We start from the raw sequence: 57,671 nt of genomic DNA, 5'->3' as shown, positions 1-57,671 counted from the left end.
ACACCATTACGGGGATACGACTCCATATGTTTGCCATGTTCTTAGATGGCTTTCTGGTGGTGACAGCGGCCTACTATCAATCGGTGAACCGTGGTGGAAAGGCGTTATTTGTCAGTATTGGCAATATGATGGTGCAACTGCCGTTTCTCTTCATTATGCCTAAATTGCTCGGTATTACTGGGGTTTGGCTGGCTTTCCCATTGTCAAATATTGCACTGACCTTAGTGGTGGCGGTTATGCTATGGCGCGATATCAAGCGAATGCCTAAAAATCAGTGGGTTGAAGCGTAGGTATATGGAAGAACATCGAAGAGTAGGAAAATAGAACGGTAAGATAACAAAGAGGGTGCAAGCCCTCTTTGTTGTTTTAACAGGATAAAGCTAGAGATTTTTCACCTCTAGGCCTGCAATTTGGTGCCAGTAGCCATTGCATTGACGGTCTTCGATTTGACGCGGCTGTACGCCTTGTTCGTTGGCGCGAAATTGATCGACAGTCGTCAATGTCTCTAACCCTAATGGGCTGACACGCACCACATCCACCAATCCTTGCATGGCAGGGAGATCGTTAATCAGGTTGTAGCAGTAACCGGATTGCGTCTGTATGCCATTGAGATTGAATACCGCTTGGCCTTCTTGGCTGTGCACTTGAATGCCCGTTGGGTATTTGATGCAGCAGGTTTCACAGTCGTCTTTGGCTTTGTTTTCTGCTCGGGCGGTAAAGCAGCGTGCGGAATAGGCGAGCGGCAAATAGCCATGGCTAAAGACTTCTACTTCAAATTGGTTGCGAATGCCCACTTCATCGCATTGGGTTAATACGTTTTGCAGCCATTCACGAGACAACTCGACAGGCATGCACCAACGAATCATCCCTTGTTTAAGGAACAATTTAAGCGTGTGCGCATTGTATGTGTTGACTGCTGGGCCTACAACAAAGGGAACACGCTTTTCAAACGCCAACTGAATAGCCGATACGTCGTTCGCTTCAATGGCAAAGTCACCGTTATCGATGTACTTTTTCATCACGTTGACTTCGCTTGGGGCTTCGAGCAGTGCCATGGTGGAAAGCACCACTTGCTTGCCTGCACTGGAAAGCTCTTTCGCCAACTCAAACCAGTGTGCAGGTTTCATTTCACGGCGTTTGGAGCAGACCGATTCCCCCAAATAGATGATGTCGGCAGAGCTGTTTTTCGCTTGATGGTAAAAGTCTTCAACATTCTGCTTGGGCCAGAAGTAAAGTAGCGGACCGAGTGAGTATTTCATCTTGTTTCCTTGAATCCTTATTGCCATTGACGATGATAAGCGCCGAGCGTGGTTTGTGTCCCTTCGGAGACATTCGCCAGTGCGGCATTCCAAGCCTCTTCCACTTGATAGGCTTGTGGATTCGCTTGGTAACGATCAATCGCCGCGCGCCAAGTTCGAGTCACTTGCTCGACATAGGCAGGGCTACGCTGACGGCCTTCGATTTTTACCGAGGCGATATTGGCAGCAAACAGTTCCGGCAGCAACGACAGCGTGTTGAGACTGGTTGGCTCTTCTAGTGCGTGGTAGCGTTTGGATTCCCCCTCTATGTGAGCATCAAAGCGGCCTTTACAGAGAGTCGGATAGCCTGCGTTTTCACCATGACCGTATTTGTCGATCAATATGTTATTGAGACGTGACTCTAGCCCCGTTGGTGTTTCTTGCCAGCGTACATATTTGGCGGGTGAGCAAGCGCCGACGGTATTGGGAGACTCTCCCGTTAAATAGGAAGACAAGTAGCAGCGGCCTTCTGACATGATGCACAAGCTACCAAAGGCAAAAACCTCCAACTCTACCCCTTGTGGGATATTGCGTGACAGTTGCTTCACTTGATGAATCGACAATACGCGCGGCAGTACAACGCGTTTAACATTGAAATTCTGCTGATAGAACTCGACCGCTGCGACATTGGTGGCCGAGGCTTGAACCGATAAATGCAGTTCAAGGTGAGGGTATTTTCGTGCTGCATATTCTAACACAGCGATGTCGGCAACGATCAGAGCATCGATACCCAATGCCGCCGCCATATCGACCGCATTTGTCCAACGCTCAAAGCCATCTGGATGCGCAAACGTGTTCAAGGCGACGTGAATTTTTTTCTGGTGATCGTGGACGTATTGAACCGCTTTCTCGAGTTTTTTCCCGCTGAAGTTCAGTCCAGCGAAATGACGGGCATTTGTATCATCTTTAAAGCCGATATACACCGCATCGGCACCGCAGTCGATGGCGGTTTTCAGAGCAGGAAGATTACCTGCTGGACAAAGGAGTTCCATATGCTCACTACAAATTGAGACGAAAAGGGTGTGGGCATTTTATGAAGGAATATGAATAGCAGAATTGATGTAAGTTAGGTTTGGCGCAATAAATTGAGATTTACCTCTTTTGGAGAGGGGAGAAGGTCAGTTTTTATGGCGACGATTTTGCGCAAACAGTTCTTCTATCTCATGTTTAGGCTGAGGGCGATGGAAATGGAAACCCTGGATCGAGTGACAGCGCAAATTCGACAGGAGTGCCGCTTGCTGATGAGTTTCTACCCCTTCGGCCACCACGGTGAGATTGAGAGATTTGCCGAGATTAATGATGTTTTCAATCACCGTGACCTGCTTCGGTAAAACGTCAATGTCGTTGATAAACGCGCGGTCGATCTTCAGCTCATCAATCGGGAAGCGGGCTAAATACGCCAGTGAGGAATAACCGGTACCAAAGTCATCGATGGAGAGTGAGAAGCCCAGTTTCTTAATCGCGTTGAGCATCTGAATAGTGTGGTCACTGTCACTCATTACCGCACTTTCGGTCAGCTCGAAGGTGATGCAGTTAGGGTCTAACTCCGTAGTTCGCAGGAGTTTTTCCATAAAGTCGATCAATTTGGGATTACCAAACTGTTCTGGCGATAAGTTAATTGCAACACGCCCAGGCAGAATCCCCTGGAGTTTCCAGCGTTTGACTGTGTTGAACACATCGCGCATAACCACACGGCCGAGATGTTCAATCAATCCCGCCTTTTCGGCTACGGGAATAAAGGCCGCAGGGCTAATGTATCCTTCGACAGGGTGCTTCCAGCGTACTAACGCTTCGGCGCCATTAATGCTGAAGTCACGCGCATTCACTTTCGGTTGATACCACACTTCAAGGCCATTTTGCTGTAGTGCTTTTTGCAGTTCGATCTCCAACCAGAGGCGCATACGTGCTTCTTTGTTCATCTGGTCGTTAAACTTGATGAGTCGGTTGCGTCCGCGATCTTTGGCTTCGTACATCGCGGTATCGGCATTTTGCAACAGCACTCGCGCATCTTGGCCATCTTCAGGATAACGAACACTGCCGATAGAACAGGCAAGGCGTTTGCTGAAATGATGCAAATCAAAGGGTTGGTTGATCAAAGAGATAATCCGCTCGGAGAGGAGTTCCGCCATGCGATTGTTCTCAGGTTCAGGCAACACAATACCAAATTCATCACCGCCAAGATGGCCAATCACTGCGTGTTGTGGCAATAGGCGTTTGAGTCTAGCTGCGACCTCAAGTATGACTTTGTCCCCAATATGGTGACCAAGTGAGTCATTGATGTTTTTAAAGTTATCGATATCGAGATAAAACAACAACAAGGGGGTTTGGCTTTTAATCAACTGTTCCAAACGTTTGGTAAAACCAAAACGGTTGTAGAGTTTCGTGAGGGAGTCAATATGAATATCATCGCCGTTTTTCACCGAAAGATGTTTTGGCGTTTCATCGGCATCTTGGATCAAGATGATTTGCGATTGGCTACCCAGTATGGTGGTGAAATCCGCATGCAACTGAACGCGGCGCTCAAAGCCACAACGTGCACTTGTCATACAGATAAACGCTTTTTCTGAAAGCAGCGTTGAGAGCTTGTGGCTGAACACCATTTTGCTCTTTTCATCAATAAAAAGACGGCTTAGTTCTTCGCCCAGCAAATCATGCTGAGAATTAAAGCCCAGCAATCTCGCTGCCGAAGGGTTTGCGGACAGAATCATGTCGTCTTCAACCAACAGTAATCCATCAGGCAGCAGCTGGGTTAAGCGTGAAAATTTGGTCTCTGATTCTTCTAGGGATTTGACGAGCAGGTGCTTTTCTGAGGTGTCGATGGCTTGAAATAGCAAATGCGCAATCTCATTTCCCTCCAGAAGAGGCGATAAGCTGAAATGCAAACTGGTTTCAAGGTCGGTTTCGTCTAGGGTGATTTCCGCTTCAATGTGTTCACCAAGCAGAGCTCGCTCGTAATAGGGTTTGAGTTTAAGATAAAAATTATCCCCTAGTACTTCAGTGTCGCTCATACCGACCAGTTCTTCTTGGGTCAAACCCGCCACATCACAATAGCGTTCGTTAACCAAGCAATAGTGGTGATGTTGGTCAAGAATAGCAAAGAAAAAAGGGCTATTAGAAGTTAACTTATTAAACCAGTGGTGCATTTGCTTGGAAGGCATCAAGTACTACCCATCTCCAGAGAGCGTAATTATTCGTCCGTGTCATGAAATCGCTGAAACACAATCACTATAACTGCGATAATAGCGTTATTAAAGGCTTTATCAGTACAAGTGTGACAATATTTCATTCAAGGTCAAAAAAACGTCGCTGATTGTCATTATTTTAAACAACGCGATATGAAATCGTTTTTTGACGCACAACAGTAATTCATCACATCCTATCTACTAAGATAGACGCATTGATGACAAAGTAACGGAAAATAAGCGTGATAAACAAGATTCGCAGTCAACTAGTTCAAAATGCCGCATCAATTTTGCGATCTCCAGTCCAGTTATTGCCCCAAGTTGTACAGAAAAAAGCCTTGCTTGAAGGGCTCAAGTTGGTCTTCAAAGAAGCATTGGAAGATGGTGATTTTGAGTTTTTGGAAGGTAAGTGGTTGAAGGTAGAAGTTAAAGATCTCAACTTACGTTGGTACATCAGTTCTCAAAATGAGCAGCTCGTCGTGGCTGATAAAGAGCAAATGGAAGATGTTTGCTTTTCGGGCAATTTGAATGATTTGGTGCTGATAGCAGGTAGAAAGGAAGATCCGGACACGCTATTTTTCCAACGTCGTTTGACGATTGAAGGTGATACCGAGCTTGGATTAGAAGTAAAAAACTTAATGGACAGCGTCGATTTAGAACAGTTACCCAAAGCTGTGCAATTTAGTTTAAATCAGTTAGCAGATTTTGTTCATAAGGGAGTACAATCGCCTCAAACACATTCTGGGGTTCCAAATGCTTATTCGAACTGAAGCACCTGCCGACATACTGGTGATAGACAGCCTGCTTAAACAGGTTTTTCCAACGGATGCGGAAGCCAACTTAGTGATGGCGCTGCGCGAAAATGGCCGTTTAACCCTTTCATTAGTGGCTTGCACGGATGAGGGTGAGGTTGTGGGTCATGTTATGTTTACGCCGATGTATTTAAACGGCGAGGAAAACGGCTGGCAAGGGCTCGCACCGTTGGCGGTAAAAGCAGACTATCGACAGCAGGGCATTGCGAGCACCTTGGTCAATGAGGGGCTAACGACATTGCTGGAGTTTGGCTATCCTGCTTGCTTTGTATTAGGCGATCCCACTTTCTATCAGCGCTTTGGGTTTTCGGCGGCAAAAACATTGGGCTTCGATAGTCAATGGGAACTGCCTGAAGGGGCTTTCCAAGCGGTTGCAATGGCGGAAGGTGGGTTTGCTGGCCAGCATGGTCTAGTGAAATATAGCCCAGAGTTTGATGCTGTTTAAGCGTGACGGTTGTGTTTATATCCGAGATATCGGCCTGTTCAACAGGCCGATTTGTTTTTGGTGAGCTTTTACCTCAATGGATAAATGACGCAAAGGGCGCTTTTTTGTTAGTATGCCGTGATCTTTTTAGGTAGTAGAACAATGACAGAACACGAGAAGTTGTATTTACAAGAAATGGGGATATCCCTTTGGCAAGTGAGTCATCCTGAGCGCTTAATGGGGTATGAATCTCCGAGCATTGTGCTTCCCGATGATTGTCAGTTATTGCTTGTCGCGCCAAGTTGCCCTATTCAACACACCGCCGTGTTTTTCGAAAAAGTGCTAAAAAGTATGCAAATTGAGTTAGCGAAAGCTCGGCATATTACGCCTGAACAGCTGGGCTGGGTTAAGCCTTTAAAGGTCAATTGGGTGTGGTTTGCAGGTTGTGCGGTGAAGCCACTATCTGCAATGGAAAACGCTGCAACGGCAAATATTCTGCAATCGCCAGAGTTAAGCAAAATCGATGGTAATACAGAACATCGCCGAGAACTTTGGCAACAAATTCGTTCCTATGAGTAGTCCCAAGATGAGTTTCATTATTGTTCCTATGGCGTCAGAGCATTTGGATGCCGTTTTCCGCATTGAGCGACAAGCCCATAGCCATCCTTGGGCTGAGAGTTTGGTAAAAGATCTGTCTAGCCGTGGTGCAATGCACCATGTAATGCTACTCGGCGAGGAGGTCGTAGGTTACTTTTACGCACAAAACATCGTCGGTGAGCTGACGTTGCTTAATATTGCTGTTTCTCCTCAGCATCAGCGAAAGGGATACGGGCGTCAGCTGTTGGAAGCGTTTATCGATAAAGGTGAGGCGGCTAAGGCCGAAAGTGCCTGGCTGGAGGTGCGCGAAAGTAACCACGGCGCGATGAACCTTTATCAAGATATCGGATTTAACGAGGTAGACCGTCGTCGCAATTACTACCCAACACAATCAGGCAACGAAGACGCGATTATTATGAGTTACTTATTTGGTTGCTTTTGACTTTTGATAAGCTACTGGCCTCATGCTGGCAGCTCTCTTTTAGCCGTTGCGTAATCACGGCTACAGGGAGTGGTTTATCAAATAGATATCCTTGGAACTGCTTACAACCGAGTTCAATCAACGCATTGAGTTCCTCTTCTGTTTCTACTCCTTCTGCTATGACTTCTAAGTTCAAACGCTCCGCGATCATGATAATGGTATCGACAATGGCTTGATCACTTTGATCGAGGTGAAGTTGAGTGACAAAGGAGCGGTCAATTTTCAATACATCCACCGCAAGATGCTTAAGATAGCGTAGTGAGGAGTAACCGGTACCAAAATCATCGATCGAGATTTTGAGATCCAGCTCTTTCAACTCTGCCATTTTATTGATCGCACTTTCGACATTTTCCAATAGCAGGCTCTCGGTGATTTCCAACTCAATATGTTCGCCCGTGATATTGGCTTGTTTCAGTGCATGGGTAATGTGCTCGACAAAGGCATTTTTAGAAAACTGCAATGGACTGATGTTGATCGCTAATCGGTGAAAACTGGCGGGTAACACGTTCTCTTTCTTCCATTTGGCGTACTGGAAGCACGCTTGTTCAATGATCCAGTCCCCAATTTGCAGTATCTGCCCGGTTTCCTCTGCTATTGGCATGAATATACCAGGAGGTAGCACCCCTCTCTCTGGATGATTCCAACGAATGAGCGCTTCAACGCCAATGATTTGTTGTTGCGCGTTGACCTGAGGTTGATAATAAAGCTCCAGTTGCCCTTTATGCAGCGCTTCATGCAGCCCTTTCTCTATCTCTAAAAACGACTCCACTTGCGCCTGCATTTCAGGTTCATAAAAAACGTATTTATTGCGACCTGCGACTTTGGCTCGGTAGAGAGCGGTGTCGGCTTGGCGTAGAACGTCAATACTCGAGGCACCTTTGTCGGTGAAGCAGGATATGCCGATACTGACCGTGCAATAGAGCTGGTGGTCATCTATCGAATAGGGATTGGATATCAACGTTAATAGTTGTTGCGCCTTGTTGGCGGCGTTTTCTCTGTCAAGCGCGGGAATCAAAATGGCAAACTCATCTCCACCAATGCGTGCGGCAATTTCTCCAGTTTTCAGCCAAGCTTCTAATCGCTTAGCAATGGTTCGCATCAGCTTATCGCCAATCGTGTGACCAAGTGAATCATTAATGGTTTTAAAACGATCGAGATCGAGATAAAACAACACACCAGGCGTTTGTGATTCTTGGGACTCTTTCAGTGTCTCTGTGAGGCTTTTGAGCAGCAAGCTGCGATTGGCGAGTCCAGTGAGCGTGTCAAAATAGGCCAGCTGATTGAGTTGGCTCTCTGCGGCAGCCCTTGCTTGCCATAGATTGTGAAACGATAGCGCCAAGCGTCCCAATTCATCGTTGTTATTCCCTGGGGGGAGTTCAACGGCATTTTTCCGATTTTGTAGTGAGTTAACCCAATTGATCAGAGTAATGATTGGTTTCGACAGCTTGAAATAGAAAAAGAACAGCAATATCGACGTTAGCAGTACGTTGCGAAAGAGGTCAAACAACAGGATGCGAGACGATTTCTTGATAAAGGCTTCTGCGATACTTGAACCATCAACCGAAAAACTCAACTCACCTACCATCGTGTTGGTGTTCGGTTGATGTAATTCAGTCTTGTAAAAAGGCTGAGCAGGTGTCAGGAAGCTCGAAAGCAACTGTGTCGTAAAGTTCTGTGAGTCAACGGTGCGATGTTTCTGAGTGAGCACATCGCCAAAGTCATCAACAATTTTAACCCGATAAATCGCGCCATCCATCATCAAGGTCGAGGCGACCTGATCCGCTAATAAATGATTCAAATGATAAGCCGCTTGGCTGGCATTCGAATAATTTTGCAATAGCTTAAACTGGTAGTGCTCTTCGATACGACGTTGCTCTTGGTGTAGATCCGCCAGAATATGGTAAAGGCTAAAGCAAAGCCCCAATACAACGGATACCAGAAACACAGTTCTGGCTTGCTTAAAAGCTAACGAATGCACCTTTTTGTTTCTAAGCATACTGATGACCGCTGTGAGTTACTCTTTTAGTTATAGACGATATTTCCCGTTTGGTTAATTCTCAACTTGAAATTGCGCAACAAGGTTATTTCCCTAAGTTTCTGTTGAGTGCGTTGTACTATTGTTGAGACAAAATGTAATGGTTCACGTTATTTACTCGATAAAGCAAGATAACTACTCGTTATTAATGATAATCAGGCAAGTCTTAGCGACTGTTTATATATCGTTTTTTACTTAAGTGCTGGTCGACGTTTGGAGTAAACCGGTTAATTAAGGAAAAGGGTGAGGAAATGTAATTCGTCCCTCTAGCGCTGCGAGGAGGTGTTTGGGTACGCAAGCAGAATCGCCGTTTGATTCTGCTAAGATTGGCTATTTATCAGTACTCGCTTATTCTCATTGAAATGATGAGTTGATCGGATCAAAGTTGCCGATTGGCCGATAATAAGCGAGAATACCGCGCAAAATTGAATCTACTCAGGAATCTGGTTAGTCACCTCACATGAAGTGCACCGATTTCCGGCTCAGATAAAACACAGAAGACCAGTTTCATGTCAAATGCTCCTTTTTTAAGCGAAGTATCTAAACGTAGAACCTTCGCGATCATCTCGCACCCAGATGCGGGTAAAACAACTATCACAGAAAAAGTCCTGCTGTTCGGACGTGCGATTCAAACCGCAGGTACAGTAAAAGGTCGTGGTTCTAGCCAGCACGCTAAGTCTGACTGGATGGAAATGGAAAAAGAACGTGGTATCTCGGTGACAACATCGGTGATGCAGTTCCCGTACAACGATTGCTTAGTGAACCTACTCGATACTCCGGGGCACGAAGACTTCTCGGAAGATACTTACCGTACGTTAACAGCGGTTGACTCGTGTTTGATGGTGATTGACGCCGCGAAAGGTGTTGAGGATCGTACTCGCAAGCTTATGGAAGTTACCCGTCTGCGTGATACGCCGATCGTGACCTTCATGAACAAATTGGACCGTGATATTCGCGATCCGATGGAACTGCTTGATGAAGTCGAGAGCGAGCTGAATATTGCCTGTGCACCGGTATCTTGGCCAATTGGTTGTGGTAAGGAGTTCAAAGGCGTTTATCACATCCATCGTGATGAGACCATTTTGTACTCAACCGGTCAGGGCCACACGATTCAAGAAGAACGAATCATCAAAGGTCTCGACAATCCTGAACTGGATGAAGCCGTTGGTTCCGATCTCGCTGAGCAACTGCGTGAAGAGTTGGAACTGGTTCTTGGTGCGTCTCACGAGTTTGATCAAGAGATGTTCCTAAAGGGTGAATTGACTCCGGTATTCTTTGGTACCGCATTGGGTAACTTTGGTGTTGACCACATGCTTGATGGTCTGACGGACTGGGCGCCAGCGCCGCTACCGCGTCAAGCCAATGAGCGTGAAGTGGAAGCCACTGAAGACAAGTTCACCGGTTTCGTCTTTAAGATTCAGGCAAACATGGATCCTAAGCACCGCGACCGTATCGCGTTTATGCGTATTGTGTCGGGCACGTATACTCAAGGAATGAAGATGAATCACGTTCGCTTGGGTAAACAAGTGAACATTTCTGATGCCGTGACCTTCATGGCGGGCGATCGTTCTCGCGCGGAAGCTGCGTATGCCGGTGACATCATTGGTTTACATAACCATGGCACCATTCAGATTGGTGACACCTTTACCCAAGGTGAATCGCTGAAGTTCTCTGGTATTCCAAACTTTGCGCCTGAGCTATTCCGTCGTATTCGTCTGCGCGATCCTCTGAAGCAAAAACAACTACTAAAAGGCCTTGTTCAGCTTTCAGAAGAAGGGGCAGTACAGGTATTCCGTCCTTTGCAGAACAACGATTTGATCGTGGGCGCGGTCGGTGTGCTTCAGTTTGATGTTGTTGTGGCGCGTTTGAAATCTGAATACAACGTAGAAGCGATTTACGAGAGTGTGAACGTAGCGACGGCACGTTGGGTTGAATGTGGTGATGCGAAGAAGCTAGACGAGTTCCAGCGTAAGAACCAAACTAACCTAGCACTGGATGGTGGCGATAACTTAACGTACATTGCCCCAACCATGGTCAACCTCAATCTTGCCAAAGAGCGTTTCCCTGAAGTGGAATTCCGCGCTACGCGTGAGCACTGATCACCAGTCAACGCTAGTGAATGATTTAAGAGCCCTTGGTTGACCACCAAGGGCTTTTTATCTTGCAGCGTACGATCCAGTGGCTGGCTCATTGAGTGTGTTGAACCGAATGTTGGCAAGCGAAAGCATCGACAGCGCCTAGTGTTTGACACAACGCTCGAACGAAATACCATTAGATATTGCTCACAAAATTGTGCTAGAATCCGGCGATTCTCACTTGATGAACATAGTTAAAGGAAGGCTTATGAAAGTGATCGAGGGTGGCTTCCCTGCGCCAAACGCAAAAATTGCTATCGTTATTTCTCGTTTCAACAGTTTTATTAACGAAAGTCTATTGTCTGGTGCCATCGACACTTTGAAGCGTCACGGTCAAGTCAGTGAAGACAACATCACCGTTGTACGTTGTCCTGGTGCTGTTGAATTACCTTTAGTGGCTCAGCGCGTAGCAAAAACAGGTAAGTTCGACGCGATTGTATCTCTTGGCTCAGTGATCCGTGGTGGTACACCACACTTTGACTATGTTTGTAGTGAAATGAATAAAGGTCTAGCGCAAGTGTCTCTTGAATTTAGCATTCCAGTGGCGTTTGGTGTTTTGACCGTTGATACTATCGATCAAGCTATTGAACGCGCAGGAACCAAGGCTGGTAACAAAGGTGCAGAAGCTGCACTGAGCGCACTTGAGATGATAAACGTTCTTTCTGAAATTGATTCCTAATGGGGGCCAGTGTGAAACCAGCCGCACGTCGTAACGCACGTCAATTCGCTTTACAAGCAATCTATTCATGGCAAATTACTAAAGAAAATGTTGCCACTATCGAAGCTCAGTTTTTGGCTGGCGAAAAGTATGATGAAGAAGAGCATCGTGCTGCTGAGCCTGCACTAGCAGCTCCGGAGACTGACGTAGCATACTTCCGCGACTTGTTGACCGGTGTTGTTCTAAGTCACACCGAACTGGACAGTAAGATTCGCCCTTACGTTTCTCGTCCAATGCAAGATTTGGATATGATGGAGTTGGCGCTGCTACGTTTAGCGATGTACGAAATGACTCGCCGTGAAGACGTACCTTACAAAGTTGTGATTAACGAAGCGATCGAGCTAGCAAAAGTATTTGCAGCAGAAGATAGCCATAAGTTTGTTAACGGTGTGCTTGATAAAGCCGCACCGCACGTTCGCAAAAAATAAGCGTTAGTGAATAACAAAAGGTCAGCACAATGCTGGCCTTTTTTATAACAAAGGAAAGGATTTTGATGTCAGGCGAGTTTAATCTGATTGAAAAATACTTCGTTGGCCGTCAGGCACAACGTAAAGATGTACACCTAGCTGCTGGCGACGATTGCGCGCTAGTCAAAGCCCCAGCTAACGTGCAAATTGCCATTAGCACCGATACCCTAGTATGTGGCACTCATTTCTTAGCCGATGCCGATCCTGCTTGGGTGGCGCATAAGGCGCTAGCATCGAACATCAGCGATTTGGCGGCCATGGGGGCAACACCAGCGTGGGTCTCATTTGCTCTGACTATGCCGCAAGCCGATGAAGCCTGGTTGGCTCCCTTTTGTGATGGTTTTTTTAAGCTGGCGGATTACTTCGGCATACAGCTCATTGGTGGTGACACGACGAAAGGTCCACTGAGTTTGACCATGACGGTGCAAGGGTTTGTCCCTGAAGGGAAAGCGATCACGCGCAGTGGTGCTAAGCCGGGTGACTATGTGTTTGTTACGGGGACGCTAGGCGATGCAAAGGCGGGATTGGATGTGATTCTCGATAGCAACTTGCGTACTCGCCCAGCCGCACAAGCGCTAGAAAAAGCGCATTATATGAGTATGCCGCGGATTTTAGCAGGGCAAGCGTTGGTCGGATTAGCCTCGGCGGCGATTGATATCTCCGATGGCTTAATTGCGGATTTAGGGCACATCTTAAACCGTTCTCAGGTTGGTGTTAGCCTGGATGTCTCTAAGCTGCCGATTTCATCTGAACTGCTCTCTTTTTTGACCGAGCGCGAAACGGCACTTCAATATGCGCTGACCAGCGGCGAAGAATACGAGCTTTGTTTTACCGTGCCCGAAGAGGCAAGAGGAACAATCGAAAGTGCCTTGGCACACGTTGGTTGCAAAGTGACGTGTATCGGGCAAATTCGTCCACATGGCTTTTTTGAACTCCATGATGATGGCACAAAATTAAACTGGGATTTAAGTGGCTTTGACCACTTTAAGGCGTAATCACCATGAACAATCCACTTGATAAAATTTCTTTAAATAATCCTTGGCATTTATTGGCAACGGGGTTTGGCAGTGGCTTATCGCCGATTATCCCAGGCACCATGGGGACGTTGGCATCCATTCCTCTGTTTTTGGTTTTCGCTCCATTACCTCTTCCTGTCTATTTGGTGATTGTTCTCGTTGCCTGTCTAGTCGGTATTAAAATTTGCCAAGTGACGTCAGACGATATGGGCGTGCACGATCACGGCTCGATTGTCTGGGATGAGTTTGCTGGATTTTGGATCACCATGACCATCATGCCTGCGTTGCAAATCCCCATTTCTGAGTTGAAATGGGTAGGCGCAGGGTTCGTGTTGTTCCGCTTCTTCGATATGGTCAAACCTTGGCCGATTGGCTGGTTGGATAAGCGTGTGCATGGTGGGTTAGGTATTATGCTGGATGACATTGTCGCTGGGGTGATGTCTGCCATTTCTCTCTATGTGCTGGGGTATTTTGCTGGTTGGTTATAAGCGGAAAAGCGATTGATAAACCGCATACAAAGAAGGAGGACCTTGGTCCTCCTTCTTTCATTTAAGAGCAAACTTCGCGGTTACGCCTTTTCAGGAATCGCTTCCAGTAATGCCACCATTTGATCCCAGTAAAGTTGCACCGTGTCAATCTTCACTTTCTCATCTGGAGAGTGCGGGAACTTAATGGTTGGGCCAAATGACACCATGTCCATGTCAGGGTAAGGTTTCTTGAATAGGCCGCATTCTAGACCCGCGTGAATGACCATGATGTTCGGTTTGTGACCGTAAATGCCTTCGTACATATCACGGAAGATCGCCATGATTTCAGAATCAGCATCCGGTTTCCAACCTGGGTAAGCGCCAGAGAACACAATGTGTGCGCCAGCCAGTTCCGCTACTGATGTCAGCATGCTTTCCACTTGACTGCGACCTGAGTCGATCAGTGAGCGGATCAAACACAATACGGTGATTTTGTTCTCTTCAGTGGTGATGACACCCACGTTAAGCGACGTTTCAACCACACCTTCAATCTCATCGCTCATGCGAATGACACCGTTTGGACAAGCATTTAATGCAGCGACAAAGCGTTGTTGATCTGCATTCGTCAATACACCCACTTCTACATCGACCGCTTGGTTAAACGTGACAATATTGGTTTCCACTTTACCGAGTTCGGCTTTCAGAAGTTCAGTGTAGTAGTCAAACAGTTGAGCAAGCTTATCTTGGTTTTCTGCAGGCAGCGCCACTTTGACGAATGCTTCACGAGGAATCGCATTACGCAGGCTACCACCGCGGAACTCTACTAAACGCAGATCCAATTCTTGTGCATGGCCAGCAAGGAAACGTGCCATCAGTTTGTTTGCGTTACCACGGCCAGTGTGGATGTCACAACCTGAGTGACCGCCTTTTAAGCCTTTTAACGTTAACTGACGAGTAATAAAGCCTGCAGGAACCGCTTCGCGTTGAATATCAAACGTCATCGCGCCGTCGATACCGCCTGCGCAGCCCATGTAGACTTCACCCTCTTGCTCTGAATCGGTATTAAGAAGAATGTCGCCTTCTAGCCAGCCCGCTTCCAAACCGAAAGCGCCCGTCATGCCTGCTTCTTCATCAATGGTTAGCAGAACCTCAATTGGACCGTGCTTGATCTCTGTTGAGGCCAATACCGCAAGGCAGGAAGCCATGCCAATTCCATTATCCGCTCCGAGCGTTGTACCTTCTGCGGTTACCCACTCACCGTCAATGTATGGACGAATAGGATCGGTGGTGAAGTCGTGTTGAGTGTCTTCGTTTTTCTGAGGCACCATGTCGATGTGCGCTTGAAGAACAACCCCCTTTTTGTTTTCCATGCCTGGTGTCGCAGGCTTTTTAATAAACACATTGCCGGTTGGATCGCGACGGACGTCTAGACCTTGCTCTGTCGCCCAGTTGACGATGTACTGAGCAAGGGCTTCTTCATGCTTTGATGGGTGTGGGATAGAACAAATCTTATCAAAAAACTGCCAAAGTGGAGCAGGTGATAAGGTACTGATTTCAGAATGGAACTCAGACACAGATGACTCCTTTTTCTAGGTTTGCCGGATGATGGCACTGCTGTTAGCCCAGTAGATTAGATGGTTGTGGGTTCAGCAGATAATAAGTTGTGAGCAAGGATATCACTTGCAAGCAGAGCCGAGTAGTGCCAGTCACAGGCTGTTTACAAGTTCACTGTCACAGAATGTGAACATTGCTGTCAGCGCTTACTCAATTGGTTGGTTATGCTCTGTAACTTAACCTATTTTGAGTTTGACAATTCTGTAATTTAATTACCAAATTAACTTGATGTAGATCATTAAATGAAATTTATGTGATTTTAATCACTAAAAGTATTGTAATAAAATTTCTTGGTGGTATATTTGTAACCAACTTCTAAAGCGAAGAAAAAATGCTCAAAGGATGAGTCCGTTTATCGCCTCCAAGGAACCGAGAAATCAAACGTGTTTAATTGATTTAATAAGGTGATAGTTATGAAAGGTTTAGCATCTGCAATGTTTTGGACAAACAACTCTGTTTACACCAGCAACTTTGCGTACCCAACAAGCTTTGGTTACAAGTAACGTAAGTTAACCAAGTGCATGTGACCCCCGAACGATTTGTTCACCCCTAAATTGGAATTTTCTTTCAGTAATCGAACTGACATGATTCTACCGCCACTCAAATTGAGTGGCGTTTTTTTATTCTAGCTAGGGAAAATGTCTCACATTACCTTAAGTTTTCTTTCCTTTGATTTAGCGTGAGCGCTTATCTCGAATCTGCCGCATTTCTTACATGTAAACTCTGCAATTTTTCCTCGTTATTCCATGTAAGTTTGCGACATTGTTGATTTATTCTTCAGTTTATCTTCTAAAGCCCCTGTTTTTTCTAGTTGTTTCTTAAAGGAAAAATATTGGCGGCTGATTTTTCTTGCTGAATTGGTTTCATAATCTAGTTAGAAATCTTGATTAGAGTGATAAATCTATCTGGAATTTGTTATTTGATAACTTTATAATCTGTAGCCAATCGATTACGCAACCGTTTACTTTTACTATTTCAGGACTCGAACATGCTCGAAAGGCTATTTAAACTCAGCGAAAATGGCACAAATGTGCGCACTGAGATCATTGCAGGTGTAACGACCTTTCTGACGATGGCTTACATCATTTTTGTTAACCCCGCGATCTTAGCAGACGCAGGTATGGATCGTGGTGCGGTGTTTGTCGCCACCTGTCTTGCTGCGGCAATTGGCTGTTTCATCATGGGTCTACTTGCCAACTATCCTATTGCGCAGGCGCCAGGTATGGGGCTAAATGCCTTCTTTACTTATGCTGTTGTGCTGGGCATGGGCTATACGTGGCAAGTTGCATTGGCGGCGGTATTTGTGTCGGGTGTGCTTTTTATCCTGTTGAGCATCTTCAAAATTCGTGAGTGGATCATCAACTCGATTCCGCTCTCTTTGAGAACGGGGATCTCAGCGGGTATCGGCTTGTTCCTTGCGTTCATTGCACTGAAAAATGCAGGTATCGTTGTTGATAACCCAGCGACGTTTGTTTCTCTAGGCGATATTACTTCTCTCGCACCAGCTCTGGCGGCTTTTGGCTTCTTTTTGACTATTGCACTGGTTCACCGTGGTGTGAAAGGGGCAGTAATGATTGCGATCTTAGCTGTGACGGCACTTGGTTTGGTGTTTGGTGATGTCCAATGGGCGGGTGTGATGTCAACCCCACCAAGTATTGCGCCTACGTTCATGCAACTGGACTTCTCTGCGGTATTTGAAGTAGGCATGATTTCAGTGGTGTTTGCTTTCTTGTTTGTTGACTTGTTCGACACGGCGGGTACGCTCGTGGGTGTTGCAACCAAAGCGAATCTGATTGAGAAAGATGGCAAACTGCCACGTTTGAACAAGGCACTGCTTGCTGACTCAACAGCGACTTCTGTAGGTGCGCTATTGGGTACGTCGAACACCACTTCTTACATCGAAAGTGTTTCTGGTGTGGCGGCTGGTGGCCGTACTGGTTTAACGGCGGTTGTCGTGGGTGTGCTATTCCTATTGGCATTGTTCTTTTCACCACTGGCTGGCATGATTCCCGCGTACGCAACAGCGGGTGCTCTGTTCTACGTGGCAATTTTGATGCTTTCTGGATTGGTCAGCATTGATTGGCGCGACTTAACTGAGGCGGCTCCTGTTGTTGTGACATGCTTGCTGATGCCACTGACTTTCTCGATTGCAGAAGGGATTTCTTTAGGTTTCATCGCGTACGCTGCCATCAAATTGTTCAGCGGAAAAGGGCGTGATGTTTCGCTCAGCGTCTGGATTATGTCGGCTATTTTTATCATCAAGTATCTGGTGGCTTAAATAGCTTTTAGAGTTGCGTTCCGGTAGAATAATCGTTTGCGCAGCTCGATACCCAAACTTTCTGTTACGTTTCGGGCTCTCATCTTTATGAGAGCCTGTTGTCTGTTTGGGACAATAGATTTTTCAAATAATTAGGTTATTACAATGAGCAACAAATTCGTTATTACCTGGGACGCCATGCAAACTTACTGCCGTCAACTTGCTGAAAAACAGATGCCAGCAGACCAATGGAAAGGCATTTGGGCAGTGAGCCGTGGTGGTTTGGTTCCTGGGGCTATTCTGGCTCGTGAGCTAGGTATTCGCTATGTCGACACCATCTGTATTTCCAGCTATGACCACGATCATCAACGTGATATGACTGTACTGAAAGCACCGGAAGGTGACGGCGAAGGCTACCTAATCGTTGAAGATCTAGTTGATAGCGGTGACACCGCGCGTAAACTGCGTGAAATGTACCCTAAAGCGAAACTGATTGCGGTTTGTGCAAAACCTTCTGGTAAAGAGTTGTTGGATGATTATGTCGTCGACATCGCTCAAGATACTTGGATTGAGCAGCCATGGGATATGGCATTGTCTTACGCTGAACCCGTAAACCGAAAGCAGAAGTAAATCCTGATTTTGTTGAGAGAATGACCCTTTTACGGGTCATTTTTTTTTATACTGTTATACTGATTTGGCTTTTAGGCGCACACACTCTTGCATGGAAAGAGTATTAAGCCTCTGAGCTGTATTTTTTAGTCTTTTGGAATGTCACTCTGAGCCCGAATATGTCAGAAGAAGTCAGCAAAAACCTGTCAGAAACGCTATTTGTTAAACATAAGCAAGCCAAAGAAACCTCGGCATTGACTCAATACATGCCGACTAGCCAATCCTTACTTGATGAAATTAAAGAGAAGAATGGTTTTTCTTGGTATCGCAACCTTCGTCGCTTGCAATGGGTGTGGCAAGGTGTCGATCCTATTGAGCAAGAACAAGTGTTGGCTCGTATTGCCTCTTCCAAACATTCACGCACTGATGAGCAATGGCTCGATACGGTGATGGGGTATCACAGTGGTAACTGGGCGTATGAATGGACGAGGCTCGGTATGGAGCATCAAAAGCGTGCCGGTGAGATGACTAATGAAGCAGCATCGGAAGCGCTCTTCTCCGCATCCTTGTGTTACAGCATCGCAGGTTACCCACACCTCAAGAGCGATAATTTGGCCATTCAAGCACAAGTTTTGGCCAACAGTGCTTACCTTGAAGCCGCGAAAAAAAGCAAATACATCATCAAGCAGCTCGAGATCCCATTTGAGAAAGGGAAAATCACCGCGCACTTGCATCTGACCAATACGGACAAACCGCATCCTGTGGTTATTGTGAGTGCGGGATTAGACAGCCTGCAAACCGACATGTGGCGTCTATTTCGAGATCACCTTGCCAAGCACGATATTGCCATGTTGACGGTAGACATGCCATCGGTGGGGTACAGCTCAAAGTACCCATTGACGGAGGATTACAGTCGCCTTCACCAAGCGGTGTTGAACGAGCTTTTCTCTATTCCTTATGTCGATCATCATCGAGTGGGTTTGATCGGCTTTCGTTTTGGCGGTAACGCCATGGTGAGGCTCTCGTTCCTTGAGCAAGAAAAGATCAAAGCGTGCGTTATCTTGGGCGCGCCTATTCATGATATTTTTACTTCGCCGAAGAAACTACAACAAATGCCAAAGATGTACTTAGATGTACTTGCCTCTCGCTTAGGAAAAACATCGGTTGATATCTATAGCTTGTCTGGTCAAATGGCCGCGTGGTCGCTGAAAGTGCAAGGTTTTCTCACTAACCGTAAAACAAAAGTACCGATTCTTGCGATGAGTTTGGAAGGGGATCCGGTCTCACCGTATTCGGACAATCAAATGGTTGCTTGCTTTAGCACTTATGGCAAAGCGAAGAAAATCAGTTCCAAAACAATTACACAAGGATATGAGCAATCCCTCGATTTAGCGATAAAGTGGCTGGAAGATGAACTCTTAAGGTGACAAATCTCCTAATTTAGTCAAGAGTGATATATGAGACTTAAAATTTAAGCTCATGATAAATAAAAATTATTGTCATTCTTAACATTGAAGAAAATGGAGATTCACATGTCAGAAGTGACGAACAACCCTACCCACAATCGTTTATTGGCAAAGTTGCGAGCGATGGGGCCTTACTTGAGAGACCCTCAATCTAAGGAAGGGCTTTACTACTTTGATTGCTTGTCTGTTTGTATTGATGATCGAAAATCACCAGAGTTGCGCGAATTTTGGGGCTGGTGGATGGAGCTGGAAGCGGCAGAGGGAGGCTTTACAGCAAACTATCATATTGGAAAATATGATGTTGAAGGGAATTGGCTCGATTTGGCTATTCCCAAAAATCTACTTGAAGAAGTGAACAAAACCCAGAACTGTTTTCACCTCAAATTAGTCAAAACCTTGGAAGAGCATTTTCAGCTAAGCGTGGCGTATCACGAGCAGTCAGTGGAATTTGTCTGATTTCATCCTCTTGGAACTACCTAAATCAAAAAGGTGCGATTTTCGCACCTTTTCTGCTTGTGAATTCTTCATTTGATTGTTAAAACATCCTCTCTATTTTTGTGTTTCATTTCAGAAGACATCATGACAACGAATCAACAAAGCGTCGCAGCTTCTCAACCAAAAACTATCGTTGTGAAGCTTGGAACCAGTGTATTGACCGGTGGCACATTAGCGTTAGATCGCGCTCATATGGTTGAGCTTGCGCGCCAATGTGCAGAGTTAAAAAAACAAGGCCACTCTGTGGTGGTCGTCTCGTCAGGCGCGATTGCCGCTGGACGTGAGCACTTAGGTTACCCCGCGCTGCCCAATGCGATGGCAAGCAAACAGTTGCTTGCTGCGGTTGGGCAAAGTCAGTTGATTCAAACTTGGGAATCGTTATTTGCACTGTATGGCATCAAAATTGGCCAAATGTTGCTCACTCGAGCGGATCTCGAAGATCGCGAACGTTTTCTCAATGCTCGAGATACGATTAACGCGTTAGTGGATAACGGCATTATCCCTGTCGTTAATGAAAATGACGCCGTCGCCACGAGCGAAATCAAAGTGGGTGACAACGACAACCTCTCTGCCTTGGTGGGCATTTTATGTGGTGCAGATAAACTACTGTTGCTGACAGACCAAAAAGGCTTGTATACCGCCGATCCGCGTAAAGATCCCAATGCTGAGCTGATCAAAGAAGTTAAAGTCATTGACGATACTTTGCGTAAAATTGCTGGTGGCAGCGGTACAACACTAGGTACTGGTGGAATGGCAACTAAGCTCCAAGCTGCGGACATTGCGCGTCGTGCTGGCATTGAAGTCATCATTGCGGCAGGCCGTGGGCAAAATGTTATTTTTGATGCGTTGAGCCCAGCCCCTCAAGGAACTCGTTTCTTGCCTTGTGAAGAAGCGTTGGAAAATCGTAAGCGTTGGATTCTCGCTGGCCCTGCGGCCTCTGGTGATATTGTGATTGACCAAGGTGCGGTGAAAGCCGTGGTCGAAAAAGGGAGCAGTTTGTTGGCGAAAGGGGTGACCAAAGTACTTGGCGAGTTTTCTCGTGGCGAAGTGGTTCGTGTAACGGATGCACAAGGCCATTTGGTTGCGCGAGGTATTGCGAGTTATTCCAACCAAGATATGGCGAAAATTGCCGGTAAGCACAGCAAAGACATTATTTCGATTCTGGGCTATGACTATGGTTCAGAAGTGATTCACCGTGACGACATGGTTGTCATTCAAGAATAGTCGCTCACCAGAATCAAAGAGGACAACAAAGTGGATTTAATCACATTAGGCAAAGCGGCAAAAGACGCGGCTTTTCAGCTTGCCACCGCTTCTACGGCACAAAAGAACAAAGCATTGGCCATCATTGCAGATGAACTTGAAGCGAATGCGGCGGATATTTTGGCGGCAAACAACAAAGATATCGAACTCGGTCGACAAGCGGGTTTGAGCGAAGCGATGCTGGATCGTTTACTTTTGAATGAATCTCGCTTGAATGGCATCGCCAATGATGTACGTAACGTGATCAGCCTGACGGATCCGGTCGGTAGCGAAATCGACAGTAAAGTGTTGGAAAATGGCATGCAGTTGTCACGCCGTCGTGTGCCGCTTGGCGTGGTTGGTGTGATTTACGAAGCGCGCCCAAATGTCACTATCGACATCGCGGCATTGTGCCTAAAAACCGGCAACGCGAGCATCCTGCGTGGCGGAAAAGAGACCTTCTTCTCCAACATGGAGTTGGTGAAGGTGATTCAATCGGCGTTAGCGAAAGCAGGTCTGCCAGCGGCATCGGTGCAGTACATTGAAAAACCGGATCGTGAGCTGGTCACTCAATTGCTGAAACTGGACGATTACGTTGACATGATCATCCCTCGTGGTGGCGCGGGACTACACAAAATGTGTAAAGAGAACAGCACCATCCCTGTGATCATTGGTGGTTTCGGTATCAGCCATATTTTTGTTGATGAAACGGCCGATCTCGCGAAAAGCGTGGATGTGGTGGAGAATGCAAAAGCTCAGCGTCCTTCCGCTTGTAATGCGCTGGATACCTTACTTGTTCATGAGCGTATCGCAGAGCAGTTTCTTCCGATGCTGGCGGCAAAACTCAATGGCAAAGTGACTTTTGTTGTTGAGCCAAAAGCCAAAGCGTACATGACTAAAGCTGAGCAGATGCGTGATGCGAGTGATGGTGATTTTGATACCGAATGGTTGAGTTACACGCTGGGGGTTAAAGTGGTTGCGGATGTGCAAGAAGCGATCGACCACATGCGTGAACATAACGCGAGTCACTCTGATGCCATCATGACGAACCATCTGCAAAATGCTGAGTTGTTTATCAACTCGGTGGGCTCTGCGGCGGTGTATGTCAACGCATCGACACGCTTTACCGATGGCGCACAATTTGGTTTGGGCGCAGAAGTGGCGGTGTCTACTCAGAAATTGCACGCACGCGGTCCAATGGGATTGGAAGAGTTAACCAGTTACAAATGGGTTGGCAAGGCGAATTACCTTTCACGCGCGTAAGCGTAATCGAGTTTGAGTTAACATATCCGGTCTAAACCGTTTTGAAAAAGGGGCATCACGCCCCTTTTTGTTTTATTCGGCCTAGCAATTCCGCTAAACTAGCCGCAAGTTCTGCACCTGCTTTGCCGCCGTGATTCGCTGTATTACCACGGATATTCGCAATAGCGTGCAGATGGATTTATGCATCATTGGGAGGTGATATGCATTGTCCTTTCTGTTCAGAAAATGACACCAAAGTAATTGATTCGCGTTTGGTGGCCGATGGTCATCAAGTACGTCGCCGTCGTCAGTGCCTCGCCTGTAACGAACGTTTTACCACGTTTGAAACCGCGGAGTTGTTAATGCCAAAGGTGATCAAATCCAATGGCAACCGTGAGCCGTTCAATGAAGACAAGATGGTTGGTGGTATTCAGCGTGCTTTAGAGAAACGTCCTGTCAGTGCCGATGCAATTGAATTGGCAATCAGCATGATCAAATCCAAATTACGTGCCACTGGCGAGCGTGAAGTGCCGAGCAAAATGATCGGCAACTTGGTGATGGAACAGCTCAAACATTTAGACAAAGTGGCCTATATTCGCTTTGCTTCCGTATACCGTAGTTTTGAAGATATTCGTGAATTTGGTGAGGAAATCGCCAGATTGGAAGATTAACGCAAGGTAACGGTTCACCATGTCCGAATTTACTGCAATCGATAGACAAATGATGCTGCGTGCCATTGCTTTGGCGAAACGCGGCCTCTATACCACCGCACCTAACCCTAATGTTGGTTGTGTATTACTGCGCGACGGCGAAATTGTCGGAGAAGGTTTTCACTTTCGTGCTGGCGAGCCTCATGCGGAAGTGCACGCGATGCGCATGGCCGGCGACAAAGCCAAAGGTGCGACCGCTTATGTCACGCTAGAGCCTTGTTCACACTATGGTCGAACGCCCCCGTGTGCGGAAGGCTTAATCAAAGCTGGGGTAAGCCGAGTGGTATGTGCAATGGAAGACCCAAACCCCCAAGTCGCGGGGAGAGGTTTTGCCATGTTGCGAGAGGCAGGGATCGAGGTATCGGTGGGCCTACTTCAAGCAGAAGCAGAAGCACTGAATCCTGCTTTTATTAAGAGAATGAAAATGGGCATGCCGTTTGTTCAACTCAAAATGGCCGCGTCCCTCGATGGTCAAACGGCTTTAGCCAATGGCAAGAGTCAGTGGATCACCTCTCCACAAGCTCGCCGAGATGTGCAACGTTTTCGGGCGCAATCAGGGGCGATTTTGTCCACCAGTAAAACGGTGCTCGCTGACAATGCATCTCTCAATGTTCGCTGGTCAGAGTTACCTTCGTCTGTGCAACACGCTTTGCCGCAAGAACAGCTGCGCCAGCCAACTCGAGTTGTGTTAGACAGACAAGCCGAGCTTTCGCCGGAGCTAAAACTTTACCAAACCGAGGGTGAGCGACTCATTGTTGGTCCCAAAGGCGATCTCCCTGCACCTTTGGATGAGCAAGGACAGATCGATTTGCCCAAACTGTTCGCGCAACTGAGTCAAACACAGTCAATCAACCATCTTTGGGTTGAAGCGGGAGCAACGCTGGCCGCAGGACTGATAAAACACCAGTTGGTGGACGAACTGATTGTTTACCTCGCCCCCAAACTGATGGGCAGCGATGGACGTGGATTGATGGGTGCACTGGGTTTGCAAACCATGTCACACGTGATCGATTTAGACATTAAAGATGTGCGAATGGTTGGGCCGGATATCCGCATCATTGCGCACATCAAAGCAAAAGAAAGTTGATATGTTCACAGGAATTATCGAAGCAGTTGGAACATTGGCTGCGATTACCCCGAGAGGGGAAGACATTACCGTTACTGTTAACACAGGCAAGCTCGATATGTCGGACGTTAAGTTGGGCGACAGTATTGCCACGAATGGTGTTTGCCTGACGGTGATTGATTTTTCAGACCGTCATTACAGTGCCGATCTCTCGTTAGAGTCTTTAAAGAAAACGGGCTTTGCCAATTATCAAGTGGGTGACAAGGTGAACCTCGAGAAAGCGATGCTGCCTACCACCCGTTTTGGCGGACATATTGTTTCTGGCCATGTGGATGGCGTTGGTGAAATTGTTGAGCGTAATCAGGTTGGTCGTGCTATCGAGTTTTGGGTCGCAATGCCTGAGAGTTTGAGTAAATACGTCGCGGAAAAAGGCTCAATCACCGTTGATGGGATCAGCTTGACCGTAAATGATCTACGTAAGAACGCGTTTAAACTGACCATCGTTCCTCATACGGGAGACGAAACCACGATTAATGATTTCCAAGTGGGGCGCAAAGTCAACTTAGAAGTGGATGTTCTCGCTCGCTACATGGAACGTTTGTTACTTGGTCAACAAGCACAATCCAATGACGAGTCCCGCATCACCATGGAATTCTTGCAACAGAATGGTTTTGCTTAGTTCACAGAATGTTAGCCCACAGGTTGACACTCGGTAACGATGAATCAGACTAGTGTCTATCAGCGTTTTAGCGCTTAAATTGACAGGAAATATCGCTATGCCAATCAGTACACCCCAAGAGATCATTGAAGACATTCGTTTGGGCAAAATGGTCATCCTAATGGACGATGAAGACCGCGAAAACGAAGGTGATTTGATTATGGCGGCGGAGCACATTACGCCAGAAGCCATCAACTTTATGGCCAAATATGGTCGCGGTTTGATCTGCTTGACCATGACCAAAGAGCGTTGTCAGCGTCTTGGATTACCACCAATGGTGCAAGATAACAACGCGCAATACACCACCAACTTCACTGTTTCCATCGAAGCGGCGGAAGGCGTGACAACAGGCATTTCCGCAGCGGATCGTGCTCGTACCGTTCAAGCGGCAGTCGCAAAAGAAGCCAAAGCGGCAGACTTGGTGCAACCGGGGCACATTTTCCCATTAGCCGCGCAAGATGGTGGCGTGTTGACTCGCGCGGGTCATACTGAGGCGGGCTGCGACCTTGCTCGTTTGGCGGGTTTCGAACCAGCCTCTGTTATCGTTGAAATTCTGAATGACGATGGCACCATGGCGCGCCGCCCTGATTTGGAAGTGTTTGCTGAGCAGCATGGTCTCAAACTTGGCACCATTGCCGATTTGATTGAGTATCGAAACAACACGGAAACCACGATTGAGCGCGTTGCTGAGTGCAAGCTACCCACTGAGTTTGGTGAGTTTGATCTCGTGACCTACCGCGACACCATTGATAATCAAATTCACTTTGCTTTGCGTAAAGGTACGATGGGTGATCAAACACCACTGGTTCGTGTTCACTTACAAGACACCTTTACCGATTTACTGCGCAGCGATCGCAATGCTGAGCGCAGTTGGACGCTTGATAAAGCGATGAAGCGTATTGGCCAAGAAGGGGGCGTTTTGGTGATTCTGGGCAATGAAGAGTCGCCTGAGCTGCTGATCCACCGCGTCAAAATGTTTGAAGCTCAAGACAAAGAAGAGGCACCTAAATTGGCCAAGAAGCAGGGCACTTCACGTCGTGTTGGTGTTGGCTCGCAAATTCTTGCAGACTTAGGTGTGCACGACATGCGTCTACTTTCTTCCAGCAACAAGAAATACCATGCCCTTGGCGGTTTTGGTCTGAACGTTGTTGAGTATGTGTGTGAATAACACCACTTCTAAAAAAACGCAGCGAAAATAACGCTGCGTTTTTTTTAGGCAAAAGTGAAAGAAGAATCGACAGTTGGGCATGTTCAGCTGGATGCAGCTCGGAGGTAATCGATATGCAATGGTGGAAAAAGTGGTTAAAGCGCTACGATGACTGGTGCAAAGAGATGGGATTAACACCTGAACAAAAGCGCAGTTGTGTACCATACAAAAAAGATCCTGCGCGAGAAAAGAAAAGCGATGAAACTGTTTGATACGCATTGCCATCTCGATTTTGACGTTTTCGAACCAGCGCGCTCGCAGCATCTTCAAAGAGGGCTTGAGGTTGGTGTAGAGCGTTTGTTACTGCCATCCGTTGGTCCCGATAACTGGCAAAAAGTAAAAACACTGGCGCAATGGTCTGCAATGCCATCTGAACAGACTCGGCCAGCAATCTTTTATGCGTTGGGCTTTCATCCCTATTATCTGACGGCGGATTATCAGCAAAAACAAAGTGATCTCGTGGCTTTGTTGGACGAGCGTGACACTCGCTGTGTAGCCATTGGGGAATGCGGTTTGGATGATGGGGTTGAACAAGACACGGCATTGCAAGAGCAGGCGTTGAACTACCAGCTCGATTTGGCCAAGCAGTATCAACTGCCGGTTATTTTGCACAATCGACGATGTCACAATCGACTCATTCAATTAGTCAAAGCAGCCCGGCTGCCAAAAGGCGGCGTTATTCATGCCTTTTCGGGTAGCTATGAGCAGGGAATGGAGTGGATACGTTTGGGTTTTTATCTTGGGGTCGGCGGAACCATTACCTACCCCAGAGCGAACAAAACGCGCCAAGCGATCAGTCGACTCCCTTTAGAAAAACTGCTGCTTGAAACCGATGCGCCAGATATGCCCATCTTTGGCTTTCAAGGAAAGCTCAATACCCCCTCTCAGATTATTCATCCTCTCAATGAGTTGGGTTTGTTGCATAATCAAACAAGGCAAACGATTGCCTCTCAAATCTGGAAAAATAGCAATTCTCTGTTCTCTATCTGTGAATGAAATCTAATAAACGTGTTCAAATGAAATTCCATTCTGTATGTTATTGTGAATTTGCTCACAAATGGCAGTGAATTAGCGATGAATCTTATGGGAAAGTGTGAAGGTGGCATTACTTTAATTATTGGGGCATGAGTATAATGGCCCCGCTTAATAGCTCCATTTTGTAACACGCCAATAAATAACTTAATAAGGAAGTCATAAACTATGAGCCTGTTTATGAGCCTAATCGGTATGGCAGTATTGCTAGGAATTGCATTACTACTGTCAGATAACCGTAAAGCTATCAATCTTAGAACTGTGGCTGGCGCTTTTGCTATCCAATTCATCATCGGTGGTTTCGTTCTTTACGTACCATGGGGTCGTGATCTACTGGCGGGTTTCTCTGCTGGTGTTCAAAACGTGATCGACTACGGTAAAGACGGTACTGGTTTCTTGTTCGGCAGCCTAGTTAACTTCTCAGTTGACGGTATCGGCTTCATCTTTGCTTTCCAAGTACTACCAACACTGATTTTCTTCTCAGCACTTATCTCTGTACTTTACTACATTGGTGTGATGCAGTGGGTTATCAAGATCCTAGGTGGCGGTCTTCAGAAAGCACTAGGTACTTCTCGTGCCGAGTCAATGTCTGCAGCAGCTAACATCTTCGTTGGTCAAACTGAAGCACCACTAGTGGTTCGTCCGTTTGTACCAAAAATGACTCAATCTGAGCTATTTGCAGTAATGTGTGGTGGTCTAGCGTCTGTTGCTGGTGGTGTACTAGCAGGTTACGCATCTATGGGTGTACCTCTAGAGTACCTTGTAGCAGCATCATTCATGGCAGCACCTGGTGGTCTACTGTTCGCTAAAATCATCAAACCAGAAGTTGATACTCCAAATGAAAGCTTGGAAGACAACATTGATGGTGGTGACGACAAGCCAGCTAACGTTATCGACGCAGCAGCAGGCGGTGCATCAGTTGGTCTACAACTAGCACTAAACGTTGGTGCAATGCTACTCGCATTCGTTGGTCTAATCGCACTCGTTAACGGCATCCTAGGTGGTGTTGGTGGTTGGTTTGGCATGGAAAACCTAACTCTAGAACTTATTCTAGGTTGGTTGTTCGCGCCGCTAGCATTCCTAATCGGTGTTCCATGGGCTGAAGCAACATTTGCTGGTTCTTTCATCGGTCAAAAACTGGTTGTAAACGAATTCGTAGCTTACCTAAACTTCGTACCTTACGTTGGTGATGCAGCACAAGTTGTTCCAGCAACAGGTCAAGTAATGTCTGAGAAGACTCAAGCAATCATCGCCTTCGCTCTATGTGGTTTCGCAAACCTTTCTTCTATCGCGATTCTACTTGGTGGTCTAGGTAGCCTTGCTCCTGCTCGTCGTCACGACATCGCACGTATGGGTGTTAAAGCGGTTGCAGCGGGTACGCTATCTAACCTAATGGCAGCGACCATTGCTGGCTTCTTCCTGTCTTTCTAATTTAGTTAAGAGAAAGCATTTATAGACGCCGTTTAAATCCGCCCCGTAGCAAGAGATTGCTGCGGGGCGTTTTCAGTTTTTAGCGCCAGTGAAGGTGACGCATTGAGCAAACGTTCACTTGTGTGAGAGGCTGAGTTTTTTTGAGATACAAACCGTTTGCGCTCTATTTGGCACTACAGTTTTGCGATGAAACTCTATAATGTAGTAATCAGACCAGAGGGATTAGGCTTGCTGAGCCAATCACCTGCTGAATAGATGAGTTTGTAAGGGCAATGAAATGCCCAAACATAACAGAGTTGAATAACAAGGTAGGATGCCTTGCTTAACTTCTGATATGCAAGACACCGCAATCATAGATTGTTGTGCCATAGGCCAAATTGGTACTGTGCGGTGACAGGGATAGCAATTGGTAGTTGTAATGATTACCGAGTCTTCAAGGAACCAAGTCCGTTCATCAATGACTGTTTAGCAAAGACCTTTTTTGCTGTTTTATCGTTGTGATGTGAACAGAAAAAGGGGCTGAGTAGTAAAATTTTTGAATATTGATCGGAGATAGAAATGAGCGATTTGAAAGCAGCAGCGCTACGTGCACTGAAACTTATGGACCTAACAACGCTAAATGACGACGACACTGATGCAAAAGTGATCGCACTTTGTCACGACGCCAAAACGCCTGTAGGTAACACGGCAGCGATTTGTATTTACCCTCGCTTTATTCCTATTGCTAAGAAGACACTTCGTGAGCAAGGTACACCAGAAGTTCGCATTGCAACGGTAACGAACTTCCCACACGGCAATGACGACATCGAAATCGCAGTCGCTGAAACCAAAGCAGCGGTCGCTTACGGTGCCGATGAAGTTGACGTGGTTTTCCCATACCGTGCATTAATGGCTGGTGATGAGAAAGTGGGCTTCGAATTGGTTAAGCAATGTAAAGAAGCATGTGGCGACATTCTTTTGAAAGTCATCATCGAAACCGGCGAACTGAAAGAAGAAGCGTTGATTAAGAAAGCATCGCAAATCTGTATTGAAGCGGGTGCAGACTTTATCAAAACATCAACAGGTAAAGTACCAGTCAACGCAACGCCAGAATACGCACGCATGATGCTTGAAGTGATTCGTGACATGGGCGTGGCTGAGAAAGTTGGCTTTAAACCTGCTGGTGGTGTACGCACTGCGGAAGACGCAGCGGCTTACCTAGCAATGGCAGATGACATCCTAGGTTCTGAGTGGGCGGATAATATGCACTACCGTTTTGGTGCATCTAGCTTGCTAACCAACCTACTAAATACATTAGAAGTAACAGACCAAGTCGCTGATCCTGCAGCGTACTAATTCTAATAACGTCTGAACGTGGTGTGAAAGCACCACGTTACCTTCTTATCCTACTTTTACCATGGCCCATTGGGCTTGGGAGGCTCTAATGTATTTACCTCAAGAAATTATTCGTAAAAAACGCGACGGCGAAGCGCTGACTGCCGACGAAATTAACTTTTTTATCCAAGGTGTGGCGAACAATACGGTCTCTGAAGGTCAGATTGCAGCGTTCGCGATGACCATCTTTTTCAATGAAATGACGATGCCTGAACGTATTGCCCTGACGTGTGCAATGCGAGATTCTGGCATGGTGATTGATTGGAGCCACATGAACTTTGGTGGCCCAATCGTTGATAAACACTCAACCGGCGGTGTGGGCGATGTGACCTCTCTAATGCTTGGCCCTATGGTGGCAGCATGTGGTGGTTTCGTGCCGATGATCTCAGGCCGTGGCTTGGGCCATACAGGCGGTACGTTAGACAAACTGGAAGCGATTCCTGGCTACAACATCACACCAAGCAACGACGTATTCGGTCAAGTGACCAAAGAAGCGGGTGTGGCGATCATCGGCCAAACGGGCGACCTTGCACCAGCAGACAAACGAGTTTATGCCACTCGTGATATTACGGCGACGGTGGACAACATCTCACTGATCACCGCTTCCATTCTGTCTAAGAAATTGGCGGCAGGCCTTGAATCTTTAGTGATGGATGTGAAAGTCGGTTCGGGCGCCTTTATGCCGACTTACGAAGCTTCAGAAGAATTGGCGAAATCCATTGTGGCGGTGGCGAATGGCGCGGGCACTAAGACGACGGCGATTTTGACCGACATGAACCAAGTATTGGCTTCTTCTGCGGGTAACGCTGTCGAAGTTCGTGAAGCGGTTCGTTTCCTCAAAGGTGAATATCGTAACCCTCGTTTGCTTGAAGTCACGATGGCGTCATGTGCTGAAATGTTGGTACTTGGTAAATTGGCTGAAAATACCGAAGACGCACGTGCGAAATTGATGGAAGTACTGGATAACGGTAAAGCGGCAGAGTGCTTTGGTAAGATGGTGGCAGGTTTGGGTGGTCCGGTTGACTTTATGGACAACTACGACAACTACCTCGATAAAGCTGAAATCATTAAGCCTGTTTACGCCAAAGAGACCGGCGTGGTGTCTGCAATGGATACTCGCGCTATTGGTATGGCTGTGGTGGCGATGGGCGGTGGACGCCGCGTTGCGACGGACAGCATCGATTACGCGGTAGGTTTTGATCAGTTTATCCGTTTGGGCGAAATCGCAAGCAGCGAAAAACCACTGGCGATGATTCACGCTCGTAACGAAGCGCAGTGGCAAGAAGCTGCGAATGCACTACAAGCAGCGATTAAGGTGGGTGGTGAGTACACACCAACACCAGACGTATATCGTCAAATTCGCCAAGAAGATATTTAATGACTATTGGGCCTATTACTGCCATGGGGTGGTAATAGGCCTGAGGAAGAAGCAATGAAAAGAGCATTTATTTTAGTACTAGACTCCTTTGGTATTGGCGCAACCGCAGATGCGAAAGAGTTTGGTGATGTCGGTTCAGATACCCTAGGCCATATTGCTGACCAATGTGAGCAGGGTTTGGCAAACAATGATCAACGCCAAGGGGCTCTTCGTCTGCCAAATCTGTCCAAACTCGGTCTGGCGATGGCGCACAAAGAGTCAACGGGTCGTTTTGCACCAGGATTAGATGCGGATGCAGAAATCATCGGTGCCTACGGTCATGCCGCGGAGCTTTCTTCTGGTAAAGACACACCGTCTGGTCACTGGGAAATTGCTGGCGTCCCTGTTTTGTTTGAATGGGGTTACTTCACTGACAAAGCAAACAGCTTCCCAAAAGAGTTAACGGATCGCATTCTTGCTCGTGCAGGTATTGATGGATTCCTAGGTAACTGCCACGCCTCTGGTACGCAAGTTCTGGATGACCTAGGCGAAGAGCACATGAAGACTGGTCAGCCAATTTTCTACACCTCTGCGGACTCTGTATTCCAAATCGCATGTCACGAAGAGACATTCGGCCTTGACCGTCTACTTGAGCTTTGCCAAATCGCTCGTGAAGAGCTAGCAGACTACAACATTGGTCGTGTCATTGCGCGTCCGTTTATTGGCCCGGGTAAAGGGCAGTTTGAGCGTACCGGTAACCGTCGAGATCTTTCTGTTGAGCCGCCATCAGCGACCGTCCTACAGAAATTGGCTGAGGAAAAGCAAGGCCAAGTGGTGTCTATTGGTAAGATTGCGGATATCTACGCAAACTGCGGTATCACCAAGAAAGTGAAAGCAACAGGCATTCCTGCGCTGTTTGAAGCGACACTTGAGCAAATTAAACAAGCGGGTGACAACACCATCGTGTTCACCAACTTTGTTGATTTTGACTCTGCTTACGGCCACCGTCGTGATGTTGCGGGTTACGCAGCGGCACTGGAGTACTTCGATGGTCGTATCCACGAAGTGATGGAACTGATGCAAGAAGATGACATCCTGATCCTGACGGCTGACCACGGCTGTGACCCAACGTGGCCAGGTACGGACCACACTCGCGAGCACATCCCAGTGCTTGTGTATGGTCCAAAAGTCCCTGCCGGTTCACTTGGTCGTCGCGAAACGTTCGCGGATATCGGTCAAACTCTGGCAAGCTACTTTGGCACATCGCCAATGGATTACGGCAAAAACTTTTTGTAATCCAGAACTATAATTGAACTTATCGAATAGAGAGGGTGCCTCTCTATTCTTTTGTGATTGAAATACAAGGAAACGAAAACATGGCAACTCCACATATTAATGCTGAAATGGGTGATTTTGCAGATGTTGTACTGATGCCGGGTGACCCGCTACGTGCAAAATACATTGCAGAAACCTTCCTGGAAGACGTGGTTCAGGTTTGTGATGTACGTAATATGTATGGTTTCACTGGTACTTACAAAGGTCGTAAAGTATCGGTAATGGGTCATGGTATGGGTATCCCATCGTGCTCAATTTACGCCACTGAGCTTATCAAAGACTACGGTGTGAAGAAGATCATCCGTGTGGGTAGCTGTGGTGCTGTAAGCACGGACATCAAAGTACGCGATGTTGTGATCGGCATGGGTGCATGTACCGATTCCAAAGTAAACCGCATCCGTTTTAAAGGTCATGACTTTGCGGCGATTGCTGACTACAAAATGGTCAAAGCAGCAGAAGAAGCGGCGAAAGCGCGTGGTATCGATGTGAAAGTGGGTAACCTGTTCTCTGCTGAACTGTTCTACACGCCAGATCCAGAAATGTTCGACGTGATGGACAAATACGGCATTGTCGGCGTAGAAATGGAAGCGGCGGGCATCTACGGTGTTGCTGCGGAATACGGCGCAAAAGCGCTGACGATTTGTACGGTTTCTGACCACATCAAGACTGGTGAGCAAACCACATCAGAAGAGCGTCAGAATACCTTCAATGACATGATGATTGTTGCGTTGGATTCTGTATTGCTTGGTGATGCCGAATAATTCGCTTCAAGAAAAGACGTAAAAAGAAAGCCTGCACTCGTTGTGCAGGCTTTTTTATGAGGATTTGGTCGATAAAAACCTTGGTCCATAAAAACCTTGGTCCATAAAAACCTTGGTCCATTAAGAAGGTTCTTTATGGCTAAGCAGTAAGTTTTCGACTTTAGTTTGCGGTTTTTTACGCAAAATAAGCATAAACAGCATGCCACTGACAAAGCTCATCAAAATCATCAAAAACATATAACGGTCAATTTTGCGGTAGTGATGATCGGAGAAGGCAGTCACTTTGCCTGTCTCGAAGGTAATGCGAATAAAACCGACGATACTGTTGTCAGCAAATACGGGTTCTACCAACTGCTGACGTCCAATGCCAGCCGTTGCCAGTGGGGTGTCCAATCCCAATACCTCGCGCACTGCGAGCGACTTGTCACTGGATGCCAAACGAATGCCATGGGAGTCATAGACAGTTGCATCAAATACCAGACGTTCCTTTGCGAGTTGATCTGTCAGCTTCAATAGTTGTTCTTGATCTTTAGACAAAATCATTTCACTTGCTGAAAGAGCCGCTTGAGAGATCAGAACTTTCGTTAGCGTTTCTAGTTGCTGCGCTTGGATCTTCTCATTCCCTTTACTGATCACCACGCTGTTTTTAATGGTGACGAAAAACATCACACCTAGTAATAGCAGGGCGACCACTCTCAAAGCATTTCGTAGTGAAAACAGAGACTCTTTCATATCGCGGCATGAACTCTTTTAATATCGGAATAAATGCAAGTTTGGGGCTTGCCTTTTTAAATTGCAATAGGGTAACGTTTGTGAAGGTTCATAAAGGATTAATACCATGGAAGCGTTAAAAACCTTGCCATTTAGAAGGCACACACAACTGTTAACTCGTTTGCCAGAAACTCGTTTTGCCACGCAATGGGACAAAAGTAAAGCCAACTGGATTGTTTATGCTGAGTATTTAGCGCCCGGACACTTTGAAGATATCGATTTTTTTACGGGGGGCTACAACCCGATTATTGATACTTGGAAAGTGGGCTACTACGAAGTGGCGCTTATGGCAGGAGAACTGACTCCAGAGCATGAAAAGATTCTTCAAGCGCTTCAACTTGATTACGCTTGCTTGACCGATGTGCCCGACCTCTCTAAGCCTGGTCTAATTGTATTAGACATGGATTCCACAGCAATACAAATCGAGTGTATTGATGAGATCGCCAAACTAGCGGGAGTTGGTGAGGAGGTGGCGGAAGTGACAGAGCGCGCGATGCAAGGTGAGCTCGATTTTGAGCAGAGTCTGCGTCAGCGAGTAGGCAAATTAAAAGGAGCGGACGAGTCCATTCTCGACAGTGTTCGTCAGACATTGCCTTTCATGCCGGATTTGGTGGCATTAATCCACACCTTAAAAGGCTTTGGTTGGAAAACCGCTATTGCGTCAGGTGGCTTTACTTATTTTTCAGACTATTTGAAAGAGACACTGCAGTTGGATCATGCGCAATCGAATCAGTTGGAAATTGTGCAAGGTAAGCTGACTGGCAACGTCTTGGGTGAAGTGGTCTCTGCGCAAACCAAAGCGGATATTTTAATCGAATTGGCGGAGCAGTTTGAGGTGGAGATGCACAACACCATAGCTGTTGGGGACGGGGCGAATGACTTGGTGATGATGAATGCGGCAGGGCTGGGTATCGCCTATCACGCTAAACCGAAAGTTGAGCAGCAAGCACAAACGGCAGTGCGTTTTGCCGGGCTTGGCGGAATTTTGTGTATTCTTTCCGGTATTCTCGCCAAGCAACAAAAAATCAGTTGGCAAAGCAAACCGTAACTGAAGAATATTAAATACAATCATGGGCAGAATCGTTCTGCCCATGATTATCTTGAAAGAAAAACTGTCTCAAAGCAGCCCCACAGAGTCGCTTAATTTGTCAGTTCAAGTCGTACCAAAATCTCTTCTGTCACTTCCTCTATCTCACAGTAGCCAACCAATGTTGCCAGTTCCTTTTCCAGTTTGCTGGCCTGATGCATGCTGAGTTGAGACAGTTCATTCAGATCTTTTTGTAACAGGGAAGTCATCGGGCTGAAAATCGGCGAGGTGGACAGCCGCAGTACATAAAACTCGCCCGACATCTGTGCTTTTTTAATAAATAGGATGCGTTCTTTGACGCTATCAAACTCGTTCGTCAACTTTGTTTGTACGGCTTTGATTTTGTCGCCAAATTTTGCCACTGCGATGTAAATATCGTGGTGGTGTGGCTCAGCCCCTTCAATGCGTTTCGTCGGATTGGCGATTAAGGTGTTTGAACGACCTTTATAGAGCGGTTCTAAAGAGAAATTCTCTTTGTGCCCTAACTTTGCCAATACCATTAAATGCTTTTCCAGTGGGAAGTTAACCCCGATGGCCTTGGTTCTGTAGCCCGATTGCATCTTACTGATGAACACTGGCGTGCTGACCATTTTGGACAGCAAAATGCCGTGCAACGATTCGAGCAGCTCATTACTTGGTAAGATCTCGTTTTGTGGTTTGAGCTTATCTTGGTTGTGTTCGATGATGCTATTGAAAAACGCAATGGTTTTCATCGTTTGGCTGTTTTCATCAATCACCAGTTGCACTTGCTTGTTGTCTGGGCTGACGCGAACCACACGATAAGGGATTTTGTCCAATGGCAGCTTTTTATCGTAGAGCTGCAGTTCATGTAGGTTGATCTCGACCTCTTCAGACGACACCAACTCAAGTGGCGCATCCAAGGTGAGACTCAATCCTCGCTTGGATAGATCGATCGTCTTACCTCTCACCGCCAAGCCGTCTGTTTTGGTCAGCGTAAGCGGTGATTGAAAACGATAGCGAGGTTCTTTTCGACGAGACTGTGCATCAAAGAAAATCCCTTTTGGGGAGCCGATGATTTTCCGCGTATGACGAAAAGCATTTAAGGTGCTCGATGGCAGTCGAGGCTTTTCGGTAAAGAGATAGTCTGCGCCATTCGAGTTGTCCGCAATTTCTTGCAAAATCCCACAATGCGTTAACCCGGAAGAGGCTTCGGCTAACTCTTGCGAGAAGCTGCCGAGTTGTTGACGTTCGTTTTCACTGAGTTCAAAAATGGAAATACGGAATGCCCGCCAACTGGCTCGTTTGGCGCCAAGATGCCAAAACAGCTGTCTTTGTTCCCGTGTGGCCTCGGGCATGAGCATGGAGTAAAAAAAGTTTTTCCCTTCATGTTCATGAGTAAACGCATAAATAACGTTACTTGCACCTTTGAGCCCCGGTCGCATTAGCATCGACATTCGCTGTGAGTTAAACAGTGAACCAAAGACCTGTTGGTTTCGTTCATCATGCCAGTATTGCCAAATTGGCATATTGTTTGGCGTGAGCATGGCGAGCTTGAGCTCATCGCCTTGGAAGAACAGCGGTAAGTTGCAAGTGTGCTTGAGATAAATATGTTCGTAGCCCCGCGTTCTTGCTCGAATGATTTTGTCTTGGTTATCGTGTCGGGCGCGTTTGGCTGAGCTATTCAAAGACTCATCGATCACTCTTGAGACAACATTGGTGTCCGTTAGGCGTAAGCAACGAAGAAACTTAACCGCATCGTTTTCATAAGAATCTTCAACAGCCAAAACTCGGTACTCGATCGGCTTGTTGACATGTGCAATTTCTGAGGTTTTGGCCAACTCACTAAAGGTAATTTGGATCACTTCACCAAGGTTGTAGTTAAATGCACTCGGTACTTTGAACTTTGCACCCGAAGCAGAGAGGTCGACACTGACGCCGTGGAGCAATTGCCCCTTTGATAATGTGATGTCGACTTGGGAGTGCACTCTGAGACGTTTTTCTTGGCGTTTGAGATCGTAACCAAGATGGACAGCTTCGGCCTCAAAAGGGCTGACGGAATCGCTCATTCCCTGATTGCTGGCCGGTTGACTACCTTTACCTAAGGCGCGGAAACTGTTGCGTGTGTTGATTAACGCTTCCCACACGCCTTCGGTATAGCCACCAAATTTGCGCGTGTTTTTGTAGTAAGCATTAAAGGCGACATCATCAAACCAATGTTTGATGCCGTCAATTTCGTATTCCCGACAATCGCCCTGGACTCGGCCACGCAAGTCTACGCTCTTTTTACAAGGCGCCATGACACGATTTAATTCCATTTTTACCAGTAATTTAGCAGACGGAGGGTGGCCTTCGGTCAATTGACCAAGGACAAAATCAAAGTCTTCCGCGTGATAAACCGGGATAAGCCTTTCCGCGATTGAGAGAATTTCAGCTTGTTCCATTTTTTCTGTTAAAGTAGCTGCTTATTAAAAGAGTATCGGCAAAGTGTTAATAAACTTAAGTATAACAGCACATTGTTTGAGGTTTAACGGATCAGTGGTCTAACTAGGTCACAAGCTTGAAAATTTGAGGCAGCATGTCGAAAGCAAAACGCGCTTATGTATGTAATGACTGTGGAGCGGATTTTCCGCGTTGGCAAGGGCAATGTAATGCCTGTGGCTCATGGAATACCATTACCGAAGTGAGACTGGCCGCATCGCCAAGCGTTGCGAGAAACGAGCGTTTATCTGGTTATGCGGGCTCAGCAACAGAATCAAAGGTTCAGGTGTTGTCTGAGATTGATTTGCAAGAAGTTCCCCGTTTTTCCAGTGGCTTCAAAGAGCTTGACCGTGTCTTGGGGGGCGGCATTGTCCCTGGAGCGGCGATGTTGATCGGTGGTAATCCTGGTGCGGGTAAATCGACGCTGCTGTTGCAAACCATGTGTCAGCTTTCCGCCAACATGAACGCACTCTATGTCACGGGGGAAGAGTCGTTGCAACAAGTCGCGATGCGTGCTTCTCGACTGGGTCTACCGAAAGAACATCTTAAAATGCTGTCAGAAACCAATGTTGATAAAATTTGCCAAGTGGCTGAGCAAATTCAGCCTAAGATCATGGTTATTGACTCGATTCAGGTGATGCATGTTTCTGATGTTCAATCTTCTCCGGGAAGTGTGGCGCAAGTTCGCGAGTCTGCCACGGCGCTCACTCGTTACGCGAAGCAAAACAATGTGGCGGTATTTATTGTGGGCCACGTGACGAAAGATGGCACTTTGGCGGGGCCGAAAGTGTTGGAGCACATTATTGACTGTTCTGTACTGCTGGATGGTGATGCGGATAGTCGTTTTCGTACCCTTCGCAGCCATAAAAACCGTTTTGGCGCGGTCAATGAGCTCGGGGTGTTTGCCATGACAGGGCAGGGATTACGTGAGGTGAGTAACCCTTCGGCGATTTTCTTGTCTCGTGGCGAAGAAGAAACGTCAGGCAGTTCTGTGATGGTGATTTGGGAAGGTACCCGACCTTTGTTAGTGGAGATCCAAGCTCTGGTCGATTACTCACAACTCGCCAACCCAAGACGTGTTGCCGTGGGCCTTGAGCAAAATCGTTTGTCGCTCCTGCTGGCGGTGCTGCATAAGCATGGTGGTTTACAAATGGCGGACCAAGATGTGTTTGTTAACGTTGTTGGTGGTGTGAAAGTAACGGAAACCAGTGCGGATCTGGCGCTTATTATGGCGCTACTGTCCAGTTTTCGAGATAGAGCCTTACCAAAAGATGTGGTGATATTTGGTGAAGTGGGCTTGGCTGGTGAAATTCGCCCTGTACCAAGTGGCCAAGAACGTTTAAACGAAGCTTTCAAGCATGGCTTTAAGAAAGCCATCGTGCCGTTGGCGAATATGCCGAAAGGTGGGATACCCGGAATGCAGATCCATGGGGTTAAAAAATTAGCTGATGCGATATCAGCGTTTGATGAATTGTGAACCAGAAACAATGCGACCAAGTTAATTATTTTTAATGTGTTTTTTGTCAATGTAAGCATTTTGTTGCTAGCATTCTGTTTTTTGCTTTCGCAAGGATCCGAAGATGCATTCTCAAGGAAGAGGCAAGATATTCGCTTTTGCTATTTTTAGCCTTACATTGATTGTTCCTTTGATCGTTTCTTATTTCCACTATCCAGAAACGGGGCTTCCTCCAGGATTTGGTGTATTTCCCCCACAGTACGTTGAAGACCTCCCGGATTTTCACTTAGCCTATTTGATTTTAATGTTGACCCCCATTCTATGGGTAAGTTGTTTGATTATTAAACCTAAGTATGTGGGTTTTTCATCCAGTGCTGCGACTTTTGATAAGCATAAACAACGTGTACTCAAACCACTGCCTTGGTGGTTCTACTGCGGTGGCATCGTTATGTTGTTTTTCTGGGGCGTGATGTGGACGAGAAGCCTAGAGGTGCTTCCTCTTGCATACTATGCATTTACACCGCTTTGGTGGGGATTTATTCTCGTTTTAGATGGTTTTGTCTACAAGTTGAACAATGGTAAGTCCCCCATCGCAACGAAACCTTTATTATTTTTGATGATAGGAGTCATATCATCTGCTGGTTGGGCGTATTTTGAATTTTTCAATTACTTCGTGCTTTCTAACTGGTACTACCCAAATATTGAGAGCATCAACTTATCTCAAACACAAATCACTCTGTTATTTTTGCTCTCTTACACGACAGTGACGCCAGCAATTATTGAATGGTACTTGTTACTTGCCAGTTTTGACTCGTTCAAGCAGAGATATTGCAATGGCCCGAGATGGCCACTAAGAGATGATGCGTTGATTTTATGTGGTCTGATGTTACTAGCTCTAATGGTGTGTTTTCCATTAGAAATGTACTGGGTGGTGTGGGTTGGGCCATTGGCGGTCGTCACTGGAATACTAGAAAAGTGCCGAGTATGGCATCCTTTTCAAGGAGTATTGCAGCGTGGGGATTGGAGTGATGTGGTCTTAATCGGTTTAGCGTCAATAATTAACGGTTTTTTTTGGGAAATGTGGAACTATGGTAGCGCACATCCTTATCCAGAAATCATAACCAATCCTCACTACTGGTTGTATGAAGTACCTTACGTAAACTTAAGTTTTATTGAACTGCCCACTGAAATGCCCCTTTTAGGATATTTTGGCTATTTGCCTTTCGGGGTTCTCGTTTGGCAGTTGCTGTTGCTGATTGGTCATTTGTTCAATATCCCATTTGACATCAAAGCGTTTGTACACGATAGAAACCTTAGAGAATAGACTGTAACGATAGAGATGAGCTGGCGAAATGGACTTATCAGCATGGAATGCAATGGGGCCTATATCTCAAGTATTAAAATGTAGTGTCGATAATTGGACGAATCCTAACTCTGCAGACTTTATACCCGAAGAGCGGCGTATCGCGGTGTTTGATTTGGATGGAACGCTTTGGTGCCAAAAGCCAATACTGAGAGAATGGGCATTTAATATTGAACAGAAACTGACGCGGTATCGTCTGGTGGACTCATTGATGATGAAGTGGGGGGCTTCAAATCCTTCTAGTTTACAACAAAAGGAAGAAAGAGAAGGCTACGAGAATGAAGTGAGGCAATGGCTTTATTCGCAAAATCATCAAGCCTATGGAGTGCCTAATTATCGCGTGGTCTTTTTACCAATGAAACAACTGATCAACTATTTAAGTGCTCACCAGTTTGATTGCTACATTGTGACGGGCAGTTCCCAGAAATTTGTAAGCGCCTGCTCTAAAGAATTATTTGGGATTCCTAAAGAGAAGGTGATAGGTACTGGTGATGGGGGAGAGATTTCTGCGCTCAAAAAATGGTTGTTTCTAGGGCAGGCGAAAGTTCAATTAGTAGAAAAAAAATTACCAGTACCACCAGTTTTAGCTTTTGGTAATTCAATCCAAGATATTCCATTACTCAATTGGGTTGCGGAATCTTCATCGAATACTCTATCCTTGTTTATCTATAATGATAGAAGATCATGTTTTACTGCACTGTTCTATCGAGTGGTAAATAGATTGTGCCGATTCTTGCTTAGCAGGTCGGCTTATCAGCTTTCAACGAAGGAAGACTGGCGTGTACTTTTTGACTGGGAGTTTCGGTCCTAGATAAAAGTGGTCTATTTGGAAAGTGAATGACTCTTTGATGAGCATGATCCGTTAGCGTTATTTTTTTTTCATACAACGGCACGCAAGGGTATCAGTCTTGACAGATTGTGATATACTCTGCGCGCACTTTATACCTTATTAACAGAGTAAGACAATGGCAGATTTATCAAAATACAGAAACATTGGTATTTTCGCGCACGTTGACGCGGGTAAAACCACTACCACTGAGCGTATCTTGAAGCTTACTGGTAAAATCCACCGTCTAGGCGAAGTACACGACGGCGCATCAACCATGGACTTCATGGAACAGGAAGCTGAGCGTGGTATCACTATCCAGTCTGCTGCGACTACTTGTTTCTGGAAAGACCACCGTTTTAACGTAATCGACACCCCGGGACACGTTGACTTCACTGTTGAAGTTTACCGTTCTCTAAAAGTTCTTGATGGTGGTATCGGTGTATTCTGTGGTTCTGGCGGCGTTGAGCCTCAGTCAGAAACCAACTGGCGTTACGCAAACGAATCAGAAGTATCTCGTCTGATTTTCGTTAACAAACTAGACCGTATGGGTGCAGATTTCTTCCGTGTTGTTGAGCAAGTGAAGAAAGTACTAGGCGCTAACCCTCTAGTTATGACTCTACCTATCGGCCGTGAAGACGAGTTCGTAGGTGTAGTTGACGTATTGACTCGTCAAGCATTCGTATGGGATGACACAGGTCTTCCAGAAAACTACGAAATCAAAGAAATCCCTGCAGACATGGTAGATCAAGTTGAAGAATACCGTGAGATGATGATCGAATCTGCTGTTGAGCAAGACGACGAGCTAATGATGGCTTACATGGACGGCGAAGAGCCATCTATCGAGCAAATCAAAGCTTGTATCCGTAAAGGTACTCGTGACCTAGCGTTCTTCCCAACGTACTGTGGTTCTGCATTTAAGAACAAAGGTATGCAACTTGTACTAGACGCAGTTGTTGATTACCTACCGTCTCCAACAGAAGTTGAGCCTCAGCCACTGACTAACCCAGAAACGGGTGAGCCAACTGGTGAAGTTGCAACAGTATCTGTTGATGCGCCTCTAAAAGCGCTAGCGTTCAAGATCATGGACGACCGTTTCGGTGCTCTAACCTTCATCCGTATCTACTCAGGTCGTCTGAAGAAAGGTGACACTATTCTTAACAGTGCAACTGGTAAGACTGAGCGTATCGGCCGTATGGTGGAAATGCACGCAAACGACCGTAACGAACTTGAAGCAGCACAAGCGGGTGACATCATCGCTGTTGTTGGTATGAAGAACGTTCAAACTGGTCACACTCTATGTGATCCTAAGCACGAATGTACTCTTGAGCCAATGATCTTCCCAGATCCAGTTATCTCTATCGCTGTTAAGCCTAAAGATAAGAACGGTTCTGAGAAAATGGGTATCGCGATCGGTAAAATGGTTGCAGAAGATCCATCATTCCAAGTTGAAACTGACGAAGATTCAGGCGAAACCATCCTTAAAGGTATGGGCGAACTTCACCTAGACATCAAAGTTGATATCCTGAAGCGTACTTACGGCGTTGAGCTTGAAGTTGGTGCTCCACAGGTAGCTTACCGTGAAACTATCACGAAAGCAGTTGAAGACAGCTACACGCACAAGAAACAGTCTGGTGGTTCTGGTCAGTTCGGTAAGATTGATTACCGTATCAAACCAGGAGAGCAGAACTCTGGCTTTACCTTTAAGTCAACTGTTGTTGGTGGTAACGTTCCTAAGGAATTCTGGCCAGCAGTTGAGAAAGGCTTCAAGTCTATGATGGCTACTGGTACTTTGGCTGGCTTCCCTGTTCTTGACGTTGAAGTTGAACTATTCGACGGTGGCTTCCACGCAGTTGACTCATCTGCAATCGCATTTGAAATCGCAGCGAAAGGTGCATTCCGTCAGTCAATTCCGAAAGCGGCTCCTCAACTTCTTGAACCAATCATGAAAGTTGACGTGTTCACTCCAGAAGACCACGTTGGTGACGTAATCGGTGACTTGAACCGTCGTCGCGGCATGATCAAGAACCAAGAAATGGGTGCAACTGGCGTTCGCGTTAAAGCAGACGTACCACTTTCTGAAATGTTCGGCTACATCGGTACTCTACGTACAATGACTTCTGGTCGTGGTCAGTTCTCTATGGAGTTCTCTCACTACGCACCATGTCCAAACAACGTAGCAGAGCAAGTAATTGCTGAAGTTAAAGAGCGTAACGCTAAGAAGTAATTCTTAAGTTAACTCAATAACAATAAAACCCGCAGTTCGCTGCGGGTTTTTTTATTATCGGTCTCTTTTGTAAAACTTTTAGGCACAGAACCGGTTGGAATATTTACACATACTAGTGTGAGCAGAGCGTGCCCGCTCACATCGCAGTTAGTCCTCCCAAATGACCAGTTTATCTTTAGGCCAGTTTTGTCCTACTTCGTGATATTTCTGTTCTAGTACATGACGTTTGATTTTTAGCGTCGGAGTTAGGATTCCATTGTCAATACTCCAAGGTTCTTTGATCATTAATACGCCTTTGATCTGTTCGTGTGATTCCAATTGTGCATTCATCTTGGTGACTACTCTTTGCGTGGTACTTTCATAACGCGCGCGATCAAAGTTAGGAAAATTGTGAGGGACGACAAGAAGTATAGGGGCTGGTAAGCCTAAGCCGATAAGGCACATCATTTCCACTCGGCTGTATTCAAAGAGTTTATTTTCAATTGGAACAGGGGCCACAAACTTACCTTTGGCGGTTTTAAAGGTGTCTTTTTTCCTACCTTGGATAGTTAAATAGCCATCATCATCGATTCGACCTATGTCACCGGTGTGAAGCCAGCCCTCTTTATCAAAGGCTTCTTGAGTGGCAATATCGTTTTTGTAGTATCCGGAAAACAGCCCTTTGCCACGCACCATGATCTCATCATCGTCGGCGATTTTGAGTTCAATACCCGGACCTGCATTGCCAACGGAACCTATTTTGTCGGCTCTAAATGGGTAGTTGAGCGTGCTGTAGGCAAACGACTCAGTCATTCCCCATGCTTCGGTAATATTCAAACCGACACTGTGATACCAGGCAAGAAGAGCTGGAGAGACGGGCGCAGAGCCGCAACCAAGAACGCGTGCTTGATCTAAGCCTAAGCCATCGGCTAACTTCTTCTTAATTAAGGAGCTCACAAAGGGAATCTTCAGCAAAAAGTTAAGGCGTTTTTGCGGCAGTTTATCTTGGATGCGTTGCTGGAAGAGAGTCCACAGGCGTGGCACCGAAATAAACAACGTTGGACGCTGCATTTTTACATCTTCGATAAAGGTATCTAACGATTCTGGAAAGGCCGTTTGTACACCTCCCATGATCGACGATCCAAAAATGTAAACACGCTCAGTAATATGAGCCAGTGGGAGATAAGAGAATAGCCGATCATTGGGTTGAATACCGATGTGTTTGATCAGTTGTTGTACTGACCATGTAAAGGCACCATAGGTGAGCATCGCCCCTTTTGGCAATCCTGACGTACCCGATGTGTAAACAAGGGACATCAATTTATCATCGTAGTGCGTTGGTCTTTCGGTACTGGCTTCTGATTGAAGAATTAACGTGGTGAACTGGTATTGGCATTGTGGTGCACTATCATAGGGCAATGCAATTGTGATGAGTTCAGAGAGAGAATCGATCACTTTTTGAGTTGCCGCTGAATCGTCAAGCTTGCCAGCAAGGAGAATTTTACTTTCACTGTGAGTAATGCAGTATTCAATGGTATCGGCGCCCGCTGTCGGAAAAATGGGCACACTCACATAATCGCCAAGCATCATGGCAAGATCACAGATAAACCATTCAGCACAGTTTTTAGAAATCAGAGCGATTCTATCACCCGGTTGAGCGCCAAGTTCTCTTAGTGCTGAGACCAATCTGAGTGCTTTGTCAGCCACCTCTGCATAGGTAAACTCCACAAACTGTCGATTGATGATCTGTTTGAGGTACACGTCATGCGGGCGTTCCTTAGCCCATTTGAGGATCATGTCGCTGGGGGTTGGGAGAGCAAGTGGCAGTTTGCTTAACTCGTTAGGCTGTATCATTTCTAACTCCATGTTATTGGCAAAACAATGTTTGTTTTTATGTTAATTTATTGTTAACGATAGCATGCTTTATGCTTAGCAGAAATAAAAAAATGGCGCTCAAGGCGATCAGGATAACGAATTATTAAGTCGGAACTTTCCGGGGCTCACGCCTGTTTTCTTTTTGAATATTCTAGAAAAGTAAGAGACGTCTCGATAACCGCATTGGTAAGCGATAAAAGCAATTTTGGTTTGCTTATCTTCGACCAGAAGCTGTTTAGCGAGGTTGATTCGCTTATTGGATAGGTAATCACGAAAGCTCAGTCCGATTTCTTTATGGAAGACTTTTGAAAAATAGGTGACAGAGTAATGACAAAAGGACGCGGCATCTTCTTCTCGTATGACATTACTTATGTTTTTGTCGATATGGCGTAGCAGAGACTGCAATGCTAGGCTCGCAACGGGCTCTTGGAGCACAACATTTGACTGAGAATTAGAAGTTCCCCCCAGTTCAATATACCAATGTAAGTTCATGCGAGTGATCAGTTGTTGTAACCATTCTTGCGTATTACTCATGGCTAAATTGAGATGATCAAACACGGCCGAATGGTAATAAGAGCCGAGCTCGATGGGTCTGGAATGGATCAGTATGAGTTTTTTGTTGAGGTTAATACTCAGCTTTAGCGCAGTAAGCAGTAACGGATACTGTTCTTCCGAACGGATAAAAAAGAACGCAAACTGGGTGCTAGGTTCACTAAGTATTGATACATCAGTATCGTGCTCGATCAATGTGAACGTATTGAGGATGAGATCTTTTTCTTTTTGATCAAGATGGTGAACGGAGCTCCCTAACCAATGAGCGGTGCGTCTCACTTCCATACTGATTCCCCCCCAAATAAAAAAGCCTGAATGCTAAGTCATTACGATCTTGGTATTCATTGCGACAAGCTTCCTCCTTATGCTGTCGTTCGCTCTCATTGATCTTCATTCTGTCTATCATTGTGCTTTTTACCCCTAATCAAACAGATATAGAAAAGTGAATGAGCTCATATAAAAAGGTTAGTTCTGCGGCAAAAAAGTGCCAACAAAAAAAGTGATCCATTTTATTTTTTCTATTTGAGGAGGAAAACTGGATGGAAATTCCAAGTAATTACTATTGTTTTCATATGTTTTTATTAACATTTTCTGAATAGCAGTCACTGAGGTATTTCTTTTTGCGAATCAATAAACAATGAGTTTCTTGATGAAAGTCGTAAAAAAGTACTAGTTAAAGACAAAAAAGTCCTAACGTCTTTATTTAGTGAGCTCTAACTTTAAAGAGCAAGTTCGTTGCTTATGGAAGGAGAGACACAATGAGCAATCTATTACACAAAGCTAAAGCCTTTTTACAAGATGAAGAAGGTTTGTCTGTGGTTGAGTATGTTGTCGGTGCAGCGTTGCTGGTTGCAGCGTTGAGTGCCGTATTTACCGGCCTTGGTGATAATTTGAATACCAAATTAGACGGGGCTATTGGCAGTGGATCATAGTCCATTCAAGCTACTTCACAGTTTCAAAAATGGCATCGATTTTTTGAAAAATGAGGAAGGGTTAAGCGTCGTTGAGTATGTCGTTGGCGCTGCCCTACTTGTGTTGGCGTTAGGGACTTTGTTCGCTGAGTACGATGACAAGCTGAACAACAAAGTAGATAGTGCACTTAGCTAAGCGTGAGCTCGCTTGAGCTTAGGGAGAGGCCAGTGATAGTGAATAGTTTGATATGGTTTTGCTTACTGGTGATTGCGGTTTATGACGCTAGGGACAATCGCATACCGAATGTTTGGTTATTGCCCCTCACCCTTTTAGCTTGTGTGCACTCTCTTATTGTTTACGACGTGGCATTTATGTTGTCGTCATTGGCTGCGGGAGCGGTTTATTTCTCGTGTGGCCTAGCACTTTACTTCCTAAGGGCGATGTCTCCGGGTGATGTTAAGTTGTTGGGTGTTGTCGGCATGCTCGTCGGTTGGGATGCCATGGGGGGCGTTGCTTACTGGATTACCCTCTCGGCAGGTATGGTTGCCGCACTGTTTATGCTTCTTCACTACGCGCAGAATCCGGATTCGCTGAGTCAAGTTCTTGGGCGCTATTCACTGCAAGCAATGAGTGGCCAAGTACCTATACTTTCATCGTTTCAGTCACGCGTTGCTATGCACGGGAAACTCACCATGCCGTTTGCACCCGCTGTTGTTATAGGGTTGGCGCTGTTTCATTACTTTTAGAGTGAACGCAATACATAATAGTAGGGGGCTTTATGGCCGCAGAACCCACAGCGAAACACAGAGACAAACTCACACCTCAGGCAGAACCACCTAAGGTGCCTACCTCTTTGAGTCAGTTAAAAATTCCGCCAGTCGTGGTGGAGAATCTAGTGATAAAACAGTTGGCTGCCTACCCAAAATCAGATCTTCTTTCGCTTACTCGTTTAATGGGACTTAACAGCCACATTATTGATGAAGTGCTGGCTGCGTTACGTAAGAAATCTCTAGTAGAGGTTTTTCAGTCGGATCCCGCTGCTTTTGGTGAAGCGAATCAAGGAACCCGAATTCTCTACGCATTATCTGAATCTGGAATGGAAGAAGCGGACGATGCGTTTGTCAAAGATGCTTACTTGGGGCCATGCCCGGTTTCCGTTACGGAATACTCTGAGATGGTGAGAGCGCAAGATGTACGAGCAAAAATCGTCAATCGAGCGGATGTAGAGTACGCCTTCAAAGATGTATTGGGCGCCCATCGTATGGTGTCCGTTTTAGGGCCAGCCATCAACTCAGGCCGAGCATTACTCTTGTACGGTGATGCAGGAACAGGCAAAACGTTTGTCGCTACTCGTTTGCTGAACTCTTTGAATACTTCAGTGTTTATTCCTTACTCTGTGTATGCCGCAGGTAACATTATCAAGGTGTTTACCCCGCAGCATCATAAGAAAGTTGAAGAAGATATCGGTCAGCAGTCTTTCGCATTCAAAGATCAATTTGATAAACGTTGGGCACTGTGTGAACGTCCAAGCATTCAGGTTGGCGGTGAGTTAACGATGGATATGTTGGAAGTGAACCATTCTCAGCACAATCGAGTTTGGATGGCACCATTACAGATGATGGCCAACAACGGCATTTTTATTATTGACGATTTAGGCCGTCAGCCCATGCCAGTTGCCACCTTACTCAACCGTTGGATTGTGCCGATGGAATATTTCTACGACTATCTCTCGTTGCCCAATGGTCAACAAATCACCATTCCATTTATTTTGACGTTGGCGTTCTCGACCAACTTAGACCCTGAAAAAATCAGTGATCCCGCATTCTTGCGTCGTCTGGGTTATAAGATTCAATTCCAACCCTTGATGAAAGATGAATACCAAGAGCTTTGGCAAATCATGGCTCGTGGAAAATCGCTATCACTTGAGCCAGGGTTGTTTGAACGTCTCACTGAACTACATGAACAACACAATGTCGGTTATTACCCTTGTTTGCCGAAAGATATTGCAGGTATCAGTCGCGATATCGTGGCATTCGAAGAGTCAGAACCCGTGATCACAAAACAAGTCCTTGAACGGGCATGGCAAGTCTACTTTACCGCGGATGGTAAAGGCGGAGGTGCACGATGAGTCGTAACCAAATCATATTACTTTTCTTACTTTCGATTTTATTTGGTTTGGCGGCGGTATTTTTTGCCAAGCAGTGGATGGATAAACAATTGCTTCCCCAGCAAGAGGTGGAGGTCGTTGAGCGAGAGCCCGTGGTGATTGCTGCCATAGAAATACCCGCTGGCAGTGTGATTGAACCGCAGCATTTGACCACTAAGCTTCTCGAGAAATCGTGGCGAGAGCTCTCTCAGTACACGGATCCTAAAGAGTTGGTTGGGCAAATCGTTGCAGGAGCGGTTTATCCCGGGGAAATTATTATCGAGCAACGACTGACGGTTCCCGGAGAAGGCTCAACACTGGCCGCTTTGATTCCAGAGAAGAAACGTGCCATTACCATCCGAGTCAATGACGTCATAGGGGTAGCCGGTTTCTTACTACCTGGTAACCGTGTGGATGTGCTCAATACCGTTTCTTATGGTAAAGGCTCTGCGACCACGCAAACCGTACTCAAGGATATTAAGGTACTAGCGGTTGACCAAACGGCAAGAACCAAAGAAAACAAGCCGATCATAGTGCGAGCGGTGACGCTTGAAGTGTCACCTGAGCAAGCTGAGAAGCTATTGAGTGCCAAGAGTAAAGGGGAAATCCAGCTCACATTGAGAAATCCCCACGAACCCGAGGAAAAAGTGGTTCGCCGTTATGTCGCCCCTAGTGTCACCATAATTAAAGGGACGGAGTCATCGAAGATTCAGGTTAAAGAATAAGGTGTGACGCATGAAAATTTTGATTTTAGTCTTTACGTTAAGCGTGCTGAGTATCTTTACCGCTCAAGGGGCAACGCAGACAGGGAAAGTGGTCACCGTACCTCATCATAAATCCACCTTTGTCGCATTGTCGGGCAAAGCAAAGCGAGTCTCTCTTGGGGATCCTGAGGTGCTGGATATTGTGATGCTAAAGTCCGATGAACTGTTTTTGATTGGTCGCAGGCTGGGGTCTACTAACCTAATGGCTTGGGATAGCCGCGGCAATCTGATCGAATCAATCAACATCGAAGTGACTCATGATCTCAATAGCTTAAAGCAGAAGTTGTTTGAGTTTTTGCCAGATGAACCGATCCAAGTACACAGCGCGCAAAACCGTTTGATTTTAAGTGGCATGGTTAGCAACCAAGAACGAATGAACATCGCGCTGCGTGTTGCTGAAACGTATGCCGCGGGTCAGCAAGCTGATGAGGCAACCTCTTCACTCAATAGTCAGGTGGATAAAAGTGGCGTGATCAACCTCATGACGATTGGCGGTGCGCAGCAAGTGATGCTCGAAGTAACCGTAGCAGAGGTGCAGCGCAGCTTGGTTCGTCGTTTCGATTCCAATTTTCACTTCTTTGAAAACAACGGCAGTTTCTCATGGGGAGCCACCTCTGCGGGCGGCATCATTGATGATATTGGCGGTGGTGTTGGCCCTATCTTCAATGTGCCAGGGATCGACAGTACCGGTTTACTCAGCACCTTTATTGATGGCGACACTCTGTTTACTTTTGCATTAGACATAGCCAAAGAAAATGGCGTCGCCAAAGTATTGGCCGAGCCGAATTTGACGGCTTTAAGTGGCGCTAAAGCGGAGTTTCTTGCTGGTGGCGAGTTCCCGATCCCTGTGCCGGATAGCGATGGTGTTACCATCGAGTACAAAGAGTATGGGGTGGGATTGAAATTTGTTCCGACCATCTTGAGTGACAAACGCATCAATCTTAACTTGGCGGTTGACGTGAGTGAAATTGCTGCATCGAACACTTTGACGTTAAGCCCTGGTGGTACCAATGCCAGTTACTTTATTCCACCGATCACGCGTCGATCCGCTTCATCAACCTTGGAGTTGGCGGATGGTCAAACCATTGGTATTGCGGGTTTGCTCAGCGAAAACGTTCGAGATGTCAGCAGCAAAATGCCTGGCTTTGGCGATATTCCAGTCTTGGGGCAACTCTTTAGTAGCCAAGATTATATTTCGGGTGAAACCGAACTGGTGATTTTGGTGACACCCAGACTCGCTAAGCCAATCGACCGTAGCAAAATTACTCTGCCGACGGATGCCTTTGTAGAGCCCAGTGATCTCAAATATTACCTATTGGGTGTTGGTGCTTACATTGCGGATTCCCCCGTGAAACAGAAGGCTGGCGCACAGCCTGAGCCGGAGTTCCTTCAGAACGGCCAAGGTGGCACTGAAGGTGAGTTTGGACACAGTTTATAAGGAAAGAGAGATGAATGTTTATACCGTGCTATTTATTATCAGTGTCTCTTTTTTAAGCGGATGTGCAAATGATGCGCCTTTAGGCCAACATGTGGCTAAACTTAAAGCAGAGCAAACTTATAACCCTGATGCAACTCAGGAGAATCTAGACCTTATTCCCTACGGCAGTGGCGATAAAATGGACAGCGCTTATCAGGGTTACCTCGGTAAGAAAACTGAAAGCATGTCGACGAGTAGTAGCCAAGTTATCAACGGTTTCAAGTAATAGCCGTTAAGGATGCATTATGGTCATAGGCAGATACCGCAATGGAAGACGTAAACAGCAAGGTTTAGTGGCGGTGTTAATCACGGTCGCCATGCTGAGCTTTATCATTATGGCTGCCTTAGCCATTGATGTGACACACCAAGTGGTCAATCGCACCAAGCTTCAAAATGCGGTAGATGCGGCAGCCTTGGCCGCGGCTATGGTTGCCGATGCTACCCACGACACGGACGAGGCAACGGAAGCGGCCATTTCAACACTCACCTCCATGCATAATGCTTCTGGCAACAGTGAGTTGGATATGGATTCGGCGACTTTTGCCATTGCCTATTCTAACGATCCTTTGACTTTCCCCGACGGCAGCTTTGATGACACTGGCGATATTTATGTGCGTGTGTCGGTGGATAATCTCAGTTTGAGTGAGTTTTTCATGCAAGCGTTAGGACTGAGTAAAGTCGTTTCAGCTTCGGCGGTGGCTGGCCCAAGTTCTAACATCAACACCATCAGCAATGTGGTGCCGATAGGAGTGTGTAAGGGTGACGAAACTGGCGGTATCTATGGCTACAACGCAGGTGAAGTCTACGTTTTAAAAGTCGGCGATAGCAGTTTATCCAGTATGGGGCCAGGTAACTTCCATCTGCTTGATTTTGGCTCGGGTGCCGACACTGTCCGTGAAGCATTAGGTGGCGGTTACGATGGCACGGTGCAAATTGGTGGCAGCATTAATACCCAAACAGGGGTAGCTGCCGGGCCAGTTGGGCAGGGAGCAAATACTCGACTTGGCATCTATCAAGGGGGTGTTTCAAGCAGTAATTATCCACCTGATTTCATTACTGACCTTCCCGACACGCCAGCCACACTCGATAGTGATGGTAATGTGATTTATGACTATGCCAGTGACCTTACCTATGCGGAGTACAAAGCTAAGACGGAAGCTTGCATTGCCGATAGCAGTTCAGGTGATTGTGAGTCCGGTGGTCAGCCTTGGCGTCGTGTTTTACCGATCCCTATGGTGGATTGCTCGGGGTCGAGTGGTGGTACCACGACCTATACTGTGGTGGAAGTTGGCTGTTTCTTCCTTTTGCAGCGTGTACCAACAAACAACTCTGGTTTAGGACAAGTGGTGTTTGGTGAGTTCGTTGACTCATGTGTGGTGGAAAACGGCTCGATTGGTAATACACCAGGAAACCAAGGTGCCTACAAAATCATCATGTACAAAGACCCCAACAGTGGAGGTGCTTAACATGACCTTCTTAAATCGAATCATTCGTCAACAAGGTTTCGCCGCGGTCGAGATGGTGGCGACCCTCCCTGTGATCCTGATTCTTCTCGTCGGGATGTTGGAAATCGGCCACATGTTCACCCAATACAATACTTTGGCGAAAGGGGTGCAAAATGGTGCTCGTTTTGCGGTGAACGATGTTTACGGCACCATTACTTATGACCAAATCGCCAACGAAGCCGACATCAAAAACATGGTGTTACATGGGCAAGTCTCTGGAGGCAGCTACACTATTTTAGATAACTTAACCGCTGACGATATTACCATTACTCACAGCGGAGGGGTGGTGACCGTGACGGCTTCTTATACCTATGTACCAGCCTTCACTAAGATCCCCTACACCAATACAGAGTTGGGAATTACCTTTACGGCGTCATCGGTAATGAGGAGCGGATTGTGAGGAAACATGGTGGAAGAAGTGGCAAAAAAGTGCAGGGATTGGCGGTGATCGAGCTGACTATCGTCTCCACGGTACTCATGTTGATTTTGCTGTCGATTTTTTCAATTGGCTATTACATGTTTTCGATTCAAATGATCAACGAAGCAACACGCAAAGCCGCGCGCTTAGCCACGGTGTGTTACGTCACTTCGACTGCGCATCAAAATGTCAAAAATACGATAATCAACAGTAGTTTACCAAGCAATTTTTCGGATCAGCATTTGGTGATTGAGTATCTCGATGCCAATGGAGATGTGGTGGCGGGAGACCCTACAGATAATGATGTTTTCATCACCATAAAATACGTCAGAGCTAGAGTGAGTAATTATCAGTTTCAATTTGTTTCTGTTCTTAATTTTTTAGGAAACAACGGCTTAGTGACCATTCCAGAATTTGAAACCACACTACCGGTGGAAAGCCTGGGTGTAGTGAGACCAAATAAAAACGATTCGGATGGGTCCACAACAGACTGCTAGGGGACGGTATATGGGAGAAGCTGTGAAGCTCAATAGAAACAATGATGAAAGTTATGCTCGCTTAAAAACCAGTTTACATATCTGGGTGTTGTACGGTAGCGATCGATTTCAGCTTCATATGGGGGCGCAGCTCAAGCTGTGTAAAAACCTCAGTTTTGACCTGATCTCACTGCATAACTTTAATGTATCGGGTCTTGCTCATTTGACGCCACCCGACTTAATTTTTGTCGAAACTGGGCCTAATTGGGCTCAAAAAGTGCTCGCCTTGCAAGAATATGAAGCACCGAGTGAGGATTTTGAAGCTTCTCTTATCGTATTTGGTGATGAGAGCGATAACGGGGCGCTTAAGATTGCCTTGCGTTTGGGAGCGGCTGACTTTGTGTCAGATAAAGCGATGGTGGGGGATTTCTTTCATCTGCTAAAAAATGTATCGGATGAGAAATTTTCGAGTCGAGAGTCCGGAGAATTATATCTTTTTATCAACACCAAAGGCGGATGTGGGGCGTCCACATTGGCGTTAAACACGGCATTGGAAGTAGCGGGTACTCATCCTGGAAAAGTCTTGCTGCTGGATGTGGATATTCCTTTTGGCGTCATTTCTGAATACCTCAACATTTCACCTCAATACAGCTTAACGGATGTGATTGAACACTCGAAAGATTTAGACCACGACTCTCTCTCTGCCATGGTGACTAAAATGGCCAGTGGTTTACATGTGCTTGGATTTTTCCATGAAAATAACACTGAAGATTTTGATAAAGCGAAAGAAATAGGTCGTTTACTCCCTGTGCTGAGAGAAATATACCCCTATGTCATCATCGATTTATCGAGAGGTGTTGATCGGATATTTTCTGCGGTGGTGTCTCCCGCGACCAAGGTTTTTTTAGTGACACAGCAGAATTTGGCGGCGATAAAAAACACCTCTCGCATTTTACGCATGCTCACTTTTGAGTATGGCGTGACGAAAGAGCAGATTGAGTTGATCGTTAATCGCTATGAAAAACGTGCATCGATCAAATTGAAAGATATCGAGCACACCATCACTGGCATTCCGGTCTTTATGATTCCTAATGACTACCGAGTGGCGGTAGAGAGTGCCAACTTAGGCAAACCTTTTGTGGAGAGCAAAAAAAACAGTGCGATTACGCGTTCCATTGTCGAGTTTTCTCATCACATTGCGAAACCTGAAGAAGAGAAAAAAAGTTGGTTAAAGAAACTATTTTCTTAGAGCGTAAGAATTAAAAATAAAAGGACAAGGTTATGTTTTTTAAAAGAAAAAATATCAACCCAGAGTTTCAGGAAAAAGTAGAGGCTCTTGTCACACAGCCAGATTCGACCATCAGTGATGATGTTGTGGTGGGCATTGACTCTACCATGTCGCCGCAACAAATCGTAAGTGATGAGGTGTTGTCGCAAGACAAAAAACAGCTGGAGCGTCAGGCAAAAGATAAGGCTGTCGAGGAAGCGCGTAAGCAACTGGAACAAGAGTTGGCCATAAAACACTATTACCATCAGCGTTTATTGGAAACCTTAGATTTGGGGTTGTTGTCGAGTTTAGAGAAAGAGCGGGCCAAGAAAGAGCTTCATGATGCCATCGTACACTTAATGGCGGACGATCAAACTCACCCAATGAGCTCGGAAGGGCGCAAGCGGGTGATCAGACAAATTGAAGACGAGGTCTTTGGCTTAGGTCCTCTAGAGCCGTTGCTGCATGATAAAACGGTGTCAGATATTTTGGTTAATGGCCCAAAAAATGTGTTTGTAGAGCGACGCGGTAAGCTAGAAAAAACACCATATACCTTTCTAGACGACCGCCACTTACGCAACATCATCGATCGTATCGTCAGCCAGGTAGGGCGTCGTATTGATGAAGCGTCACCCATGGTGGATGCGCGTTTGCTGGATGGCTCGCGAGTCAACGCCATCATACCGCCTTTAGCGCTCGATGGTGCATCCGTTTCCATTCGTCGTTTTGCCGTTGACAAGCTCACCATGGACAACATGCTTGGTTATAACTCCCTCTCGCCGCAAATGGCTAAGTTTGTTGAAGCGGCGGTGAAAGGGGAGCTGAATATTTTGATTGCGGGTGGTACGGGCTCAGGGAAAACCACCACTCTCAACATCTTCTCCGGTTTTATCCCTTCCGATGATCGCATTATCACCATTGAAGACTCGGCAGAGCTGCAACTGCAACAACCGCACGTGGTGAGATTGGAAACGCGTCCTCCCAACTTGGAAGGCAAAGGCGAAATCACTCAGCGTGATTTGGTGAAAAATGCGCTACGGATGCGCCCTGATCGCATTGTGCTCGGGGAGGTACGTGGTGCTGAAGCGGTGGATATGCTGGCGGCAATGAACACCGGTCACGACGGATCTCTGGCGACCATTCACGCCAATACCCCTCGTGATGCGCTGAGTCGGGTAGAAAATATGTTCGCCATGGCGGGTTGGAATATTTCGACCAAAAACTTGCGTGCGCAAATTGCTTCGGCGATTCACTTAGTGGTGCAGATGGAGCGCCAAGAAGACGGTAAACGTCGCATGGTGAGCATTCAAGAAATCAATGGTATGGAAGGGGAGATCATTACCATGTCGGAGATCTTCCACTTTAAACGCCAAGGTCTCGATGCCAATGGCAATATTCTCGGTTACTACACTGCGACAGGAGTGGTGCCAGCTTGTCACGATCAACTGACCAAACGTGGCTTAGATCTGCCGTTTGAGCTCTTTAATGAAAGCTATGCATAGCGGGAGGCAAACATGGATGATATTACCTATTTCTTCGTATTGCTCTTTTTTGCGGTGGTGTTTATCTCTCAGGCTCTAATTCTTCCCGCCGCAGGCAGTAAAGCTAAGCACAAAGAGCTCTCTCAGCGTTTGAAAGAAACGCAGATGAACCTAGATGAAGAGGCGCGCTCTCTACTTCAAGAGCACTATTTAAAAAGCTTGTCTCCTTTAGATCGCAGTTTGGTCAAAGTGGCTGCCTTTGCTTCGTTGAAAAAGTCGATCGAACTTTCAGGCCTAGATTGGTCTTTGGCGCAGACATTAATGGTCTGTTCGATCATTAGTTTTACCACCATTGTCACTATGATGATTCTGGCTCAGCCTTGGTATCTCGCCTTGGTGGGCGGCTCTGCGATTTGGTTCGCATTGCAGTTTTACCTGCAAAAGCGTATTACCAACCGACTAAATCGTTTTGAAGAGCAGCTACCAGACGCGCTTGATATTATTCGACGTATGTTGCAAGCCGGTCAACCCGTGACTCAAGCGTTCAATGAAGTGGGCAACGAGATGGCACCACCGATTGGGATTGAGTTTAAAAATACCTTTAACTTACTCAATTATGGTTATGACATGCGTTTGGCGATCATGCAAATGGCGGAGCGCACCCCAACGGTGTCAATGTTGGCATTTTCCAGTGCGGTGTTATTACAGAAAGAAACGGGCGGGAATCTGTCTGAAAACCTTGAAAAAGTCGGCAAGGTGCTTCGCCAACGTTTCAAGTTAACGCGAAAAATCAAAACCATCTCGGCTGAAAGCCGCATGTCGGCCTGGATTCTCGTGCTCTCTCCATTTGTTTTGTTTGTCGGGCTGATGTTCATTAACCCCGAATACGTCAAACCCTTGTACCAAGATGAGCGAGGGATGGAGCTAGTGACAATGGGGATAGTCAGTTTGTTTTTTGGCGCCATTTGGATTCGCAATATCATCAATTTCGAGGTGTGATATGGACGAACTACTTTCGGTGTTTGGTAATGTGCAGCTCGATGAACAATGGGTGTTGCTTGCATTAGTTCTGATCTCCACTAGTTTGTTGGTTGTCACGGTT

The 57,671-nt window shown here is 46.3% G+C and carries 55 protein-coding genes (2 of these 55 cut by a window edge); 46 read left to right on the top strand and 9 right to left on the bottom strand.

Annotation, left to right across the window (positions count from 1 at the left end):
* Positions 1–290 carry the 3' portion of an MATE family efflux transporter gene (locus FC652_RS13015; RefSeq protein WP_176298909.1) on the top strand. Its footprint begins 1,042 nt before the window's first position, so the window shows 290 of its 1,332 coding nt (coding positions 1,043–1,332); its start codon lies beyond the left edge, outside the window; its stop codon occupies positions 288–290.
* Between the two features lie 90 nt (positions 291–380).
* On the opposite strand, the gene FC652_RS13010 is transcribed toward FC652_RS13015, so the two are convergent.
* From FC652_RS13010 to FC652_RS13000, 3 genes are all read right to left on the bottom strand, one after another.
* On the bottom strand, positions 381–1,286 hold the full coding sequence (locus FC652_RS13010; protein ID WP_176298908.1) for a U32 family peptidase: 906 nt from the start codon (positions 1,284–1,286) through the stop codon (positions 381–383).
* The gene (locus FC652_RS13005) at positions 1,277–2,290 is read right to left on the bottom strand and encodes a peptidase U32 family protein (protein ID WP_176298907.1); all 1,014 of its coding nucleotides are present in this window, start codon (positions 2,288–2,290) and stop codon (positions 1,277–1,279) included. Before FC652_RS13005 ends, FC652_RS13010 begins: the two co-directional genes overlap by 10 nt.
* Before the next feature lie 126 nt (positions 2,291–2,416).
* Positions 2,417–4,456: a bifunctional diguanylate cyclase/phosphodiesterase gene (locus tag FC652_RS13000; RefSeq protein WP_176298906.1), complete on the bottom strand. Its 2,040-nt coding sequence runs from the start codon at positions 4,454–4,456 to the stop codon at positions 2,417–2,419.
* 266 nt (positions 4,457–4,722) lie between these two features.
* On the opposite strand from FC652_RS13000, the gene FC652_RS12995 reads away from it, so the two are divergent.
* The 4 genes from FC652_RS12995 to rimI all read left to right on the top strand — a co-directional run bounded on the left by FC652_RS12995 (position 4,723) and on the right by rimI (position 6,755).
* The gene (locus FC652_RS12995; RefSeq protein WP_176298905.1) at positions 4,723–5,250 is read left to right on the top strand and encodes an SCP2 domain-containing protein; all 528 of its coding nucleotides are present in this window, start codon (positions 4,723–4,725) and stop codon (positions 5,248–5,250) included.
* The gene (locus tag FC652_RS12990) at positions 5,234–5,737 is read left to right on the top strand and encodes a GNAT family N-acetyltransferase (RefSeq protein WP_176298904.1); all 504 of its coding nucleotides are present in this window, start codon (positions 5,234–5,236) and stop codon (positions 5,735–5,737) included. The genes FC652_RS12995 and FC652_RS12990 overlap by 17 nt, the downstream gene beginning before the upstream one ends.
* 141 nt (positions 5,738–5,878) lie before the next feature.
* The gene (locus tag FC652_RS12985; RefSeq protein ID WP_176298903.1) at positions 5,879–6,295 is read left to right on the top strand and encodes a DNA polymerase III subunit psi; all 417 of its coding nucleotides are present in this window, start codon (positions 5,879–5,881) and stop codon (positions 6,293–6,295) included.
* A gap of 7 nt (positions 6,296–6,302) precedes the next feature.
* Entirely contained in the window at positions 6,303–6,755 is a 453-nt protein-coding gene (gene rimI / locus FC652_RS12980) for a ribosomal protein S18-alanine N-acetyltransferase (RefSeq protein ID WP_176298902.1), read from the top strand.
* On the opposite strand, the gene FC652_RS12975 is transcribed toward rimI, so the two are convergent.
* Positions 6,727–8,790: a bifunctional diguanylate cyclase/phosphodiesterase gene (locus tag FC652_RS12975; protein ID WP_176298901.1), complete on the bottom strand. Its 2,064-nt coding sequence runs from the start codon at positions 8,788–8,790 to the stop codon at positions 6,727–6,729. The genes rimI and FC652_RS12975 overlap by 29 nt on opposite strands.
* Positions 8,791–9,338: 548 nt before the next feature.
* On the opposite strand from FC652_RS12975, the gene prfC reads away from it, so the two are divergent.
* The 5 genes from prfC (at position 9,339) to pgpA (ending at position 13,653) form a co-directional block, all read left to right on the top strand.
* Positions 9,339–10,928, top strand: a complete 1,590-nt coding sequence (gene prfC / locus FC652_RS12970) for a peptide chain release factor 3 (RefSeq protein WP_176298900.1) — start codon at positions 9,339–9,341, stop codon at positions 10,926–10,928.
* 244 nt (positions 10,929–11,172) lie between these two features.
* The gene (ribE, locus tag FC652_RS12965) at positions 11,173–11,643 is read left to right on the top strand and encodes a 6,7-dimethyl-8-ribityllumazine synthase (protein WP_011078424.1); all 471 of its coding nucleotides are present in this window, start codon (positions 11,173–11,175) and stop codon (positions 11,641–11,643) included.
* On the top strand, positions 11,643–12,110 hold the full coding sequence (nusB, locus tag FC652_RS12960; RefSeq protein WP_011078423.1) for a transcription antitermination factor NusB: 468 nt from the start codon (positions 11,643–11,645) through the stop codon (positions 12,108–12,110). The genes ribE and nusB overlap by 1 nt, the downstream gene beginning before the upstream one ends.
* 65 nt (positions 12,111–12,175) lie before the next feature.
* The gene (gene thiL, locus FC652_RS12955) at positions 12,176–13,144 is read left to right on the top strand and encodes a thiamine-phosphate kinase (protein ID WP_176298899.1); all 969 of its coding nucleotides are present in this window, start codon (positions 12,176–12,178) and stop codon (positions 13,142–13,144) included.
* Between the two features lie 5 nt (positions 13,145–13,149).
* Positions 13,150–13,653, top strand: a complete 504-nt coding sequence (pgpA, locus tag FC652_RS12950; RefSeq protein ID WP_176298898.1) for a phosphatidylglycerophosphatase A — start codon at positions 13,150–13,152, stop codon at positions 13,651–13,653.
* Positions 13,654–13,733: 80 nt separating this feature from the next.
* On the opposite strand, the gene FC652_RS12945 is transcribed toward pgpA, so the two are convergent.
* Positions 13,734–15,206, bottom strand: coding sequence for an aminoacyl-histidine dipeptidase (locus FC652_RS12945; protein ID WP_013572309.1), 1,473 nt, complete (start codon positions 15,204–15,206; stop codon positions 13,734–13,736).
* 1,028 nt (positions 15,207–16,234) lie between these two features.
* On the opposite strand from FC652_RS12945, the gene FC652_RS12940 reads away from it, so the two are divergent.
* The 17 genes from FC652_RS12940 to deoD all read left to right on the top strand — a co-directional run bounded on the left by FC652_RS12940 (position 16,235) and on the right by deoD (position 33,548).
* Positions 16,235–17,524: an NCS2 family permease gene (locus tag FC652_RS12940; protein ID WP_103176774.1), complete on the top strand. Its 1,290-nt coding sequence runs from the start codon at positions 16,235–16,237 to the stop codon at positions 17,522–17,524.
* 144 nt (positions 17,525–17,668) lie between these two features.
* Positions 17,669–18,133 (top strand): oxytetracycline resistance phosphoribosyltransferase domain-containing protein Tet(34), encoded by a 465-nt coding sequence (gene tet(34) / locus FC652_RS12935; protein ID WP_176298897.1) that lies wholly within the window; start codon positions 17,669–17,671, stop codon positions 18,131–18,133.
* A 158-nt stretch (positions 18,134–18,291) separates the two neighbouring features.
* Positions 18,292–19,539, top strand: a complete 1,248-nt coding sequence (gene frsA / locus FC652_RS12930) for an esterase FrsA (RefSeq protein WP_176298896.1) — start codon at positions 18,292–18,294, stop codon at positions 19,537–19,539.
* Between the two features lie 105 nt (positions 19,540–19,644).
* Positions 19,645–20,034 (top strand): sigma factor-binding protein Crl, encoded by a 390-nt coding sequence (crl, locus tag FC652_RS12925; protein ID WP_103277474.1) that lies wholly within the window; start codon positions 19,645–19,647, stop codon positions 20,032–20,034.
* 123 nt (positions 20,035–20,157) lie between these two features.
* Positions 20,158–21,297, top strand: a complete 1,140-nt coding sequence (gene proB, locus FC652_RS12920) for a glutamate 5-kinase (protein WP_011149676.1) — start codon at positions 20,158–20,160, stop codon at positions 21,295–21,297.
* A gap of 12 nt (positions 21,298–21,309) precedes the next feature.
* Positions 21,310–22,578, top strand: a complete 1,269-nt coding sequence (locus tag FC652_RS12915) for a glutamate-5-semialdehyde dehydrogenase (RefSeq protein ID WP_176298918.1) — start codon at positions 21,310–21,312, stop codon at positions 22,576–22,578.
* A gap of 200 nt (positions 22,579–22,778) precedes the next feature.
* Positions 22,779–23,228 carry a transcriptional regulator NrdR gene (nrdR, locus tag FC652_RS12910; protein WP_011149678.1) on the top strand — a complete coding sequence of 150 codons (450 nt, stop codon included), beginning with the start codon at positions 22,779–22,781 and terminating at the stop codon, positions 23,226–23,228.
* 19 nt (positions 23,229–23,247) lie between these two features.
* Positions 23,248–24,354, top strand: coding sequence for a bifunctional diaminohydroxyphosphoribosylaminopyrimidine deaminase/5-amino-6-(5-phosphoribosylamino)uracil reductase RibD (gene ribD / locus FC652_RS12905; protein ID WP_176298895.1), 1,107 nt, complete (start codon positions 23,248–23,250; stop codon positions 24,352–24,354).
* A gap of 1 nt (position 24,355) precedes the next feature.
* Complete coding sequence (locus tag FC652_RS12900) at positions 24,356–25,012, top strand: riboflavin synthase (RefSeq protein WP_011078426.1); 657 nt, start codon at positions 24,356–24,358, stop codon at positions 25,010–25,012.
* A 97-nt stretch (positions 25,013–25,109) separates the two neighbouring features.
* The gene (gene ribBA, locus FC652_RS12895; protein ID WP_011078425.1) at positions 25,110–26,219 is read left to right on the top strand and encodes a bifunctional 3,4-dihydroxy-2-butanone-4-phosphate synthase/GTP cyclohydrolase II; all 1,110 of its coding nucleotides are present in this window, start codon (positions 25,110–25,112) and stop codon (positions 26,217–26,219) included.
* 113 nt (positions 26,220–26,332) lie between these two features.
* Entirely contained in the window at positions 26,333–26,470 is a 138-nt protein-coding gene (locus tag FC652_RS12890) for a DUF5363 family protein (RefSeq protein WP_176298894.1), read from the top strand.
* Positions 26,457–27,254, top strand: a complete 798-nt coding sequence (locus tag FC652_RS12885; RefSeq protein WP_176298893.1) for a TatD family hydrolase — start codon at positions 26,457–26,459, stop codon at positions 27,252–27,254. Before FC652_RS12890 ends, FC652_RS12885 begins: the two co-directional genes overlap by 14 nt.
* 204 nt (positions 27,255–27,458) lie before the next feature.
* Positions 27,459–28,721: a NupC/NupG family nucleoside CNT transporter gene (locus FC652_RS12880; protein ID WP_176298892.1), complete on the top strand. Its 1,263-nt coding sequence runs from the start codon at positions 27,459–27,461 to the stop codon at positions 28,719–28,721.
* A gap of 558 nt (positions 28,722–29,279) precedes the next feature.
* Entirely contained in the window at positions 29,280–30,056 is a 777-nt protein-coding gene (gene deoC, locus FC652_RS12875) for a deoxyribose-phosphate aldolase (RefSeq protein ID WP_011151059.1), read from the top strand.
* Positions 30,057–30,144: 88 nt separating this feature from the next.
* Positions 30,145–31,473, top strand: a complete 1,329-nt coding sequence (deoA, locus tag FC652_RS12870; protein WP_011079643.1) for a thymidine phosphorylase — start codon at positions 30,145–30,147, stop codon at positions 31,471–31,473.
* A 54-nt stretch (positions 31,474–31,527) separates the two neighbouring features.
* Positions 31,528–32,748, top strand: coding sequence for a phosphopentomutase (locus FC652_RS12865; protein ID WP_176298891.1), 1,221 nt, complete (start codon positions 31,528–31,530; stop codon positions 32,746–32,748).
* A gap of 80 nt (positions 32,749–32,828) precedes the next feature.
* The gene (gene deoD / locus FC652_RS12860) at positions 32,829–33,548 is read left to right on the top strand and encodes a purine-nucleoside phosphorylase (protein ID WP_011079645.1); all 720 of its coding nucleotides are present in this window, start codon (positions 32,829–32,831) and stop codon (positions 33,546–33,548) included.
* 120 nt (positions 33,549–33,668) lie between these two features.
* On the opposite strand, the gene FC652_RS12855 is transcribed toward deoD, so the two are convergent.
* Positions 33,669–34,280 (bottom strand): YtjB family periplasmic protein, encoded by a 612-nt coding sequence (locus FC652_RS12855; RefSeq protein ID WP_176298890.1) that lies wholly within the window; start codon positions 34,278–34,280, stop codon positions 33,669–33,671.
* A gap of 106 nt (positions 34,281–34,386) precedes the next feature.
* Between FC652_RS12855 and serB the strand changes: the two genes are divergently transcribed.
* Complete coding sequence (gene serB / locus FC652_RS12850; protein ID WP_013571194.1) at positions 34,387–35,367, top strand: phosphoserine phosphatase; 981 nt, start codon at positions 34,387–34,389, stop codon at positions 35,365–35,367.
* A gap of 92 nt (positions 35,368–35,459) precedes the next feature.
* On the opposite strand, the gene FC652_RS12845 is transcribed toward serB, so the two are convergent.
* Positions 35,460–37,808 (bottom strand): PilZ domain-containing protein, encoded by a 2,349-nt coding sequence (locus tag FC652_RS12845; RefSeq protein WP_176298889.1) that lies wholly within the window; start codon positions 37,806–37,808, stop codon positions 35,460–35,462.
* Between the two features lie 134 nt (positions 37,809–37,942).
* Between FC652_RS12845 and radA the strand changes: the two genes are divergently transcribed.
* The 4 genes from radA (at position 37,943) to fusA (ending at position 43,717) form a co-directional block, all read left to right on the top strand.
* On the top strand, positions 37,943–39,322 hold the full coding sequence (gene radA / locus FC652_RS12840) for a DNA repair protein RadA (protein WP_176298888.1): 1,380 nt from the start codon (positions 37,943–37,945) through the stop codon (positions 39,320–39,322).
* Positions 39,323–39,425: 103 nt separating this feature from the next.
* Positions 39,426–40,625 carry a mechanosensitive ion channel protein MscS gene (locus FC652_RS12835; protein WP_176298887.1) on the top strand — a complete coding sequence of 400 codons (1,200 nt, stop codon included), beginning with the start codon at positions 39,426–39,428 and terminating at the stop codon, positions 40,623–40,625.
* Positions 40,626–40,653: 28 nt separating this feature from the next.
* Entirely contained in the window at positions 40,654–41,475 is an 822-nt protein-coding gene (locus FC652_RS12830) for an HAD family hydrolase (protein ID WP_176298886.1), read from the top strand.
* 154 nt (positions 41,476–41,629) lie between these two features.
* On the top strand, positions 41,630–43,717 hold the full coding sequence (gene fusA / locus FC652_RS12825; RefSeq protein ID WP_176298885.1) for an elongation factor G: 2,088 nt from the start codon (positions 41,630–41,632) through the stop codon (positions 43,715–43,717).
* Between the two features lie 147 nt (positions 43,718–43,864).
* Here fusA and FC652_RS12820 read toward each other — a convergent pair whose 3' ends face one another.
* Positions 43,865–45,550 (bottom strand): AMP-binding protein, encoded by a 1,686-nt coding sequence (locus FC652_RS12820; RefSeq protein ID WP_176298884.1) that lies wholly within the window; start codon positions 45,548–45,550, stop codon positions 43,865–43,867.
* 108 nt (positions 45,551–45,658) lie between these two features.
* Complete coding sequence (locus FC652_RS12815; protein ID WP_176298883.1) at positions 45,659–46,408, bottom strand: helix-turn-helix transcriptional regulator; 750 nt, start codon at positions 46,406–46,408, stop codon at positions 45,659–45,661.
* Positions 46,409–46,881: 473 nt separating this feature from the next.
* On the opposite strand from FC652_RS12815, the gene FC652_RS12810 reads away from it, so the two are divergent.
* The 14 genes in view from FC652_RS12810 to FC652_RS12745 are tightly spaced (at most 38 nt apart) and all read left to right on the top strand, a layout consistent with a single transcriptional unit that may run on beyond the window.
* Positions 46,882–47,055 carry a Flp family type IVb pilin gene (locus tag FC652_RS12810; RefSeq protein ID WP_176298882.1) on the top strand — a complete coding sequence of 58 codons (174 nt, stop codon included), beginning with the start codon at positions 46,882–46,884 and terminating at the stop codon, positions 47,053–47,055.
* 34 nt (positions 47,056–47,089) lie between these two features.
* A complete protein-coding gene (locus FC652_RS12805) occupies positions 47,090–47,230 on the top strand; it encodes a pilus assembly protein PilA (protein ID WP_176298917.1) in 141 nt (46 codons plus the stop codon).
* A 38-nt stretch (positions 47,231–47,268) separates the two neighbouring features.
* A complete protein-coding gene (locus FC652_RS12800; RefSeq protein WP_369597885.1) occupies positions 47,269–47,781 on the top strand; it encodes a prepilin peptidase in 513 nt (170 codons plus the stop codon).
* A 32-nt stretch (positions 47,782–47,813) separates the two neighbouring features.
* The gene (locus FC652_RS12795) at positions 47,814–49,163 is read left to right on the top strand and encodes an AAA family ATPase (RefSeq protein WP_176298880.1); all 1,350 of its coding nucleotides are present in this window, start codon (positions 47,814–47,816) and stop codon (positions 49,161–49,163) included.
* Positions 49,160–49,906 carry a Flp pilus assembly protein CpaB gene (cpaB, locus tag FC652_RS12790; protein ID WP_176298879.1) on the top strand — a complete coding sequence of 249 codons (747 nt, stop codon included), beginning with the start codon at positions 49,160–49,162 and terminating at the stop codon, positions 49,904–49,906. The genes FC652_RS12795 and cpaB overlap by 4 nt, the downstream gene beginning before the upstream one ends.
* 10 nt (positions 49,907–49,916) lie before the next feature.
* Positions 49,917–51,383, top strand: a complete 1,467-nt coding sequence (locus FC652_RS12785) for a type II and III secretion system protein family protein (protein WP_176298878.1) — start codon at positions 49,917–49,919, stop codon at positions 51,381–51,383.
* A 10-nt stretch (positions 51,384–51,393) separates the two neighbouring features.
* Entirely contained in the window at positions 51,394–51,648 is a 255-nt protein-coding gene (locus tag FC652_RS12780) for a hypothetical protein (RefSeq protein WP_176298877.1), read from the top strand.
* A 19-nt stretch (positions 51,649–51,667) separates the two neighbouring features.
* The gene (locus FC652_RS12775) at positions 51,668–52,888 is read left to right on the top strand and encodes a pilus assembly protein TadG-related protein (protein WP_176298876.1); all 1,221 of its coding nucleotides are present in this window, start codon (positions 51,668–51,670) and stop codon (positions 52,886–52,888) included.
* Position 52,889: 1 nt separating this feature from the next.
* Positions 52,890–53,327, top strand: coding sequence for a TadE/TadG family type IV pilus assembly protein (locus tag FC652_RS12770; protein WP_176298875.1), 438 nt, complete (start codon positions 52,890–52,892; stop codon positions 53,325–53,327).
* Positions 53,324–53,842, top strand: a complete 519-nt coding sequence (locus FC652_RS12765; protein WP_237286811.1) for a TadE family protein — start codon at positions 53,324–53,326, stop codon at positions 53,840–53,842. Before FC652_RS12770 ends, FC652_RS12765 begins: the two co-directional genes overlap by 4 nt.
* Positions 53,820–55,070 carry a type II secretion protein gene (locus FC652_RS12760; protein WP_176298874.1) on the top strand — a complete coding sequence of 417 codons (1,251 nt, stop codon included), beginning with the start codon at positions 53,820–53,822 and terminating at the stop codon, positions 55,068–55,070. The genes FC652_RS12765 and FC652_RS12760 overlap by 23 nt, the downstream gene beginning before the upstream one ends.
* A 32-nt stretch (positions 55,071–55,102) precedes the next feature.
* Positions 55,103–56,590, top strand: a complete 1,488-nt coding sequence (locus tag FC652_RS12755) for a CpaF family protein (protein WP_176298873.1) — start codon at positions 55,103–55,105, stop codon at positions 56,588–56,590.
* A 12-nt stretch (positions 56,591–56,602) separates the two neighbouring features.
* On the top strand, positions 56,603–57,568 hold the full coding sequence (locus FC652_RS12750; RefSeq protein ID WP_176298872.1) for a type II secretion system F family protein: 966 nt from the start codon (positions 56,603–56,605) through the stop codon (positions 57,566–57,568).
* Position 57,569: 1 nt separating this feature from the next.
* Positions 57,570–57,671: the 5' portion of a type II secretion system F family protein gene (locus tag FC652_RS12745; RefSeq protein WP_176298871.1), read on the top strand. 843 nt of this gene lie beyond the right edge of the window; only the first 102 of its 945 coding nucleotides appear in the window; its start codon is at positions 57,570–57,572; its stop codon lies beyond the right edge, outside the window.

The sequence above is a fragment of the Vibrio sp. 05-20-BW147 genome, assembly GCF_013369385.1.
GTDB lineage: Bacteria > Pseudomonadota > Gammaproteobacteria > Enterobacterales > Vibrionaceae > Vibrio > Vibrio floridensis.
This window is presented reverse-complemented; position numbering and strand designations above follow the sequence as displayed.

Excerpts from the sequence above, each read along its gene's own strand:
- FC652_RS13010 (WP_176298908.1), bottom strand. The coding sequence starts at position 1,286 with ATGGCAATAAGGATTCAAGGAAACAAGATGAAATACTCACTCGGTCCG.
- FC652_RS13005 (WP_176298907.1), bottom strand. The coding sequence starts at position 2,290 with ATGGAACTCCTTTGTCCAGCAGGTAATCTTCCTGCTCTGAAAACCGCC.
- FC652_RS13000 (WP_176298906.1), bottom strand. The coding sequence starts at position 4,456 with ATGCCTTCCAAGCAAATGCACCACTGGTTTAATAAGTTAACTTCTAAT.
- FC652_RS12990 (WP_176298904.1), top strand. The coding sequence starts at position 5,234 with ATGCTTATTCGAACTGAAGCACCTGCCGACATACTGGTGATAGACAGC.
- FC652_RS12985 (WP_176298903.1), top strand. The coding sequence starts at position 5,879 with ATGACAGAACACGAGAAGTTGTATTTACAAGAAATGGGGATATCCCTT.
- rimI (WP_176298902.1), top strand. The coding sequence starts at position 6,303 with ATGAGTTTCATTATTGTTCCTATGGCGTCAGAGCATTTGGATGCCGTT.
- FC652_RS12975 (WP_176298901.1), bottom strand. The coding sequence starts at position 8,790 with ATGCTTAGAAACAAAAAGGTGCATTCGTTAGCTTTTAAGCAAGCCAGA.
- prfC (WP_176298900.1), top strand. The coding sequence starts at position 9,339 with ATGTCAAATGCTCCTTTTTTAAGCGAAGTATCTAAACGTAGAACCTTC.
- ribE (WP_011078424.1), top strand. The coding sequence starts at position 11,173 with ATGAAAGTGATCGAGGGTGGCTTCCCTGCGCCAAACGCAAAAATTGCT.
- nusB (WP_011078423.1), top strand. The coding sequence starts at position 11,643 with ATGGGGGCCAGTGTGAAACCAGCCGCACGTCGTAACGCACGTCAATTC.
- thiL (WP_176298899.1), top strand. The coding sequence starts at position 12,176 with ATGTCAGGCGAGTTTAATCTGATTGAAAAATACTTCGTTGGCCGTCAG.
- pgpA (WP_176298898.1), top strand. The coding sequence starts at position 13,150 with ATGAACAATCCACTTGATAAAATTTCTTTAAATAATCCTTGGCATTTA.
- FC652_RS12940 (WP_103176774.1), top strand. The coding sequence starts at position 16,235 with ATGCTCGAAAGGCTATTTAAACTCAGCGAAAATGGCACAAATGTGCGC.
- frsA (WP_176298896.1), top strand. The coding sequence starts at position 18,292 with ATGTCAGAAGAAGTCAGCAAAAACCTGTCAGAAACGCTATTTGTTAAA.
- crl (WP_103277474.1), top strand. The coding sequence starts at position 19,645 with ATGTCAGAAGTGACGAACAACCCTACCCACAATCGTTTATTGGCAAAG.
- proB (WP_011149676.1), top strand. The coding sequence starts at position 20,158 with ATGACAACGAATCAACAAAGCGTCGCAGCTTCTCAACCAAAAACTATC.
- nrdR (WP_011149678.1), top strand. The coding sequence starts at position 22,779 with ATGCATTGTCCTTTCTGTTCAGAAAATGACACCAAAGTAATTGATTCG.
- ribD (WP_176298895.1), top strand. The coding sequence starts at position 23,248 with ATGTCCGAATTTACTGCAATCGATAGACAAATGATGCTGCGTGCCATT.
- FC652_RS12900 (WP_011078426.1), top strand. The coding sequence starts at position 24,356 with ATGTTCACAGGAATTATCGAAGCAGTTGGAACATTGGCTGCGATTACC.
- ribBA (WP_011078425.1), top strand. The coding sequence starts at position 25,110 with ATGCCAATCAGTACACCCCAAGAGATCATTGAAGACATTCGTTTGGGC.
- FC652_RS12890 (WP_176298894.1), top strand. The coding sequence starts at position 26,333 with ATGCAATGGTGGAAAAAGTGGTTAAAGCGCTACGATGACTGGTGCAAA.
- FC652_RS12885 (WP_176298893.1), top strand. The coding sequence starts at position 26,457 with ATGAAACTGTTTGATACGCATTGCCATCTCGATTTTGACGTTTTCGAA.
- FC652_RS12880 (WP_176298892.1), top strand. The coding sequence starts at position 27,459 with ATGAGCCTGTTTATGAGCCTAATCGGTATGGCAGTATTGCTAGGAATT.
- deoC (WP_011151059.1), top strand. The coding sequence starts at position 29,280 with ATGAGCGATTTGAAAGCAGCAGCGCTACGTGCACTGAAACTTATGGAC.
- deoA (WP_011079643.1), top strand. The coding sequence starts at position 30,145 with ATGTATTTACCTCAAGAAATTATTCGTAAAAAACGCGACGGCGAAGCG.
- FC652_RS12865 (WP_176298891.1), top strand. The coding sequence starts at position 31,528 with ATGAAAAGAGCATTTATTTTAGTACTAGACTCCTTTGGTATTGGCGCA.
- deoD (WP_011079645.1), top strand. The coding sequence starts at position 32,829 with ATGGCAACTCCACATATTAATGCTGAAATGGGTGATTTTGCAGATGTT.
- FC652_RS12855 (WP_176298890.1), bottom strand. The coding sequence starts at position 34,280 with ATGAAAGAGTCTCTGTTTTCACTACGAAATGCTTTGAGAGTGGTCGCC.
- serB (WP_013571194.1), top strand. The coding sequence starts at position 34,387 with ATGGAAGCGTTAAAAACCTTGCCATTTAGAAGGCACACACAACTGTTA.
- FC652_RS12845 (WP_176298889.1), bottom strand. The coding sequence starts at position 37,808 with ATGGAACAAGCTGAAATTCTCTCAATCGCGGAAAGGCTTATCCCGGTT.
- radA (WP_176298888.1), top strand. The coding sequence starts at position 37,943 with ATGTCGAAAGCAAAACGCGCTTATGTATGTAATGACTGTGGAGCGGAT.
- FC652_RS12835 (WP_176298887.1), top strand. The coding sequence starts at position 39,426 with ATGCATTCTCAAGGAAGAGGCAAGATATTCGCTTTTGCTATTTTTAGC.
- FC652_RS12830 (WP_176298886.1), top strand. The coding sequence starts at position 40,654 with ATGGACTTATCAGCATGGAATGCAATGGGGCCTATATCTCAAGTATTA.
- fusA (WP_176298885.1), top strand. The coding sequence starts at position 41,630 with ATGGCAGATTTATCAAAATACAGAAACATTGGTATTTTCGCGCACGTT.
- FC652_RS12820 (WP_176298884.1), bottom strand. The coding sequence starts at position 45,550 with ATGATACAGCCTAACGAGTTAAGCAAACTGCCACTTGCTCTCCCAACC.
- FC652_RS12815 (WP_176298883.1), bottom strand. The coding sequence starts at position 46,408 with ATGGAAGTGAGACGCACCGCTCATTGGTTAGGGAGCTCCGTTCACCAT.
- FC652_RS12810 (WP_176298882.1), top strand. The coding sequence starts at position 46,882 with ATGAGCAATCTATTACACAAAGCTAAAGCCTTTTTACAAGATGAAGAA.
- FC652_RS12795 (WP_176298880.1), top strand. The coding sequence starts at position 47,814 with ATGGCCGCAGAACCCACAGCGAAACACAGAGACAAACTCACACCTCAG.
- cpaB (WP_176298879.1), top strand. The coding sequence starts at position 49,160 with ATGAGTCGTAACCAAATCATATTACTTTTCTTACTTTCGATTTTATTT.
- FC652_RS12785 (WP_176298878.1), top strand. The coding sequence starts at position 49,917 with ATGAAAATTTTGATTTTAGTCTTTACGTTAAGCGTGCTGAGTATCTTT.
- FC652_RS12780 (WP_176298877.1), top strand. The coding sequence starts at position 51,394 with ATGAATGTTTATACCGTGCTATTTATTATCAGTGTCTCTTTTTTAAGC.
- FC652_RS12775 (WP_176298876.1), top strand. The coding sequence starts at position 51,668 with ATGGTCATAGGCAGATACCGCAATGGAAGACGTAAACAGCAAGGTTTA.
- FC652_RS12770 (WP_176298875.1), top strand. The coding sequence starts at position 52,890 with ATGACCTTCTTAAATCGAATCATTCGTCAACAAGGTTTCGCCGCGGTC.
- FC652_RS12760 (WP_176298874.1), top strand. The coding sequence starts at position 53,820 with ATGGGTCCACAACAGACTGCTAGGGGACGGTATATGGGAGAAGCTGTG.
- FC652_RS12755 (WP_176298873.1), top strand. The coding sequence starts at position 55,103 with ATGTTTTTTAAAAGAAAAAATATCAACCCAGAGTTTCAGGAAAAAGTA.
- FC652_RS12750 (WP_176298872.1), top strand. The coding sequence starts at position 56,603 with ATGGATGATATTACCTATTTCTTCGTATTGCTCTTTTTTGCGGTGGTG.